The organism is Micromonospora sp. CNZ303 (assembly GCF_004345505.1).
Genome location: NZ_SLVT01000017.1, coordinates 1 through 57,671 on the forward strand (window position 1 = coordinate 1; position 57,671 = coordinate 57,671).

General features: G+C 73.7%; 49 protein-coding genes (1 of these 49 running past the window's edge). 28 read left to right on the forward strand and 21 right to left on the reverse strand.

The annotated features are described in order from the left end of the window. Nucleotides 1-323: 323 nt before the first annotated feature. Nucleotides 324-1,547 (reverse strand): MFS transporter, encoded by a 1,224-nt coding sequence (locus EV374_RS23775; protein ID WP_132238971.1) that lies wholly within the window; start codon nt 1,545-1,547, stop codon nt 324-326. A 272-nt stretch (nt 1,548-1,819) separates the two neighbouring features. On the opposite strand from EV374_RS23775, the gene EV374_RS23780 reads away from it, so the two are divergent. Genes EV374_RS23780 through EV374_RS23790 form a run of 3 tightly spaced genes read left to right on the forward strand, consistent with a single transcriptional unit; the run spans nt 1,820 to nt 4,386 of the window. Then, nucleotides 1,820-2,536, forward strand: coding sequence for a class I SAM-dependent methyltransferase (locus EV374_RS23780; RefSeq protein WP_132238973.1), 717 nt, complete (start codon nt 1,820-1,822; stop codon nt 2,534-2,536). Next, nucleotides 2,533-3,333 carry a Rossmann-like domain-containing protein gene (locus tag EV374_RS23785; protein WP_132238975.1) on the forward strand — a complete coding sequence of 267 codons (801 nt, stop codon included), beginning with the start codon at nt 2,533-2,535 and terminating at the stop codon, nt 3,331-3,333. Before EV374_RS23780 ends, EV374_RS23785 begins: the two co-directional genes overlap by 4 nt. 18 nt (nt 3,334-3,351) lie before the next feature. After that, nucleotides 3,352-4,386, forward strand: coding sequence for a pyridoxal-phosphate dependent enzyme (locus EV374_RS23790; RefSeq protein ID WP_132238977.1), 1,035 nt, complete (start codon nt 3,352-3,354; stop codon nt 4,384-4,386). Nucleotides 4,387-4,738: 352 nt separating this feature from the next. Here EV374_RS23790 and EV374_RS23795 read toward each other — a convergent pair whose 3' ends face one another. The 4 genes from EV374_RS23795 to EV374_RS23810 all read right to left on the reverse strand — a co-directional run bounded on the left by EV374_RS23795 (nt 4,739) and on the right by EV374_RS23810 (nt 9,132). Further along, nucleotides 4,739-5,743: an ABC transporter substrate-binding protein gene (locus EV374_RS23795; protein ID WP_132238979.1), complete on the reverse strand. Its 1,005-nt coding sequence runs from the start codon at nt 5,741-5,743 to the stop codon at nt 4,739-4,741. Continuing rightward, a complete protein-coding gene (locus EV374_RS23800) occupies nt 5,740-6,534 on the reverse strand; it encodes an ABC transporter ATP-binding protein (protein ID WP_132238981.1) in 795 nt (264 codons plus the stop codon). The genes EV374_RS23795 and EV374_RS23800 overlap by 4 nt, the downstream gene beginning before the upstream one ends. Beyond that, a complete protein-coding gene (locus EV374_RS23805; protein WP_486485927.1) occupies nt 6,534-7,634 on the reverse strand; it encodes an iron ABC transporter permease in 1,101 nt (366 codons plus the stop codon). The genes EV374_RS23800 and EV374_RS23805 overlap by 1 nt, the downstream gene beginning before the upstream one ends. Nucleotides 7,635-7,836: 202 nt before the next feature. Beyond that, nucleotides 7,837-9,132, reverse strand: coding sequence for a GTP-binding protein (locus EV374_RS23810; RefSeq protein ID WP_132238983.1), 1,296 nt, complete (start codon nt 9,130-9,132; stop codon nt 7,837-7,839). Nucleotides 9,133-9,363: 231 nt separating this feature from the next. Here EV374_RS23810 and rpmB point away from each other — a divergent pair, with 231 nt between their 5' ends. From rpmB to EV374_RS23850, 9 genes are all read left to right on the forward strand, one after another. Further along, nucleotides 9,364-9,600, forward strand: coding sequence for a 50S ribosomal protein L28 (gene rpmB / locus EV374_RS23815; RefSeq protein ID WP_132238985.1), 237 nt, complete (start codon nt 9,364-9,366; stop codon nt 9,598-9,600). Further along, on the forward strand, nt 9,600-9,767 hold the full coding sequence (gene rpmG / locus EV374_RS23820) for a 50S ribosomal protein L33 (RefSeq protein ID WP_013287204.1): 168 nt from the start codon (nt 9,600-9,602) through the stop codon (nt 9,765-9,767). Before rpmB ends, rpmG begins: the two co-directional genes overlap by 1 nt. Further along, complete coding sequence (gene rpsN / locus EV374_RS23825) at nt 9,767-10,072, forward strand: 30S ribosomal protein S14 (protein ID WP_132238987.1); 306 nt, start codon at nt 9,767-9,769, stop codon at nt 10,070-10,072. Before rpmG ends, rpsN begins: the two co-directional genes overlap by 1 nt. 150 nt (nt 10,073-10,222) lie before the next feature. Then, nucleotides 10,223-12,892, forward strand: a complete 2,670-nt coding sequence (locus EV374_RS23830) for a BTAD domain-containing putative transcriptional regulator (RefSeq protein ID WP_165947889.1) — start codon at nt 10,223-10,225, stop codon at nt 12,890-12,892. A gap of 50 nt (nt 12,893-12,942) precedes the next feature. After that, complete coding sequence (locus EV374_RS32740) at nt 12,943-13,548, forward strand: hypothetical protein (RefSeq protein ID WP_165947890.1); 606 nt, start codon at nt 12,943-12,945, stop codon at nt 13,546-13,548. Nucleotides 13,549-13,579: 31 nt separating this feature from the next. Next, nucleotides 13,580-14,134 (forward strand): DUF3558 family protein, encoded by a 555-nt coding sequence (locus EV374_RS32745; RefSeq protein WP_165947891.1) that lies wholly within the window; start codon nt 13,580-13,582, stop codon nt 14,132-14,134. 310 nt (nt 14,135-14,444) lie between these two features. Then, nucleotides 14,445-15,281, forward strand: a complete 837-nt coding sequence (locus tag EV374_RS23840; RefSeq protein WP_132239205.1) for a CPBP family intramembrane glutamic endopeptidase — start codon at nt 14,445-14,447, stop codon at nt 15,279-15,281. Beyond that, entirely contained in the window at nt 15,278-16,435 is a 1,158-nt protein-coding gene (locus EV374_RS23845) for a histidine kinase (RefSeq protein ID WP_132238993.1), read from the forward strand. Before EV374_RS23840 ends, EV374_RS23845 begins: the two co-directional genes overlap by 4 nt. Then, entirely contained in the window at nt 16,432-17,091 is a 660-nt protein-coding gene (locus tag EV374_RS23850; protein ID WP_132238995.1) for a response regulator transcription factor, read from the forward strand. The genes EV374_RS23845 and EV374_RS23850 overlap by 4 nt, the downstream gene beginning before the upstream one ends. Nucleotides 17,092-17,418: 327 nt before the next feature. Here the strand turns inward: EV374_RS23850 and cydC are convergent, their stop codons facing one another. The 6 genes from cydC to EV374_RS23880 are packed head-to-tail and all read right to left on the reverse strand — an operon-like array spanning nt 17,419 to nt 24,670. Next, on the reverse strand, nt 17,419-19,233 hold the full coding sequence (cydC, locus tag EV374_RS23855) for a thiol reductant ABC exporter subunit CydC (RefSeq protein WP_132238997.1): 1,815 nt from the start codon (nt 19,231-19,233) through the stop codon (nt 17,419-17,421). Beyond that, a complete protein-coding gene (locus tag EV374_RS23860; RefSeq protein ID WP_132238999.1) occupies nt 19,233-20,954 on the reverse strand; it encodes an ATP-binding cassette domain-containing protein in 1,722 nt (573 codons plus the stop codon). The genes cydC and EV374_RS23860 overlap by 1 nt, the downstream gene beginning before the upstream one ends. Then, complete coding sequence (locus EV374_RS23865; RefSeq protein WP_132239001.1) at nt 20,951-21,748, reverse strand: ABC transporter ATP-binding protein; 798 nt, start codon at nt 21,746-21,748, stop codon at nt 20,951-20,953. The genes EV374_RS23860 and EV374_RS23865 overlap by 4 nt, the downstream gene beginning before the upstream one ends. Beyond that, a complete protein-coding gene (locus EV374_RS23870; protein WP_132239003.1) occupies nt 21,745-22,719 on the reverse strand; it encodes an iron chelate uptake ABC transporter family permease subunit in 975 nt (324 codons plus the stop codon). The genes EV374_RS23865 and EV374_RS23870 overlap by 4 nt, the downstream gene beginning before the upstream one ends. Beyond that, nucleotides 22,716-23,690 (reverse strand): iron ABC transporter permease, encoded by a 975-nt coding sequence (locus EV374_RS23875; RefSeq protein ID WP_132239005.1) that lies wholly within the window; start codon nt 23,688-23,690, stop codon nt 22,716-22,718. The genes EV374_RS23870 and EV374_RS23875 overlap by 4 nt, the downstream gene beginning before the upstream one ends. Then, entirely contained in the window at nt 23,687-24,670 is a 984-nt protein-coding gene (locus tag EV374_RS23880; protein ID WP_207914496.1) for an ABC transporter substrate-binding protein, read from the reverse strand. Before EV374_RS23880 ends, EV374_RS23875 begins: the two co-directional genes overlap by 4 nt. Nucleotides 24,671-24,906: 236 nt before the next feature. Here EV374_RS23880 and EV374_RS23885 point away from each other — a divergent pair, with 236 nt between their 5' ends. From EV374_RS23885 to EV374_RS23925, 9 genes are all read left to right on the forward strand, one after another. Beyond that, complete coding sequence (locus tag EV374_RS23885) at nt 24,907-28,053, forward strand: non-ribosomal peptide synthetase (protein WP_132239007.1); 3,147 nt, start codon at nt 24,907-24,909, stop codon at nt 28,051-28,053. Further along, the gene (locus EV374_RS23890) at nt 28,050-29,366 is read left to right on the forward strand and encodes a condensation domain-containing protein (RefSeq protein WP_132239009.1); all 1,317 of its coding nucleotides are present in this window, start codon (nt 28,050-28,052) and stop codon (nt 29,364-29,366) included. Before EV374_RS23885 ends, EV374_RS23890 begins: the two co-directional genes overlap by 4 nt. After that, complete coding sequence (locus tag EV374_RS23895; RefSeq protein WP_132239011.1) at nt 29,363-29,611, forward strand: phosphopantetheine-binding protein; 249 nt, start codon at nt 29,363-29,365, stop codon at nt 29,609-29,611. Before EV374_RS23890 ends, EV374_RS23895 begins: the two co-directional genes overlap by 4 nt. Continuing rightward, nucleotides 29,608-30,780, forward strand: a complete 1,173-nt coding sequence (locus EV374_RS23900) for an acyl-CoA dehydrogenase family protein (RefSeq protein WP_207914497.1) — start codon at nt 29,608-29,610, stop codon at nt 30,778-30,780. The genes EV374_RS23895 and EV374_RS23900 overlap by 4 nt, the downstream gene beginning before the upstream one ends. Before the next feature lie 5 nt (nt 30,781-30,785). Then, nucleotides 30,786-33,128, forward strand: a complete 2,343-nt coding sequence (locus EV374_RS23905) for an amino acid adenylation domain-containing protein (RefSeq protein ID WP_132239013.1) — start codon at nt 30,786-30,788, stop codon at nt 33,126-33,128. Next, entirely contained in the window at nt 33,125-34,372 is a 1,248-nt protein-coding gene (locus EV374_RS23910) for an MFS transporter (RefSeq protein WP_132239015.1), read from the forward strand. Before EV374_RS23905 ends, EV374_RS23910 begins: the two co-directional genes overlap by 4 nt. Before the next feature lie 37 nt (nt 34,373-34,409). Next, on the forward strand, nt 34,410-35,180 hold the full coding sequence (locus EV374_RS23915; protein ID WP_165947892.1) for a thioesterase domain-containing protein: 771 nt from the start codon (nt 34,410-34,412) through the stop codon (nt 35,178-35,180). After that, nucleotides 35,177-38,044, forward strand: a complete 2,868-nt coding sequence (locus EV374_RS23920) for an L-tyrosine/L-tryptophan isonitrile synthase family protein (RefSeq protein WP_132239019.1) — start codon at nt 35,177-35,179, stop codon at nt 38,042-38,044. Before EV374_RS23915 ends, EV374_RS23920 begins: the two co-directional genes overlap by 4 nt. A gap of 106 nt (nt 38,045-38,150) precedes the next feature. Next, nucleotides 38,151-38,588: a hypothetical protein gene (locus tag EV374_RS23925; protein WP_132239021.1), complete on the forward strand. Its 438-nt coding sequence runs from the start codon at nt 38,151-38,153 to the stop codon at nt 38,586-38,588. A 24-nt stretch (nt 38,589-38,612) separates the two neighbouring features. Here EV374_RS23925 and EV374_RS23930 read toward each other — a convergent pair whose 3' ends face one another. Beyond that, nucleotides 38,613-39,404, reverse strand: coding sequence for a TioE family transcriptional regulator (locus EV374_RS23930; protein ID WP_132239023.1), 792 nt, complete (start codon nt 39,402-39,404; stop codon nt 38,613-38,615). 57 nt (nt 39,405-39,461) lie between these two features. Here EV374_RS23930 and EV374_RS23935 point away from each other — a divergent pair, with 57 nt between their 5' ends. Then, nucleotides 39,462-40,691, forward strand: coding sequence for an erythromycin esterase family protein (locus EV374_RS23935; protein ID WP_132239025.1), 1,230 nt, complete (start codon nt 39,462-39,464; stop codon nt 40,689-40,691). Nucleotides 40,692-40,752: 61 nt separating this feature from the next. Here EV374_RS23935 and EV374_RS23940 read toward each other — a convergent pair whose 3' ends face one another. The 9 genes from EV374_RS23940 to EV374_RS23980 all read right to left on the reverse strand — a co-directional run bounded on the left by EV374_RS23940 (nt 40,753) and on the right by EV374_RS23980 (nt 53,666). Further along, complete coding sequence (locus EV374_RS23940; RefSeq protein ID WP_132239027.1) at nt 40,753-42,066, reverse strand: extracellular catalytic domain type 1 short-chain-length polyhydroxyalkanoate depolymerase; 1,314 nt, start codon at nt 42,064-42,066, stop codon at nt 40,753-40,755. A 149-nt stretch (nt 42,067-42,215) separates the two neighbouring features. Further along, entirely contained in the window at nt 42,216-43,112 is an 897-nt protein-coding gene (locus tag EV374_RS23945; RefSeq protein ID WP_132239029.1) for a bifunctional helix-turn-helix transcriptional regulator/GNAT family N-acetyltransferase, read from the reverse strand. Between the two features lie 164 nt (nt 43,113-43,276). After that, nucleotides 43,277-44,641: a glycoside hydrolase family 10 protein gene (locus EV374_RS23950; RefSeq protein WP_132239031.1), complete on the reverse strand. Its 1,365-nt coding sequence runs from the start codon at nt 44,639-44,641 to the stop codon at nt 43,277-43,279. Between the two features lie 333 nt (nt 44,642-44,974). Then, nucleotides 44,975-46,225 carry an MFS transporter gene (locus EV374_RS23955; RefSeq protein WP_132239033.1) on the reverse strand — a complete coding sequence of 417 codons (1,251 nt, stop codon included), beginning with the start codon at nt 46,223-46,225 and terminating at the stop codon, nt 44,975-44,977. Nucleotides 46,226-46,261: 36 nt separating this feature from the next. Continuing rightward, the gene (gene narI, locus EV374_RS23960) at nt 46,262-47,023 is read right to left on the reverse strand and encodes a respiratory nitrate reductase subunit gamma (RefSeq protein WP_132239035.1); all 762 of its coding nucleotides are present in this window, start codon (nt 47,021-47,023) and stop codon (nt 46,262-46,264) included. Beyond that, a complete protein-coding gene (narJ, locus tag EV374_RS23965) occupies nt 47,020-47,646 on the reverse strand; it encodes a nitrate reductase molybdenum cofactor assembly chaperone (protein ID WP_132239037.1) in 627 nt (208 codons plus the stop codon). The genes narI and narJ overlap by 4 nt, the downstream gene beginning before the upstream one ends. Then, entirely contained in the window at nt 47,643-49,337 is a 1,695-nt protein-coding gene (narH, locus tag EV374_RS23970) for a nitrate reductase subunit beta (RefSeq protein WP_132239039.1), read from the reverse strand. Before narH ends, narJ begins: the two co-directional genes overlap by 4 nt. After that, on the reverse strand, nt 49,337-53,002 hold the full coding sequence (locus EV374_RS23975) for a nitrate reductase subunit alpha (RefSeq protein ID WP_132239041.1): 3,666 nt from the start codon (nt 53,000-53,002) through the stop codon (nt 49,337-49,339). The genes narH and EV374_RS23975 overlap by 1 nt, the downstream gene beginning before the upstream one ends. A 223-nt stretch (nt 53,003-53,225) precedes the next feature. Next, complete coding sequence (locus EV374_RS23980) at nt 53,226-53,666, reverse strand: hemerythrin domain-containing protein (protein ID WP_132239209.1); 441 nt, start codon at nt 53,664-53,666, stop codon at nt 53,226-53,228. 217 nt (nt 53,667-53,883) lie between these two features. Here EV374_RS23980 and EV374_RS23985 point away from each other — a divergent pair, with 217 nt between their 5' ends. The 6 genes from EV374_RS23985 to EV374_RS24010 all read left to right on the forward strand — a co-directional run. Continuing rightward, nucleotides 53,884-54,090 (forward strand): hypothetical protein, encoded by a 207-nt coding sequence (locus tag EV374_RS23985; RefSeq protein ID WP_132239043.1) that lies wholly within the window; start codon nt 53,884-53,886, stop codon nt 54,088-54,090. A 155-nt stretch (nt 54,091-54,245) separates the two neighbouring features. Beyond that, on the forward strand, nt 54,246-55,016 hold the full coding sequence (locus EV374_RS23990) for a rod shape-determining protein (protein ID WP_132239045.1): 771 nt from the start codon (nt 54,246-54,248) through the stop codon (nt 55,014-55,016). Nucleotides 55,017-55,119: 103 nt separating this feature from the next. Further along, a complete protein-coding gene (locus EV374_RS23995; RefSeq protein WP_132239047.1) occupies nt 55,120-55,386 on the forward strand; it encodes a cation:proton antiporter regulatory subunit in 267 nt (88 codons plus the stop codon). A 29-nt stretch (nt 55,387-55,415) separates the two neighbouring features. After that, nucleotides 55,416-56,633: a D-arabinono-1,4-lactone oxidase gene (locus EV374_RS24000; RefSeq protein ID WP_132239049.1), complete on the forward strand. Its 1,218-nt coding sequence runs from the start codon at nt 55,416-55,418 to the stop codon at nt 56,631-56,633. Continuing rightward, nucleotides 56,633-57,007 (forward strand): sensory rhodopsin transducer, encoded by a 375-nt coding sequence (locus EV374_RS24005; RefSeq protein WP_486484289.1) that lies wholly within the window; start codon nt 56,633-56,635, stop codon nt 57,005-57,007. Before EV374_RS24000 ends, EV374_RS24005 begins: the two co-directional genes overlap by 1 nt. Nucleotides 57,008-57,041: 34 nt before the next feature. Next, nucleotides 57,042-57,671, forward strand: the 5' portion of a protein-coding gene (locus EV374_RS24010; protein WP_132239051.1) for an FUSC family protein. 498 nt of this gene lie beyond the right edge of the window; 630 of the gene's 1,128 nt are visible here — the first part of the coding sequence; the start codon lies at nt 57,042-57,044; the stop codon falls past the right edge of the window.

Consider the following 57,671-nt stretch of genomic DNA (forward strand, 5'->3'; position numbering starts at 1 on the left):
CAGCACCGACGCCGACTGCACCCACCGGTCCACGTCCGCCTCGGTCAGGTCACCGTCGAGGAACCGGTCCACCCGCACCGGCCACTCCTGCCCCGGCCCGTACGGGGTCCGTTCACCCCACGGGTCGGCGATCCGGTCCACCACGACGCGCTCCCTCCGAATCCCGGTCGTCACACCTGTCCCGCCGTCACCGCGGGTCGTCGCCTCGACCAGGCCCTTCAGTATGCGGCGATACCCCGGACCGCCATGCCGAAGCCGACCGGCAGCCACCGGTTCGGGGTGTCGTGCCGGCCGCCTCGGTCGGTCGACTCCGCAGTCGGTGATCATGGCCGCACGGTGAACCGACGCGAGGAGGGCACCAGCGCCGCGGCGGCGGGCGCGGCGAAGCACACCACGGCACACCCGGCGAGGACGCCGGCGGCGCCGAAACGATCGATCGCGGGAGCGATGAGCGCCAGACCGACAGGCGCGAGTCCGTAGGACAGGAGGAAGTCCAGCGAGGACACCCGGGCGAGCTTCGTCGGCTCGACCTCGCGCTGCGTGGCGGTGAACCAGGGGACGTTGAACAGCTCGATGCCGAGTCCGGCGAGCACGTAGGCGGAGACGACCAGCACAGGGTGCACCGGCAGGAGCAGGCTGAGCGGTACGAGCCCGTACAGGGCGAGCCCGGCCAGGGCGGTCCAGCCCTGTGCCGGCGGGCGCCACCGCCCGATCACCACGGCGCCGGCGAGCGCCCCGACGGTGTACGCGGTCATGGCGGCGGCAAGCACGGCCTCGGTGCCGTAGCGGTCACGGCTGACCAGTGGAAGGACCACCCCGGTGGCCGAGTATCCGGTGGCGATGACCGCGGTCAGCGCGGCCAGGCCCGCGAGGAACCAGGGGTGACGGCGTGCCTCGCGCACGCCGTCGGCGAACTCGGCCAGGATTCCGGGCCTGGCGACGGGCGTGTCGGGTCTGCCGGTCCCGGCGGGTGGGATCAGGGCGGCCGCCAGCCACAGGCCGCCGACGCCGAGCAGGAGCATCGGAACGGAGACGACCAGGGCCAGTAGCGCGGTCAGGCTCGGGGCGACGAGGGTCGTGACCCGCACGGCGAGGGTGATCGCGGCGTTGGCCTGCTGCCGTTGCGGCTCGGGGACCACCTCGGCGGTCAGCGCCTGGAAGGCGGGCCGGCACGCGCCCTGTCCCGCACCCATCACGGTCGCCGCCACGGCCGTCAGGGCGAGCGACCGGCCCATGCCGAACACCATCACCGGGGCGGCGAGGGCGCCCAGCAGGCCCGACCACAGCACCACCCGCCGACGCGAGTGCCGGTCGGCGAGCACGCCGCCGATCGGGACGGCGACGAGGAAACCCACGGTCCGTACGGCCAGCAGCACCCCCAGTTCGATGGCGGTCAGTGATCGGTCGAGCACGCCCAGCCCGAGGATGAACGGGAGGGCCCACGTGGCCATGCCCGAGGCCGTCGTACCCGCCCACAGTCGGACGAAGGAGGTGCTCCGCAGCACCGAGTTCGGCTCCGGGCGGGTCTGCACGGTGTTGTCGAGCATGCGCATCGATTCCTCGGCCTTGACCTGACAATGATTGTCATTATAGTAACGGTCGCGGTTCGTCTCGTCCCGGAGGTGTCCATGTCACGTCCCACCCGGCCCGGTCGGGCGTTCGACGCCGTGGCCCCGGCGACTGCCGGCGCCGCCCCGAGCGGCGGTGCGACACCAGCGGCCCCGGCGCCCGGCGCGGCGGTCGACAGCTGCCACCGACGACCGACGTTCTCCAGCACGCCGCACCGACCGCAGCCCGCCCGCTGACCCGAGGGAGGACCATGAACATCAGCCTGGCCGACCTGCCACCGGTACTGCCCGCCGACCACGTCGTCGCCATCAACCAGCCCGGAGCCGACCTGCACAACCACCGCGACTACGCCTGGAACGGCATGACGTTCGACCTGCCGCCCGGCGTGTTCCGCCCCGGCGGGACCAGCCGAATGCTGCACCAGCGGCTCCTCGACGGCGACATCGAGACCCGTGGCCGCGTCTACGCCGCGATGGGCGTCGGCGTCGGCGTCGAAGCCGTAGCGGCCGGGCTACGGGGCGCGCACACCGCCTACGCGCTCGACGTGCACCCCGCCAGCGTGCGGGCCACCGCACGGCACTACCGCACCCACGTCGGCGAACGACCCGACACCCGCTTCGTCCCGCTGGTGTCCGACCTGTTCGACGCGCTGCCCGACGGCACCCGGCTCGACGTCGTGACCTTCAACCCGCCCGCCGTCAGCCAGCCGGTCAGCGACGACCCCGATGTCGTGCGCAACGTCTGCGTCGGCGCGTCCCTGGTCACCAGATTCCTCGACCAGCTCGTCGACCGCGATCTGCTGGCCGCACACGGCGAGGTGTTCCTGATCCTGTCCAACACCGCCGACCTGCGCACCATCATCGGCCATGCCATCGGGCGCGGCTTCGCCACGACGATCCAGCACCGCCACGACTGGCACGACGGCGTCGTCACGTTCCTGTTCCTACTCACCCGCAACCAGCGATGACGGCCCTGACCGGCCTGGTGACGGCGGTCCTCGACGGCCAGCACGGCCCCGACCCCGCATCCCTCGTGGCCACCAGCGTCTTCTGGGTGCACCACGGCACCCGCCTCGCCGGCGGGAACACCACCTACCGCAACCAGTACGTGCTCGCCCGCGTCGGCACCGCCATCGGCGCGTGCGCCTTCGCCGCCGGCGACGTGGACCCGACCGTGTGCCTGGAGTACTCCGGCGCGCCCGTCGCCCACCTGCTCACCGACGCACCGCCCGAGGTGCGGGTGGCGACCCTCGACGCGTACCTGGCCCACGTCCGTCCGCACCGGGACTCCGACGCCGAGCCCGTCGTGCTGCCCGCCGGCACCCCGGAGACGCGGGCGCGGGCGCGCGACGCCGCGGTCGCCGGACTCCTCGACGTCGCGCCCGGCGCGAAGGTCGCGCTGATCGGCGTGGTCAACCCGCTCGTGGCCGCCATCCGTGAACGCGGCGCCGAGTGCCTGCCCTGCGACCTCACCCTGCGCACCACCCAGTGGGGTGACCCCGTCACCCCCGACATGCGCGATGTCCTCCACGTCGCCGACGCCGTCGTCGCCACCGGTATGACCATCGGCAACGGCACCTTCGACGAGATCCTGCGCACCTGTCACGACCGGGACGTCCCGCTGATCGTCTACGCCCAGACCGCCAGCGCGGTGGCCCGACACTTCCTCGGCGCAGGCGTCACCGCACTGTCGGCGGAGCCGTTCCCGTTCTCACAGTTCAGCGCCGAGCGGACCGTGCTGTACCGGTACCAGGCCCAGTCCTGACCACCCCGAGGGGAAGACGTGGACGAGCACATCAGCGAGACACTCAGCAGGCCGGCCCTGATCCGCCTGGACGACCGCACCACCTGCGTGCGCTTCGAAACCATGAAGATGGCGTCCGCCCTCGCCGCGGTACGCCATCTGCTGCACCGGGGAGTGATCACAGCCGGGGACACCCTCGTGGACAGCTCCAGCGGCATCTACGCCCACGCGCTGGCGCTGGCCTGTCACCGCCACGGCCTGCGCTGCCACATCGTCGCCTCCACCACCGTCGACATCACGCTGCGCACCCAGCTGGAGATCCTCGGCGCCACCGTGGAACCCATGCCACCGACCGCCAACCTGAAGCTGGACCAGGACCGCCGGGTCGCGCGGGTCCAGGAGATCCTGCGCGCGAAGCCGCGCCACCACTGGATGCGGCAGTACCACGACGACATCCACTACCTGGGCTACCGCCCGATCGCCACACTGATCCGACGGGAACTCGACGGGGAGCCCCTGACGATCGTCGGTGGCGTCGGCACCGGGGCCTCGACCGGTGCCCTGGCCACCTACCTACGCGATGCCGCCCTCGACGTGTCCCTCGTCGGCGTCCAGCCGTTCGACAGCGTCACCTTCGGCAGCGACCACGTCCGCGACCCCGAGATCATCATTGCGGGCATCGGCAGTGCCATCCCCTTCGCCAACGTCCGCCACACCCTCTACGACACCCTGCACTGGATCGGCTTCGACGCCGCACTGGCCGGCAGTATCGCCCTGCTACGCGAACACGCCGTCTTCGCCGGCCTGTCGACGGGCGCCGCCTACCTGGCCGCACGCTTCGAGCGACGTGCGGACTCCCGGCGGCACGTCGTACTACTGGCTCCCGACACCGGCCACCGCTACGTCGACGCCGCCTACACCCGACACGCCCAGGCCCTCACCGCACACGACCTGCAACCCCACCAGATCACCGAACTGGCCGAGATGAAGCTGCCGTGGTCGCGCATGAACTGGAACGCCGCCCCGGCCCCCACGGCCGCAGCAACCGACCCGGCCCTGCAATCCGCATCCTGAGGGGCCACGGCACCGGGCGACACCGTGGGGCCGGACGGCCCGTAGGTGCCGGCCCGCCTGGCCAGCGACAAGCTCGATCGGCCGGACGGCCGGGGAACTCACGTGCGGGCCGGCCGGGGTGGGGGAGACAGGTACGGCCTGACACCATCCAGCCAGCGCGCCCGAGCGCGAGAGCCTGGCCTGCTCTCCGCAGGCCAGGCTCTCGCGCGGTCAGCCATCCTGGATTCGGCCGCTCGGCCCGGACGATGGCGGCGACGGAGGGAGGCCCCCGCCGGTCGGCGCGGGCCACCACCGCCTTTAGCCGGACCGCGAGCCGGTCCGCGTCACGTGCGCTGATCTGCGGGATCCACGGTCAGGACCGCAGGTCCCGCAGGTACGCGGCGAACTTCTCCAGCCCGTCCACGTTGCGAGGGCTGCTGATGCCCTCGTTGTAGTCGAGGACGAAGAAGCGGTCGTTGACCACCGCTGGCAGATTCTTCGTCTTGGGCGAGGTCTTGAGGAACCTGATCTTCTGCGCGGCCGGTTGATCCTGGTAGTCGAGAATGATGATCACCTCCGGTCGGGCCTGGACGACCGCCTCCCAACCGACCTGCGTCCAACGGCCGTCGAGGTCGGCGAAGATGTTCCGGCCACCCGCGAAGGAGATGATGTCGTTCGGCGGCACCTGCCGGCCGGCCGTGAACGGTTGGTCGGTGCCCGAGTCGTAGAGGAACACCGGCGTCCGGGTGCTCGGTGCCTGGGCCCTGACCGCCTCGACCCGTCGCTTCATGTCGGCCACCACGGTGGCGGCCCGCTGTTGCACACCGAAAATCTGGCCGAGTCGCTCCAGGTCCGTGTAGAGGCCGTCGAACGGGGCGTGCCGCTCGGGGTGGTTCGGATAGTTGAAACAGGACTCGGCGTGCATGAAGCTCTGGATGCCCAGCCCGTCGAGGATCTCCGGAGAGGTGCCGCGCTTGTCGCTGAGCCCGGAGTTCCAGCCGGCGACGACGAAGTCGGCCTTGGCCTCCACCAGGAGTTCCCGGTTGAGCAGGTCATCGCTGAGAAACTTGACCTTGGCGTACTCGGCGGCCCACGGGGACTCGGTCACCGGCGGATTGGCCGGTGGCATCACGTATCCGTGGACGTGCTCGGTGAGGCCGAGGGCGAACATCTTGTCGGCGCTACCGCCCTCGTAGACCACGGCGCGTCGCGGGGTGGTGTATTCCACCGGTTCGCCGCACCGGTTGACGGTGACCTTCTGCACCCCGCTCCCGCTCGGTTCGACCTCGGCACCACAACCGGCGAGCAGCGCCGTGGCGGTCAACGACGCCAACGCGGTACGGACTGCGGTTCGCCGTCGGGAGACGGTCCCGTTCATCTGCGGATTCCTTTCGAAGATCTTGCTGAGTCCAGGGAATGGAGCAGTTGTGGATCACCGGTCAGCGGGTGCGTCACGACGCTGACCACGACGCCGAACACCTCGCGGACCAGATCGGCGGTCAGGACCTCGGCGGGAGTTCCGGTGGCGACGAGCCGGCCTCCGGACAGCACGCCGAGCCGGTCGCAGGCCGCTGCGGCGAGGTTCAGGTCGTGCAGCACGACGAGGACGGTGAGCCCTGAGCCGCGTAACAGGGACAGCAGCTCGATCTGGTGCCGGACGTCCAAGTGGTTGGTCGGCTCGTCGAGCACCAGGACCTGCGGCTCCTGCACGAGAGCGCGGGCGACGAACACCCGTTGCCGCTCACCGCCCGACAGCGCGAGCATCCCCCGGTCGGCCAGGTGCAGCACGTCGAGCTGTGCCATGGCCCATCGACACAGGCCCCGCTCCCGCTCGCTGAGCGGCTGGTTGCCGCGCAGGTGCGGGGCACGGCCGAGAGCCACCGTCTCGGCAACGGTGAAGTCGAGGTCCGTGCCGCCGTCCTGGGTGAGCGCGGCGACCGACCTGGCGCTGCGGCGCAGCTTCAGGGTGGACAGGTCGTCGGAGCCGAGCCACACCACGCCGCGGCTCGGCCGCAGCGCCCGGTAGACGCAGCGCAACGCAGTCGACTTGCCGGATCCGTTCGGTCCGATCAGGCCGACGATCCGCCCCTCCGGCACGTCGAGCGACAGGTCCCGGACGATGACGTTCCCGTCGATCTCCACCGACACGCCGTCGAGTCGAAGATCCATCACCGGCCGCCGAACAGGTAGCCACGACGGCGCATCAGCGCGAGGAACACCGGTACGCCGATCAGCGCGGTGATCACGCCCAGTGGCAGCTCCCGGGGAGCCACCAGGGTGCGGGAGACCAGGTCGACCCAGACCATGAACACGGCACCGGCCAGTGGCGCGACGACCAGCACCCGGTGGTGCGAGGCGCCGACCACGATCCGGACCAGGTGCGGCAACACCAGGCCGACGAACGCGACCGCTCCGCTGACCGCCACCATCGCACCGGTGACCAGTGAGGTGATGACGAACAGTCGCCGACGTACCCGGGTCGTGTCGACGCCCAGGCTGAGGGACGCCTCGTCGCCGAAGGTCAGCACGTCGAGGGTGCGGCTGTGCCGGTGCAGGACGACCCCTCCGACGAGGACGGTGGCTGCGGCCACCGGCAGGCCGCCCCAGGTCGCGGCGCCGAAGCTGCCCATGGACCAGAACAGCATGGTGGCGGTCGCCTCGCTGTCCGGTGTGAAATAGATGATCACCGCCATCAGTGCCTGGAAGCCGAACGACATGACCACGCCGGTCAGCACGAGGCGCAGAGGCGTGATGCCGGTGCGGCTGTACGCGGCCAGGTAGACCAGCGCCGCGGCAGCCATCGCGCCGAGGAAGGCGCCGGCGGAGACCGCGTAGATGCCGAGCGCGCCGAGTCCGCCGGCGACCGTGACCGAGACGGCGCCGACCGAGGCGCCGGAGGAGACCCCGAGCACGTACGGATCGGCCAGGGCGTTGCGCACCAGGGACTGGATCGCGACACCGACCGCGGACAGGCCCGCCCCGACGATCGCCGCGAGCAACACCCGTGGCGTGCGGATCTGCCAGATGATCTGGTACGTGGTCACCTCGTCGGCGTGGATGCGGCCGCCGGTGAGCGCGGCCCAGAGGTACCGGGCCGTCTCGCCGGGCGGGATGGCGACCGGTCCGAGGCCGATCACCACCACGAGCGAGACGGCCAGCAGGACCATCAGGGCGGCCACCGTGACACCCGTTCGCAGTGACGGACGGGGGGCGCCGGCGGCAGGGGCGTCCGGGTCGACCACGAGGTCGACGGTGGTGGAGGGCGTCACGCCGAATCACTCTCCCGGTAACGAAATCCATTGTCAAATGCGTATCGTGGCACGTGACCTGGGCGTTGAACCCGTACCGCCCGGGCCGTGCCTCGACGGCTCGGCGACCCGACGGGACCGCGTGCCGGCGGCAGTCAGAAGGCGAGGTCGGCGCCCCTGTCGCGGTGGACGACGGGTCGGTGCCGGGGGTGGACTCCGGGCTTCATGCGAGTCGTGCTCCTTCGGTGTCGGTATCGGTCGGCTCCGCCACGCCGAGGGGGAAGCAGCCGGCGAACGGGTCGTGGTAGGTCCGCCAGACCTCCTCGCCGTCGGCGAGTTCGGCGTCGGTCAGCAGGCAGTCGGCGAGGGTGCGGTGCAGCTCGACGGGATCGACGTCGAGGCCGATGAAGACCAGGTGCTGGTGTCGGTCGCCGTAGTAGGGGTCCCACTCCAGGGCGGCGGCGAGCCGGCGCTGATCGCAGACGTGCTCCCAGCCGGGTTCGGGCAGGCTCACCAGCCAGTGCCCGAGGGATCCCATCGCCAGGCCGCCGCCGGCGAACTCCCAGGCCACGACGGTGTCGGGTTGGCTGGCCAGCCAGAGGTGGCCCCGGGAGCGGAGCACGTCGGCGTTGACGTCCTCCAGGACGTCGTGCAGCCGCCGCGGGTGGAACGGGCGGCGGGCGCGGAAGACGGCGGAGACGACCCCGCAGTCGGCCTCCGGCTCGTGCGTGCCCAGCGCGAAGCCCTGGAGGCCCCGGGCGAGGACGCCGGGGGTCTCCGGCCGGTGCCGGTGGGTGTGGCGCAGTCGGCGGGTGAGCGCGTCGGCGTCGACGAGATCGCCGTCGACCCGGAAGTGCGCCGCCCACGGCGCCATCCGCTGGAGCAGGACCGCGATCCTGCCGGTGTCGAACTCTCCCTCCCGGGACCGCCCCCAGAGCACCAGGGTGTCGGCGTACTCGATCTGCCGGGCCACGACGTCGGCGAGACCGCGGTGGTCGTCCTCGGCGGCCTGGATGCCGAGCGTGGCGAGGTCGTCGGTGCTGGCCAGGCCGTCGAGCAGGTGCTCGGCGTCGAGGACGGTGACGTAGGAGTCGACCTGGATGAGGTCGGTGACCGGTGTGCCGTCGACGAGGTGGTGGGCGCAGGCGGCGGCGACCGCCTCGGGTTCCACCACCTCGGGCAGCATCAGCACCAGGTCCTGGCCGGGGTTGTCCCGGGTGAGCCGGACGAGGGTGGGCAGCACGTCCTCCCGCAGCGTGCAGGAGGCACAGCCGTGCGCCAGGGCGATCCGCTCGTCCTCGATGATGCCGGTGCCGGAGCGGACCACCCGGCGGACGACGCCGTCGCGGATGCCGGCGAGGTCGTGTCGCACCAGCAGCAGCGACGGGTCGGCGGCGAGCAGCGTACGGGCGACGGCGAAGGTCGCCGCCGGCCAGAACCCGGACAGCACGGTCAGCGACGGGCGGCTACCGGCGTCGGCTGTCTCGACGCGGATCGGGGCCTGCGGGGACGACGTCATCATGTTCCTCTCGGCTTAATGAAAACGATTGTCATTCTAAGCAGGTAGCGGTTGCCGGCGCGAGTCGCGCCCCCGGTCCGGGCTGATCGCGCGGCTGTCGGGTGTCGGTGGCCCTCGCCGGTGCCGGCCGCCGCGTCGGGCCTCACCCCGGCGCGGATCCGCTCGGACGGATGATGTAGAAATGAAAACCGTTGTCACTATCGTGTACCACCTGAGCAAGGAGCGACCACTGTGTCCAGACGTTGTGACGTCACCGGCGCGCGTCCGAGTTTCGGCAACGCCGTGTCCCACTCCCACCGGCGCACCCGCCGCCGCTGGAACCCGAACCTGCAGAACCACCGCTACTGGCTGCCGTCGGAGCGACGGTGGGTCGGCCTGACCCTGACGGCCAAGGCACTGAGGACCGTCGACCGCAAGGGCATCGAGCGCGTGGTCGCCGAACTGCGCGGCCGGGGAGTGCGGCTCTGATGGCCCGGCAGACCGACGTACGACCGATCGTCCGGCTGCGCAGCACCGCCGGCACCGGCTACACGTACGTGACCCGCAAGAACCGCCGTAACGACCCGGACCGGCTGGTGCTGCGCAAGTACGACCCGGTCGTACGCCGGCACGTCGAGTTCCGCGAGGCGCGCTGATGGCCCGCAGGAGCCTCGGCCGTCGGCAGGCGCGCCGCGAGACCCTCGTCGCCCGGCACGCCGAGGCGCGGGACGAGCTGAAGCGGGCGGTCAGCCACCCGGACACCGACCCGGACGTACGAGCCGACGCGGCACGCCGACTCAGCCGCCTGCCCCGGGACTCCAGCCCCGTACGACTGCGCTCCCGCGACCAGATCGACGGCCGCCCGCGCGGCGTGCTGTCCCGGTTCGGACTGTCCCGGGTGCGGTTCCGCGAGCTGGCCCTGCGCGGTGAGCTGCCCGGGGTGCGCAAGGCGTCGCGGTGACGTCACCGCGCCCCGCCCGCGACGGGGGAGGGGCGGTGGCGCTCGGTCGCACCGGCCTGCGGGCGCAGCGCCGGACTTCACTCCTGGCCGGTCCTGCGGGAAGCTTGACCGGCGCGCCAGGATTGCGCCAGAGACGAGGCGGAGGTGCGCGTGCGGTTCGAGGTACTGGGCCCGGTGCGGGTGTGCACGCCGGACGGCGAGGCGGCCCTGGCGCCGAAACCACGGGCACTGCTCGCCGTGCTGCTCGCCGCGGGCGGCCGGTCGGTCACGAGCGAACGACTGCTGGCCGAGCTGTGGCCGGCGGGCGTCCCGTCGACGGCCATGGCGACGTTGCAGATGCACGCGTCGGCGCTCCGCAAGGTGGTGGGCGACCGGTTGCGCACCACCTCCGGCGGCTATCGGCTCGACCTGACCGACGCCACCCTCGACGCCGCCGAGTTCGAGCAGACGGGGGCGCTCGGGCTGTGGCGTGGCGACGCGTACGACGGGGTGCGGGCCGGACACTCCGTGGCAGCGGCGGCCGCCCGGCTCGCCGAGCTGCGGCTCTCGGCCCGGCTCGACTGGGCGCGACGGGCACTGGCGGAAGGCCGGCACGTCGCGGCGGCCACCGAGCTGGCCGGTTGGGTCGCCGAACAGCCCACCGCCGAGGGGCTCGTCCGGCAGTTGATGCTCGCGCTGTACCGGTCCGGCCGGGCCGGTGACGCGCTGACCGCGTACGACGATGTCACCGCCGCCCTCGGCGAGCTGGGCGCCCGCCCCGGCCCGGAACTCGGCGCGCTGGCCGTCGCCGTACGCCGGCGGGACCCCACCCTCGACCGGCCGGCGCCCGGGCTGCCCGCGCGGCGCAACCGGTTCGTCGGCCGCCGCTTCGAGTTGGACCGGGCGATCGACCTGCTCGGCGCCGCCCGGCTGCTGACCATCGTCGGACCGGGCGGCGCCGGCAAGACCCGGCTCAGCCTGGAGCTGGCTCGCGAGGCGGCCGAGGACCACGACGCGGTGCACGTCGTCGAGCTGGCCGAGCACCGCGACGGCCCGCTCGACGCCCGGCTCGCCGCGGCGACCGGCATCCGCGAGGAGCCCGGCGTGGCGGTGCGCGACACGGTCGTCCGGCAGCTGACCGGCCGGGTCCTGGTGGTGCTGGACAACTGCGAGCACGTCCGGGCGGACGTGGCGGCACTCGCCCACGCGCTGCTCGCCGCCTGCCCCGGCCTGCGACTGGTGGCGACCAGCCGGGAGCAGCTCGGCCTCGGTGGGGAGGTGATCCTCACGCTGGGCGGGCTCGCCACGCCGCCCCCCGGCGCGACCGATCCACGCACGGACGCGATGCGGCTGCTCGCCGACCGGGTGGCCGCGGCGCGCGGTGGCGCCGGACTGGCCCCGGCCGAGCAGCCCGTGGCCGCCGAGCTGTGCCGCCGGCTCGACGGACTGCCGCTCGCCATCGAGCTGGCCGCCGCCCGGCTGCGCGCGGTGCCGCTCTCCGAGATCATGTCGCGCCTCGACCGGCGCCTCGACCTGCTGACCGGCACGTCGCCGGTGCCCCGGCACCGGACCATGCGAGCGGCCATCGACTGGGGCTACGACCTGCTGGACGAGCCACAGCAGAAACTGCTGCGGCAGCTCGGCGTGTTCGCCGGCGGCTTCGACCTGGCGGGCGCGGCCGAGGTGGCCGGCGCGGACCCGCTCGACCCGCTGACCCAGCTGGTCGACCGGTCCATGGTGGAGTTCGGGCAGGGCCGCTACCGCCTGATCGAGACCATCCGCGAGTACGCCCGCGAACGACTCGACCCGGCCGAGCGCGCCGAGGCGTACGGCAGGCTGGTCGCCGGCTGGGAGCGTAGGCTCGCGTCGCCGCCGCCGCTGGACGGCCCGGCGCACACCGAGTGGCTGGCCGGCATCGGCGCCGACCACGACACGATCGTGGCCGCGCTCGACTGGACGCTGCGCGACGGCGACCCCACGAAGGGACTGGGCATCGCCGCGGCGATGTGGTGGTACTGGTGGGTCGCCGGACGGATGGCCGAGGGCCGGGCCTGGCTCGACCGCGCGCTGGCCGCCGCCCCGCCGGCACCGTCCGCCCTGCGCGCCCGGGCGTTGCGGGCCGCCGCGGCGCTGGCCCGCAACTCCGGTGACCTGCCGGCCGCCCGCCGGCTGGGCGAGCAGGGCCTGAACACGTTCCGCGAGCTCGACGACCGGACCGGCATGGTCGCGGCGCTGAACAATCTGCTGATCACCGCTCAGGCGCAGGAGGACTACCCGGCATCGCTCGCGTTCGGCTACGAGGCGCTGCGGATCGCCGAGGACGAGTCCGACGCCCGGATGGTCGCGGCGGCGTCCAACAACACCGCGGGCACGCTGCGCTGCATCGGCCGCCTCGGCGAGGCGGAGGCGCTGTTCCACCGCGCGCTGACGGGATTCCGCGCCCTCAACGACCGGCGTGGGGAGGCGGCCGCGCTGACGAACCTGTCCACCATCGACCGGCGCCGCGGCCGGCCCACCCCCGCGCGGTCGGCGATGCGGGAGGCCCTGGCGATCTACACCGAGCTGGGCATCGCCGAGGGGCAGCTGGACGCTGTGGAGGGGCTGGCGCAGCTCGACGTCCTCGACGGTGACGCGGCGGGCGGGTTGCGGCTGCTCGCGCTCGCCGAGCGGGAACGCTCCGCGCTGGGCGCCCCGAGCTTCACCCCGGACGAGATCGCCGACCGCGACCGGGCGGAGGCCGAGGCCCGGGCCCGGCTCGGGCCGGCGGAGGTGGCGCGCGCCTACCGGGAGGCGGGCGCGACGACGCTGGCGGAGGCGGTGGCGGCGCTGCTCGCCGGCTGAACCGGCACGGCCTTTGGGGTTCCTTTGGCGCCGCCGTCCATCCTTCCGACGTGATCCGACCTACCAGGCCAGCGGCCATCTCCCTGCTCATTGCCGCGACGATGTCGGGCTGCGCGGCGACCGGGCCGACCGCTCGGGACAGCGACGCCGACGCGGTGGCATCCGTTGGCCCCTCCGCCGCGACCGCCACGGCGCATTCGGCACGGCCGACGTCGCCAGCCGGGACGGAACCGGCGCCGACGCGGCCGGCCACCACGAAGCCCGCCGACGGGAGGCCGGCCACGGCGAAGCCGTCGCACCCGGCCACCACGGTGGTCGCCGGCCCGCGAATCGTCCACCTGCGCGTCGCCCGGCAGCCGAAGTGCGCCGAGGGCACCGCCGTCTTCCGCGCCGACCCCGTGCCCCTGGTCATCGAGTGGAAGATCACCGGTGCCACTGGCGGGGCCCTGTCCGTGGACGATCCGACGAACACGCCCGGCACGTACGGCCCGGTGGATCTCGAAGGCTCGCAGGAGTTCCTCTTCTCCTGCACGGGCGACGTCGGCAGCACCGAAACGCACACCTACGCGCTCTACACGGTCGGTGGCGGGCCCGTGCGGTCCGCGACCGTCACCGCCTCGGCCACGGTGCTCGACAAGGGCCTCGGCACCAACTGACCCGCATCCCGTACCTCTGCGAGGAGACCTCGTGAAGCACCGCTCCGTTACCCTGGCCGCCCTCGTCGCCGTCTGCCTCACCGCGGGCTGCGACCTCACCGGATCCACCACCGCCGGCGAACCACCGACCGCGGACGCCACGCTCGCGCCGCCCGCCGGGGCCGCCTCCCCGACGCCGGACGCGACCGCGGCCGGCGACCCGGGTGCGGTGCGGGGAGCCGGCGGCATCCCCGACCCCTGCACCCTGCTCACCGAGTCCGAGGTGGTCGACCTGACCGGCCGCGAGGTCACCCGGAACGACGAGGACGGCGGCGATGCCGGCGACGTCACCCGCTTCTGCCAATGGCAGCAGGACCACGGCCAGCTCACGATCTTCCTGAGCCGCACCACCGCCGCGGACTTCGACGTCACCGTCGCCGCTGCCAGGCCGGTGGACGGGGTCGGCGAGAAGGCGTACTGGCACTCCGGGCACCTCTACGTCCTGCACGGCGCCGTGCAGATCGACGTCTACTCCCGCGGCGGCTCCGACGCGCAGAACCTGGCCGACGCCGAGCAGGTCGCCAAGGTCGTCATCCCGCGCGTCTGACGTCGGATCGCGGCCAGCCCGTCAGCCGTCCGCCAACGCCACCTCAGGCTCCGGCCGACCTGATCGTCGGCCCCGGCGGCACCGGGGGCCGGGCGGGTCCGGCGGAGGCGCGGTGGTCCCACGGCCGGCCGGGGCGCGGCGAGCGGCGGATCTCGCCAGGTCCGACCGGGTGGCCGGACTCCGGAGGAGGTCTTGTCCCCCGTGCGAGCTACCCGCAAGTGTCCACCGCACGGGGACGATTGTGGCGGCGGAACTCCATAGGTTTCTTCGTGTCCGCGGCGCTCCGGTCGCGGTCTGCGAAGGAGTCATCATGCGCTTCGTCAAACAGCTTCTCGCCGTCGCCGCCGTCGCCCTCGTCGGCGGGCGGAGCGTCGCCGCCGTCGAGGGCAGCTTCCTCCTCACCTTGGTGATCGGCGCTGTGACGGCGGTGCTGGGCGTGGTCGTCTACCGGTGGGTAGTGCGGCGCACCGAGCGCCGTGAGCCGACCGAGCTCGGCCAGGACGGTTGGGGCGGGAAGCTGGGCCGCGGGGCGCTCGTCGGCTTCGCCATGTTCGCGGCCGTCATCGCCAACATCGCGTTCCTCGGCGGTTACCACGTCGAGGGCTGGGGTTCGCCGACGGGAGCGCTGGGTCTGCTCGGGCTCATGGCGGCCATCGCGGTCACCGAGGAGCTGCTGTTCCGGGGGGTGCTGTTCCGGATCATCGAGGAGCGTACGGGCACCTGGATCGCTCTCGCCCTGACCGGCGTGGTGTTCGGCGCGATGCATCTGGTGAACCCGGACGCCAGCCTGTGGGGGGCGACCGCCATCGCGATCGAGGCCGGGTTCATGCTGGCCGCCTGTTACGCCGCCACCCGGAACCTGTGGGTCCCGATCGGGCTGCACTTCGGCTGGAATTTCGCCGCCGGCGGCATCTTCAGCGTGGCCGTGTCGGGCAACGGCGAGTCGAAGGGGCTGCTCGAGGCCTCGACGTCGGGGCCGGTCGCGCTCAGCGGCGGCGCTTTCGGGCCGGAGGGCAGCCTGTGCGCGGTGCTGGCCGGCGTGGTGCTGACCGTGGTGTTCCTGTGGCTGGCCAAGCGCCGCGGGCGCATCGTCCCGCGCCGCCACCGCACGGCGCAGGCCCCGGCAACCGCTACAGTCACCCAGTGATCAGGCTCCGGAGGCTCCCGGATCTGTGGCAGCAGTGGCCGGTCACGGTCCGGGACCTCCCGTTCGCCCTGGCCCTCGCCCTCGCGGCGGTGGTCCCGGCCCTGGAGCGGCAGGGTACGCAGCTCGGCGACCTCCCGGCCCGCCCGTACGACGCGCTGACCGTCGGTGTCGTCGCCCTGGAGTGCCTGCCGCTGGCCGTACGCCGTCGGTGGCCGGCCGTCTGCCTCGCGCTGGTGGCGCTCGGCTTCGCGCTCGACCAGCTCCGCGGCTACCACACCGTCGCGGGTACGGGACTGGCCATCGCGCTCATCAGCGCCGGCGCCCACCTGGAACGGCGCCGCTGGGTCGTCGCGGGTCTCGCCTCGGCGGCGTACGTGCCCCTGGCGATCTCCCTCGACCGGCTCGGATCGGATGAGGGCGTCGCGGGGTTCACCACCTTCTACCTGTTGCTGGCGCTCGCGTGGGGCATCGGGGCGTGGCTGCGCCAGAACCGGGCCGCCGAAGCGGAACGCCGCCGCCATGTCGAGGAGGCCACCCGCACCGCGGAGCGCACGCGCATCGCCCGGGAGCTGCACGACGTCGTCACCCACCACGTGACGGCGATGCTCGTGCAGGCCGAGGCGGCGCGCTACCTGACGGGCGCCCCGGACAAGCTGGACCATGCCCTGACCGCGATCACCGGCACCGGCCGCCGGGCCATCGGCGACCTGCGGCAGCTGCTCGACCTGCTCAACCCGGATCACAGCACAGGCGATCCGCGTACGCCGTCCGTCGGCGACCTGGACGCCCTCGTCGACCATTCCCGGCAGGCCGGGCAGCCGGTCGAGCTCGTCCGGGAGGGCACGTCGGCGGCGGCCACCGGCAGCACCGGGGAAACGGCGTACCGGGTGGTGCAGGAGGCGCTGACGAACGCGCTGAAGTACGCGCACGGCAGCCGGACCACGGTTCGCGTTCACCACGGGGAAGGAGAGACGACCGTGGAGATCAGCACCGACGGCTCCGGGTCCGGCAGCGCGTCCCCGGGCGGCAGCGGGCGCGGCCTCACCGGGCTCCGCGAGCGGGTCACCGCCCTCGGTGGCGACTTCAGCGCGGGCGCGCAGGCCGGCGGCGGCTTCCTCGTGCGGGCCCGGATCCCGGCTGGAAACCCGTGGTGACCGCGCCGGTCCGGGTGCTGGTCTGCGACGACCAGGCGCTGATCCGCGCCGGATTCGCCACGATCATCGACGCCCAGCCCGACATGGAGATCGTCGGCGAGTGCGGCGACGGACGCGCGGCGGTCGACCTGGCCGTTCGGCTCCGGCCGGACGTGGTGGTGATGGACGTCCGGATGCCGGTGCTCGACGGCATCGAGGCGACCCGCCTGCTGGCCGGTGCCGGGGTCCCCGAGCCGGTGAAGGTCCTCGTGGTGACGACGTTCAACCTCGACGAGTACGTCTACGAGGCACTGCGTGCGGGCGCCAGCGGCTTCCTGCTCAAGGACGCACCACCGGCGCAGCTGCTCCACGGCATCCGCACGGTGGCGACGGGCGCCGCGCTGCTGGCCCCGGAGGTGACCCGCCAGCTGGTGGGCAGGTACGCGGCCCGCATCCGCCCCGCCGAGGGCGACCCGAACGGCGCCGCGCTGACCCCGCGCGAGCTGGAGGTGCTCCGGCTCATCGCGGAGGGCCTGTCCAACCGCGAGATCGCCGCGGCCCTGGTGATCAGCCAGGAGACGGTCAAGACGTACGTGTCCCGCATCCTCACCAAGCTCGACCTGCGCGACCGGGTGCAGGCCGTGGTGTACGCGTACCGCCAGGGCCTGGTGACCTGAGGCGGCCCGCTGCTCCTCGCGGCCTTCGTGCACACGAGCACCGCGACGCCGGGCGTGGCGGGGCCCGGTTGCCGTCGGCGCTGGCGGTGCCGCTGTCGCGAAGGTTCCACCGCGACGATCTCGCCGCTCAGGAAGATCTCGTCCAGCCCTCGGGTGCCCAGGTAACTCCCGCTGATAGCGGGCGCGGGTCCGGCTGAACGTTGCAGCGGGCGGCGACTCGTAGCTGCGGCGCCTGCGGTCCGGGTGGTCGACTAGGCGGAGGCATTTCCCGCAACTGCGGTAGTCCTGACCGTTCTGCTGCGCTGATCGCTGTCCGTTACCGGGGAGTCAAGGGTGTGGTGCGTGCCGGTCAACCGGAAGTTGATCGGCCAACAGGCGGGCCAGGGGTTGCCGGTCGCGCAGATCTCTGAAGGTGCCATCGGCGACGACCCGGCCGGCGTCGAGCATCACGACGCGGTCGGCGCGCATGATCGTGGACAGACGGTGGGCGATCACCAGGGTCGTCCGTCCGGCGCGGGCGGCGTCGAGGGCCTCAGCCAGGTCACGCTCGGTGCGAGCGTCGAGGTTCGCCACGGCCTCGTCGAGGACGAGGATCGGCGCCTCGGTGAGCAGCGCGCGGGCGACGGCGACCCGGGCCCGCTGGCCACCGGAGAGGGCGCCACCCCGCTCCCCGACAGGGGTCTCCAGCCCGCTCGGCAGTTCGTCGGCGAACGCGCTGACCTGTGCGGTGTCGGCGGCCCGCCGTAGGTCGGTGCCGGTGGCGTCGGGCCGGCCCAGGCGGATGTTGTCGGCGATCGAGCCGGGGAAGAGATGCACGTCCTGGGGCACGACGGTGACCGTGCGCCGAAGATCGGTGTCGGTGAGGTTCCGCAGGTCGACGCCGCCGACGGTGATCCGGCCAGCGGTGGGGTCGGCGTAGCGCAACAGCAGGTGGACGCAGGTGGACTTGCCGACGCCGGAGGCGCCGACCAGGGCGACGGTCTCGCCGGGACGGATCGTGAACGAGACGCCCGACAGCACCGGGCGGCCGGGCAGGTAGCCGAAGTGCACGTCGTCGAAGGCCACCTCACCACCGGCAGGAGCCGGCAGTGGGGCGGTCGGGGCGGTGACCGGTGCCGGGGCGCGCAGCAAGGTGTCGATGCGGTCAGCTGCGGCGCGCAGGACTCCGGCCTGCTTGAACAGCAGCGCGGCCTGGGCCGCCGGGCCGAGTACGGTTCCGGCGAGGACCACCGCGATTGGTGCTAGTGCGGGGTCCAAGCGGCCCGTACCGACACCGTCGGCCACGACCAGCAGCCCGCCGACGCCGGCCACGGCCAGCAGCGCGTCGATGAGCGCCGTCTCCAGGCCCGCCCGGGCGGCGTTGTCCCGCTGCGCCCGGCCGAGCTGCCGGGTCCGCGCGGCCAGGTGGGCGCGCTGCCGGTCCATCGCACCGAAGACGGTCAGCTCCCGCAGGCCCTGCACGGTGTCGACGATGTCGGCCGTCATGCTGGCGGTCGCCGCCCGGACGCGCGTGCCGTGCCGGTCGGCGTAACGACGCAGCAGCCACGGCACCACCGTGATCAGGCTGGCCAGCGGCAGCACCACGGCGGGCAACCACGGGTCGATCGACGCGGCGAGCAGCGTGCCGGCGGTCAGGACGACGGTGGCGGTCAGCAGCTGCGCGATCGTGTGCGCGAAGAGCCATTCCAGGGTCTCCACGTCGGACAGCGCGACGGTGGTGAGGTCACCGGAGCGCCTGCCGGCCAGTCCGCCGGGCGCGATCCGGGTGATCGCGTCGTAGACCCGCAGTCGCAGGTCGGCCAGGACCCGGTAGGCCAGGTCGTGCGAGACGAGCATCTCCCACCAGGTGGTCGCGGCGATGACCGCCACCAGCCCGCCGAGCACCGCGGCGACCATGTCGACCGGTGTGGGCTCCCCGGACACCGCCCGTCCGAGCAGCCACGCGCCGAGGACCGCCGTGCCGGCGATGCCGAGTTGTCCGACGAGGTTCGCCGCCAGGGTCGCCCAGAAAGCCCCGGAGTGCCCCGCGATCGCGGGCAGCAGCCGCCGCAGCGCGCCGGGCTGCCGGTCGTCGGGCCCGGGCTCCGCGGCACGGCCGGTCGACGGGGCGGCCGGGTCGGGTGCGAGGTCCGTCGTGACCATCAGGGCACCTCCTGCGCGGTGATGAGCTCTGCGTAGGCGCGGGTGGTGCGCAGCAGGTCGTCGTGGCTGCCGGTAGCGGTGATCCGGCCGTCGCGCATCAGCGCGATCCGGTCGGCGTGCCGGACGCTGGCGAGCCGATGGGCGATGACCAGGCAGGTGCGCCCGCGCGTGGCGTCGGCCAGCGCCGTCACGATCTCGGCTTCCTGTCGTCTGTCCAGGTGGGAGGTGGCCTCGTCGAGAACGAGCACCGGGGCGTCGGCGAGCAGCGCGCGGGCGATGGCCAGTCGCTGCCGCTGCCCGCCGGAGAAGGTGGTGCCGCGCTCGCCCACGGCTGTCGCGTACCCGTCCGGCAGGGCCGTGATGAAGTCGTGTGCGCCGGCGGCGCGGGCCGCGGCCCGCAGGTCGGCGTCGGTGGCGTCCGGGCGGGCCAGGCGCAGGTTCTCCGCCACCGTGCCATGGAAGAGGTACGTCTCCTGCGCGACCACGGTCACCGTCCGGCGCAGCGCGTCCCGCGTGAGGTCGCGCAGGTCGACGCCGTCCACGGTGATCTGGCCGGTGTCCGGGTCGAGGTGCCGCAGCAGCAGGCTGGCCAGGGTCGACTTGCCCGCGCCGGACCGGCCGACCACCGCGACGGTCTCGCCGGGGGCCAGCCGCAGCGTCACGTCCCGCACCGCCGGCGACTCCCGTTCGGGGTAGCGGTAGCTGACCGCCTCGATGGCGACCGCCGGGCCTTCGGCGAAACGGGGGACGACGCGGCCGGTGTGTGTCACCGGGGCCGGCGCGGTGAGCAGGTCGGTGAGGCCGTCGACGGCGGTGATGCCGAGGTAGCCGGCGTGCCAGTGCGCGCCCAGGTCGCGCACCGGCCGGAAGCACTCCACCGAGACCAGCAGCACCAGGAACGCGGTGGTCGCGTCGGCCCGGCCGTCGCTCGCGGCCACGGCCGCGGCGACGGTCGCCGCCGCGAGCCCGGCCTGGATGAGCAGGGCGCTGATTCCGCTCTCGATCAACGACAGCCGCAGCTGCATCATGGTGGTGGCGTGCAGGTCGTGGTTGCGCGCCTCGATGCGGTCGCGCATGCGGTCGACCGCGCCGAAGGCCCGCAGGGTCGCGGCGCCCTGCAGGGTGTCGAGGAAGTCGGCGGCGAGCGCGGTGAAGGCCGCCCACCGTCCCCGGCCCCGCCGCAGGAGGGTGGCGTCCCACACCCGTGGGACGGTCAGCACCAGCAGCACGGCGGTGCCGAGCAGCGTCGCGGCGACGGGCGCGACGGTGGCCAGCCACCCCACCAGCGCCGTCGGGACGGCCACCGTGACGAGCACCTGCGGGACGTAGCGGCTGTAGTAGGCGTCGAGCCCTTCCACGCCGTCGACCAGCGTGGCCTGGGTGCGCCCGGTGCGCGCCCCGGTCAGCCAGGCCGGGCCCAGCTCGGCCAGCCGCGCCACCAACCGGTCGCGCAGCCGGGCCCGGATCCGGGCGCCCGCCGTGGCGGTGGCGACCTCCCGCCAGTACAGCAGCACGGCCCGGGTCACGATCACGGCGAGCACTCCGGCCAGCAGCGGGGGAATGGCGTCGAGGTCGCGGCGCGACGCCGCCGCCAGCGCCGCGGCGAGCAGCAGGGCCTGACCGACGTACGCGGCCGAGACCGCCACGCCGAGCGCCGCGCACCCGGCCACCGGTCCGGCGACGGCGCCGCCGAGTCGCACCAACTCCCGATGGACGATCACGCCGCCTCCAGCGGGGTGTCCGCCAGCGCCCGGACGGTGCCGGTGTGCGCGTCGGTGACCACCCGGCCGCGTACGCCGAACACGGTGGCGAGCAGCTCCGAGGTGACCACCTCGGTGGGCGGCCCGTCGGCGGCGACCCTGCCCCCGGCCAGCGCCACGACCCGGTCGGTGAACCGGGCGGCGTGGTCCAGTTCGTGCAGCACCGCCACCACGGTCAGGCCCCGCTCGGCATGCAGGCGACGCACCAGCGACAGCACCTCCAACTGGTGCCGTACGTCGAGGAAGGTGGTCGGCTCGTCCAGCAGCAGCACCGGGGTCTGCTGCGCGAGCGCGAGCGCGAGGCGGACCCGCTGGCGTTCCCCGCCGCTGAGTGTGTCCACCTCCCGCGCGGCGAGCCCCGCCACGTCCGCCGCGTCGAGTGCGGCGACCGATTCGGCGTCCTCCGGGCGCCACAGCATCCCCAACGGCCCCCGGTGCGGGTAGCGGCCCTGCGCGACGAGTTGCCGCACGGTCATCCCCGGCATCGGCGGTAGCTGTTGGTGCAACACGGCCACCTGCCGCGCCACGTCCCGCCGGCGCGTCGCGTGTGCCGGACGGCCGCGCAGCAGGACCCGCCCGCTCTCCGGCGAGTCGATGCCGGCGAGCAGCCGCAGCAGGGTCGACTTGCCGCAGCCGTTGCGGCCCACGAGCGCCACGCACTCACCGGGATGGATGACCAGGGACACCCCGTCGAGCACCGGCCGGTCCCGGTACCGGTACCGGACCTCCTCCGCCACGAACACCGGTTGCGTCATGACACCTCCACGTGAGACGACCTGCGCGCCACGACGACCAGGGCCACTGCCCCGAGCAGCGCGGTCACCGCGCCTGCCGGCACGCCCAGCCGCTGCGCGGCCGATCCGGACTGCACCATCACCGTCAACACCTGCGCGAGCGCGTCCGCACCCGCGACCGTGCTCGCTCCGACCAGCGCGCCGGCCGGCAACGCCCGACGCAGGTCCGCCCCGCACATCGCCCGGGCCACGTGGGGCACGACCAGCCCGACGAAGGCCAGCGCGCCGGCCAGCGCGACAGCCCCGGCAGCCAACGCCACCGCCAACGCGAGGCCGACCGCACGGACCGTGCGGGGCGGCACACCGAGCGCGACGGCGTGCCCGTCACCGGCGGCCAGCACGCTCAACGGGGCCGAGCACAGCCAGGCCAGCACCAGCGACGCGACCAGCCACGGCCACGCGGTCTGCACGTGCGCCCAGACCCGGCCGTCGGTCGAGCCGACGAGCCAGCGCATCGCGTTGCCGAACCGACCCGGCTGGTACGCCAGCAACAGCGCGGTGACCCCGGCCAGCGCTGCCGACCCGAGCAACCCGTACGCCGCCACCTCCGTCGTCGGGCCGTGCCGCGCCAGCAGCCACATCAGCGCGCCACCGAGGGCGCCGCCGGCCAGCGCGGCGAACAGCGCGCCGGAGGCCGAGTCCGCGGGCACCAGACCGATCTGGATGCCGGTGAGCACGCCGAGCACCGCGCCCGGACTCACCCCCGTCAGCTCCGGCGCGGCCAGCGGGTTGCGCAGCACGGCCTGCAACAGCAGCCCGGCCGCACCCAGCCCGGCACCGGCGAGCAGCGCGGTGACCAGGCGAGGCAGCCGCAGCTCGACGAGTATCCGCTGCTCCAAGGGATCCAGCTGCGGCCAGTCCACGCCGTTGCCCACAGCCAGTTCCGCAACGGCCGCCGCGAGCAGCGCCCCGACCGCCCACCACCACCTCACGACGTGCTCCGTCGCGTCAGCATGAGCAACCCGGCGACGATGCCGACGGCCGCCGTCCACGCGCCGAGCGGAGTCTCCGCCGGGGCGAAGACGTGTCGAGCGGCGAGGTCGGCGACCGTGGTGAACAGCGCGCCGATCGCCGCCGCCCAGGGCAGCAGGAGGCGCGCGTCGGCGGCCGGCCGCAGCCGGCGGGCAGCGTGGGGCGCGACGAATCCGATCCACGCGATCGGTCCGCACGGTCCCACCACCACGGCGACCAGGACGGCGGCGAGCCCCAGCACGGCGATCCGAGCCCGGCCCACGTGCAGCCCGACGGCCGCCGCCGCCTCGTCACCGAGGCGCAGCACCCCGAGCGCGGGCAGCGCCAGCACGGCCAGCGGCACGCACGCCAGCAACCACGGCAGCGTCAGCCGGGCGTGGTCCCAGGTGATGCCCGTGAGGCTGCCGACCAGGTACCGGAACAGCGTGTCGTACTGCAGCCGGTCGGCAGCCGCCACCACGGCCAGCAGTACCGCCTGCAACGCGGTGGAAACCGCCGCGCCGATCAGCAGCACCGCGCCCGGGCCGCGACCCGTGCCGGCAGCAGCCAGACACACCGCACCCCCACACACCGCCCCGACCAGCGCCACCACCGGCTGTAGCGCCACCGGGACCGGCAACGCCCAGACCACCGTCACCGCCGCTGCCAGCGCTCCGCCGGTGGACACCCCCAACAGTTCCGGCACGGCCAGCGGATTACGCAGGGCCGCCTGCATCAGCAGTCCCGCCGCCCCGACCGCCGCGCCGCCCAGGAGGGCGAGCAGCAGTCGTGGCATCCGCAGCTCCCACAGCACCACCCGCGCGACTTCCGTCTCCGCGGGCAGGCTCACGCCCAGGGTCAACCCGACCGCGACGGCGAGAGCGGCCACCAGCATCAACCCCGCCGACCAGCGCGGCACCTGGCGGGGCACGGCGACGCCGAGCGCCGTCACGCGGTCGCCTTGGCGACCGCCTCGTCGAGAATCAACCCCAACGCGCGGGTGCCCCGGCCCGAGGCCCACAGCTCCGCCGGCACCTCGTGCGCCCGGCCCTCCCGCACTGCCGTGATCCGCTTCCACACCGGGTTGGCGGCGTACTGGGCCGACACCGTCCTGGCGTCCGGGCCGAAGGTGAACGACTGGATGAACACGATGTCCGGGTCGCGCGTGAGGATCTCCTCCACGTTGTACGCCTGCGCGGTGTCGAAGCCGCCGCCCTTGCTCGGCCACGGATAGTCGAACACCTGCGACAGCAGATGGCCCAGCAGGTCGTCGGAGGTGTTGACCCCGATCGACGTGCCGCCGTACATCGCCAGCGCGGTCGTACTGTTCAGCCCGCGCTCGGTCGAGGTGGCCCGGGCGGCGGCGAGCCGGTCGCGGAACGCGCGCTCGGCCAGCACCTGCTGGGCGCCGCGGTCGGTGAGCGTCGCCACGTCGCGTAGGTAGCGCACCGAGTCCTCGTACGTCTTCACCTCAACCAGCCACAGCGGCGCGAACTTCTCGATCGCCGGGCGAAGCTGGTCGTGCGCTCCAGCGAGACCCATGACGAGGTCGGGCTTCGTGGCGGCGATGGCCGCCACGTCCTCGTTGCCGAACATGCCTGGCAGGGTGGGCACGGCCCTGCCGGCCTCCCCGAGGTAGTCGGAACGGGTGACGAGCTTCGGCGTGGTGGTCGCCGCCGGCGTCAAACCCAGTTCCACCAGCGCGTCGTCGCACAGCCCGGTCAGGCAGACGATCCGGTCCGGCTTCGCCTTCAGGCTCACCGTCTGCCCTCGTGCGTCGGTCAGGCTCAACTTGTGGGTCACCGCCTCCACCGGCGGCGCGGCGGGCGCGACGGCGGCAGCGGGCTGTGACGGTGCGGAGGGACCGGCGCAGCCGGTCAGCGTGACACCGGCGGCGAGCAGGGAGGCCAGTGCAAGACGTAGTCGTGTCACAACCAAGAACTTTCGTCGAGGGCAGGGCAATGCGGTAACGATAACGGTTGTCATGAGCGATTGCGTTTCGGGGTCGGGGCGGTCTGCGGGCCGGATGGCGGCGACCACTGACGGCAGCCGGTGGTCGCCGGGGCGGCAGGGCCCTACCGGGGCAGCGGCGTGACAGCGGCGTGACAGCGCGACGTCAGCGCACGCGCCAACACTGGCGGCGACCACCGAGGAGGGATCGCCGCCGCATGACGACCACGTCGAGGACGCTCGCGCTGTCCGCCCAGCAGGAACTTGTCTGGCTGCACCAGCGGCTGTCGCCCGACAGCGCCGCGTACCACTTCACGGCGGTCTTCGACCTCGACGGCGTGCTGGACCGCGACGCGCTGCGCCGCAGCCTCGAACGGGTCGTCGGGGGCCACGACGCGTTCCGGCTGGCCGTCTCGACCGACGAACCCACGCAGCGCATCGCCGACGGCGAGGTCCCCGTCCACCTCGACGAACTGGACCTGCGCGACGCCGCCGACCCCGAGGGTGGCTTCCAGGACGCCCTGCGGCAGCTCGCGGCGAAGCCCTTCCGGCTCGACGCCCCGCCGTTGGGCCGCTGGCTGCTGGTCACGCTGGCCGAGCGCCGGCACCGGCTCGTGCACTGCGAACACCACCTGATCCACGACGGACGCTCGTTCTCGACCTTCGTGGCGGCGCTGTTCACCACGTACCGGGCGATCACCTCCGGGCAGGAGCCGAGCGTGCCGCCCGCACCGGGCTACGCCGACTACGTCCGGCACTGCCGACGGCCGGCGTACCGCGCCGAGGTCGCCGAGGCCCTGTCCTGGTGGCAGGACGAGCTGGCGGGCACCGACTTCGCCGCGACGTTCCACGGGCTGGCCCGCAGCCGGGCGCCCCGCCGGGAGTTCACCGGCGGCCAGCTCCGCCAGTCGCTGCCACCCGCTCTCGTCCGCGCCCTGCACGAGCGCGCCGCACGCGACGGGCACACCCCGTTCGCGGTCCTCTACGGCCTCTTCGCCGAGCTGCTGCGTCGCCACCACGGCCAGGACGACTTCGTGCTCGGCACCGCGGTGGGCAACCGGCCGCCCGCCTTCCGCCACACGATCGGGATGATGGTCAACAGCCTTCCCGTACGGCTGCGCCACCAGCCCGGATGGAGCGGGACGGACCTCGCCGACGCCGCCATGCGGAGCCTGTTCGCCGCCCTCGACCACCAGGCCGCCCCGGTGCACGAGATCGTCCGCCGGCTCGGCGCCAGCACGGGACAGCTGGACAACCCGCTGTTCCGGGTCATGTTCAGCCAGCACGACAGCGCGCTGCCCCGGTGGACCGTTCCCGGCCTGGACGTCGGCGTGACCGAAGGGATCAACCTCCAGTCGGCGCGCTTCGACCTCGACGTCGTCGTCATCCCGGGCCACTGCGCCCTCGGCGACGGGCCCGCCGAGGCGCTGACCACGGTCTGGGACTACTCCACCGAGCGGTTCACCCCGGCGGACGTCACCCTGCTGTCGGCCCGGTACGAGCGGCTGCTGCGCGCCTACCTGGCGGCTCCCGACGCGCCCGTGCGGGAACTGCCGATGGACGAGCCACCCACCCCCGCCGTCGCGGCGAGCGGACGGGGGACCGCCCCGCCGGTGGCCGACCGGCTCCGCGCGGCCTTCGCGCGCTTCGCCGACGCGGTCGCCATCCACCACGGCTCGGACACGCTCAGCTACGCCGACCTCGCCGCGCGGGTCCGGCAGACCCGTGCGGCGCTGCACGACGCGGGTGCCCGCCCGGGGCACGTGGTCGCCGCGCTCCTGCCCCGGGGCGTGGACGCCATCGTCCACCTGCTGGCGTGCCTCGACGCCGGCCTGTCGTTCGCGCCGCTGCCGGTCGACACCCCGGACGTGCGCGTCACGCGGATGGTCGAACGCCTGCGCCCCGTCCTGCTCATCGCCGAACCCGACCGGTGCGCGCGACTCGGCGAGGCCGCGACGAACGTCGTCCCCACCGGTTGGACCAGCTCCGTCGCGCCGCCGCCCACGGCACGCACCGTCGACGCCGCGTACGTCATCCACACCTCCGGCTCCACGGGGGTGCCCAAGGCGGTCGCGGTCTCCCGGCCGTCGCTCGACGCGGCCGTCGACCGGAGCATCGAGGCCTACGCCCTGACCCCCGCCGACCGGACGTTGCAGTTCACCAACCCCGCCTTCGACGTCTTCCTGGAGGAGGTGCTGCCCACCCTCGCGCAGGGCGGCGCGCTGGTCGTCCCACGGGTGGACGTCCCGGACGGGGCGGAACTCGCCGCGCTGCTGCTGCTGCGCCGCGTGAGCGTGCTGAACCTCCCCACGGCCTACCTGGCGTCGGTCGTCGCCGACCTGTCCGCCGGCCTCGCCGGCCGCGACCACGCCCTGCGCCTGGTCGTCGTGGGCGGCGAGCGACTTCCCGCCGAGCTGGCCCGCGAGATCGCCGCGATCGCCCCCGACCTGCGGGTCTGCAACGCCTACGGGGTGACCGAGGCGACGATCACCTCCACCCTGCACGACGTCGCGCCGATGGCGCCGACCGGGGACGAGGTGCCCATCGGGCGCCCGCTGCCCGGGGTCCGGGTGGTCGTGCTCGACGACCGGGACGTGCCGCAGCCGGTTGGCGTACCGGGGGAGATCGCCATCGGCGGCGCGGGCACCGACTGCTGGTACGTCGACGAGCCGGAGCTGACCGCCCGGCGGTTCCGACCGCTCACGGCGGGCGGGGAACCGTACTACCGCTCGGGGGACATCGGCTACTGGCGCCCCGACGGGACGCTGTGCTTCGTCGGGCGACAGGACCGGCAGGTCAAGGTACGCGGCCACCGCATCGAGCCCGAGGAGGTCGAACTCGCCGCCAGGCGGGTCTCGGGCGACCGCGAGTGCGCGGTGCTGCTGTTCGGCGCGGCCGCCGGGGCGCGCCTCGTCGGCTTCGTCGAGGACCCCCCGGCCGGCCTCGTCGACCTCCTGCCCCGACGCCTCGGCGAGACCCTGCCCCGCGTGTCGGTACCGGAGCAGTGGATCGCAGTGCCCGCGTTTCCCCGTCAAGCGGGCAGCGGCAAGGTGGACCGGGCGGCCCTGCGCCGCATCGCGGTCGACCGGCCCGCGCCGCCCGCCCCTGACGTCGCCGATCCGGTCCTGCACCTGGTGCTCGCCGTGTACCGCGACGTGCTGGGGCGCGAGGTCGGCGCGCACGACGACTTCTTCGACATGGGCGGGCACTCCCTGCTGGCCGCCCGGGTCGCCGCCCTGGTCGAGAGCCGGCTCGGCCGGCGCGTGCAGATGCGACTCGTCTTCGAGCGGCCCCGCCCCGCCGACCTGGCCGAGGCGATCCGCGACCAGTACGCCCCCGCACCCGTCGCGGCGGGTACGCAGTGACCGTCTCCGCCCGGCTGCGGGTGCCGTACGCCACCCGCTTCGCGCGGGCCTGGCCCGACGGTCCCCCGCCGGATATCCTGCCGGCCGCCAGCGCGCAGCGCCGGTTCTTCCTGATCCGGGAGGTGACGAGCCGCCGACTGGTCGTCCCGCTGTCGTTGACGCTGCGCCCCGGCACCCTCGACGCCGACACGGTACGCACCGCACTCGGCCGCGTCGTCGAGCGGCACGCCGCGCTGCGGTGCCAGGTCGACGAGCGACACGGCGTGATCGTGCAGGTGGGACGCCCCGAGGCACCGTGCCCCGTCGACGAGGTGGGCGCGGCCGACGAGCACCAGCGGGCGGAGGCGGTACGGACGGCCGTCGCGCGGGCCGAACGCAGCGACTCCGGGCCGGTCGGCGCCCGGCTGATCCGGGGCACCGACGCCGACCGGCTCCTGTTCGTCTTCGATCACGCGGTGGTCGATGAGACCTCACTGCTGATCTTCCTGCCTGAGTTCGCGGCCGCCGTCGACGGGCAGCCCCGCCCCGGTCCGCCACCCGCGCGGTGGGACGAGTACCGCGACGCGGTGTGGCGACACGTCGACGCGGAGCTGGCGGCGGCGACCCCGGACCGGCTCGGGTACTGGGTGGACCGGCTCCGGCCGCTGGCCGCCCGGGACACCGACGGCACCGGGCACCGGCCGCCCGGCACCCCTCACACCGGGTCGAACGTCGTCGCCGTCGACGCGGTCGCGGTCGCCCCGTCCCTGCGGCCGACGCTCTTTCCGCGGCTCCTGGCGGCCCTGCACGGGGCCCTGCGGGACGCCGGACATCCCGGCCCGACGAGCGTCGGTTACGCCTGGGGCGGGCGCGGCGCCGGGGCGGAGCACCTCATGGGCTGCTTCATGAACACGACGATCTCGGTCGACGGGTCCGACCCGGCGGCGGACCCGGCCGCCGCCTGGCCGCCGTTCCTGACCCGGTTCTGGTCGGACGTCGAACACGCGGAGACCCCCTTCGACGAGGTGGTCCTGGCAGTGGGCGCCGCCACCCGCACGGGCTGGTCCGGCAACCCGGACGCCCTGCTCGCCTTCGAGGACGTGGCACACCGCCCCGTCCTGCGCATCCGCGACGCCGTCGCCGCCGAATGGCTCCCGCCCTGGCTCTCGCCGAAGGCGGCACTCGGCGCGACCGCGCAGTTCGACGGCGCCGTCGTCCGCCCCCGCCTGGCCTACGACCCGGGCCGGGTTCCACGTTCGTACGCCATCGAGACGGCCGCCGCCTGGCGTCGCCGGCTCCACCAGGTGCTGCCACCTGAAGGGAAGGGCTCATGACAGTTCAGCACACGCAGATGGACATTCCCGCCGTGGTCCGCCAGGCATGGGAGGACTGTCTGGACATTCGCGACCCCGCGCCCGACGACGACTTCTTCTCCCTCGGCGGCAACTCGCTGCACGCCGCGGCGCTGATGGCGGAACTCAGTGAGCAGTTCGGGCGGCGACTCCGACTGGCGCTGCTCATCCGGCATCCCACCCTGCGCGGGCTGACCGCCGTCGTGCGGGAGGTGATCGAGGCGTGACCAGCGCTTCCCCGGTCGGCCGTTACCTGCGCGAGCACGTACCGATCGTCGACTCCTTCCGCACCTTCGTGGCGCGCGAACTCGTGCCCATGGCCCGGGAGTTGGGGGTCGACGAGCCGACGGCCGTCGCGCCCGACGACCGCCGGCTCGTCCGCCGTCGCTCCGCGGACCTCGGGTTCTACGCCGGCGACTACCCGGAGGCGGTCGGCGGACAGGGCATGCCCTTCACCGCGAAGATCATGCTGCACGAGTACGCCGAGGCGAGCGGCTGCCCGCTCGCCCCCATCGCCCTCTGCAACGCCGAGGGCCCGAGCTGGCTGCTGCTCACCGGCGACCCGCGACGCGACGAGCATCACCTGCGCCCACTCGTCACCGCCCGGGCCACCCGGTGCCTGGCCCTCACCGAACCCGACGGCGGCTCCGACGCGTTCGCCCTGGCCACCACGGCGAGCCGCAAGGGCGACGGCTGGCTCCTGCGGGGGCGCAAGGCGTTCGTCTCCAACGCCGACCAGGCGGACCTGGCGCTGGTGGTGGCCCGCGTCGACACCGACGCGCCCCGCCGCTCGCCGGGGATATTCGCCGTACCGGCCGGGACCGCCGGGCTCGTCGTCGGCCAGCGCTTCGACGGCATGTCGGGGGAGCCGGTCTTCGAACTGCTGCTCGACGACGTGTGGGTCGAGGAGTCGGCTCTGGTTGGGACCGCCGGCGCCGACGGCCCCGACTGGCGCAGCGCCGAGGCGCTGGCCCGGGGCCGACTCCTGGTCGCCGCGCAGTGCAACGGGATGGCTGCCCGGGCGCTGGCCCTCGGCGTCGAGGTCGCGCGCACCCGGTCGTCGTTCGGCCGGCGCATCGGCGAGCACCAGCACATCCAGGAACATGTCGTGGCGAGCCGCCTGGCCCTGGAGTCGGCGCGACTGCTGACCGCCGCCGCCGCCCAGCACTTCGACGAGGGCGACGACGTCGTCGAGTTCGCCGCCCTCGCCAAGCTCGCCGCCAGCGAGGCCGCCTGCGAGGTCGTCAACCGGATGGTGCAGGTCCACGGCGCCGTCGGCTGGCTCCGCGGTCACCCCCTGGAGTACCTGTACCGGCAGGTCCGGGCGATGACCATCATCGAAGGAACCTCGGAGATGCAGAAGGTCATCATCGCGAACTCGATGGGGCTGGGGTGAGCGGCATGCTCGGCCAACCGCCACCGCCCGAGTGGTTCGACACCGCCCGCCCCTTTCCCCGGTACCTCCGGCTGCACGACCTGGTGTCCGCCGCCGCGACCCGGGTGCCGGACCGCCCGGCGCTCGTCACCGACGACGGCGTCGCGTACACGCACCGCGACCTGGACCGGGCCGCCGGCCGGACGGCGGCGCACCTGCGCGACCGGGGCGTCGGCCGTGGTTCCTTCGTCGGGCTGATCTCCGGGCACCACCCGGAGGCCGTCCGTGGCCTGTTGGGCGTGCTCCGCGCCGGCGCGGCCTACGTGCCGGTCGATCCCCGCTGGCCGCTCGACCGGATCGGCCGGGCGCTGCGCCAGGTCGACTGCGCGTGTGTGCTGGTCGACGTGCGGCACCTGCGGACCGCCTTCGAACTCGCCGACCTCGTGCCGACCCTGCGGGACATCGTGGTGCTCGACGGGCCGCCGACCGCCGTCGACGTGACCATCGCGCCCGAGGCGGTGGAGGACCTGTGGGACACCGTGGCCGCCCGCGACGACCCCGGCGCGGCGGCGGGCTTCAACCTGCGGCCCGGGGCGCCCGCGTTCACCGGGCGCGACATCGACGCCTACCGCGATCACGTGGTCGCCCTCGCCGACGGGCTGGTCGACCGGCACAGCCGGGTCCTCGAGATCGGCTGCGGTTCCGGGCTCATCCTGCGCACCCTGGCCGGCAGGGTGGGCGAGTACGTCGGCGTCGACCCGTCGTCCGTCGCGATCGGGCGCAACGAGGAGTGGGCCCGGCGGACCGACGCCCGGGTCACCCTGCGGGTCGGCTTCGCCCACGAGCTCGCCACCCTGGTGACCGGCGCCTTCGACCTGGTCATCCTGGCCAGCACCGCGCAGTTCCTGCCCGGGCCGCGATACCTGGAGCGGGTCCTGCGTGAGTGCGGCCGGATGCTCGCCCCCGGCGGCCGGGTGATCGTCGCCGACGTGATCGACCCGGCCAGCGGCGACGACCCGGGGCTCCTGCGCCTGCCGGTCCGCTTCTTCCACCACCTGCGCGGGCCGGGCATCGGCGCGGCCCGGGTGCTGCGCAGACCGGGCAGCCCGCTGCCCGCGCCCCTCGCCGACCGCTACGACGTGCTGCTCGGCGCCGCCCCGCAGGACAGCGACGGGCACGGCGCGGAACGGCTCGACATCACCACGGTGGACGGCGACGCCGTCGTCCCGGCCGCCGCCATGCACTGCACCGCCGAGGACCCCGCGTACTGCATCTTCACCTCCGGGTCCACGGGCGACCCCAAGGGCGTCGTCGTCGCGCACCGCGCCGTCGTCAACCTGGTCGACTGGGTCAACCGCGACTTCGGCGTCACCCCCGACGACCGCCTCCTCTTCGTCACCTCGTTCGCCTTCGACCTCTCCGTCTACGACATGTTCGGCGTGCTCGCCGCCGGCGCGTCGGTGCGGCTGGTCGGGGACCGGGAACTGGCGGACCCGGACCACCTGGTCGACCTCCTGCTCACGGAGCAGATCACCTTCTGGGACTCGGCGCCCGCCGCCATGGCGTACCTGCTCTCCGCGACCGCGGGGCGGACGCCCGGACGCGAGCCCGCGCTGCGGCGGGTCTTCCTCAGCGGCGACTGGATACCCCTCGGCATGCCCGCCGAGATCCGGCGTCACTTCCCGCGCGCGGAGGTCGTGGCACTGGGCGGGGCCACCGAGGCGACGGTCTGGTCGAACTACTACCGCGTCGGCGCGGTCGACCCCTCGTGGCCGAGCATCCCGTACGGCCGCCCCATGCAGAACGCCCGGTACCACGTGCGCGACGGATCCCTGCGGCCCTGCCCGGTGGGCACCCCCGGCGACCTCTACATCGCGGGGGAGTGCGTCGCCCTCGGCTACGCCGGCGACCCCGACCTGACCGGCCGGCGCTTCATCCGCGACCCGCACGATCCGGACGGCGCGACGATGTACCGGACCGGCGACCGGGCCCGGTGGCTGCCCGACGGCAACCTGCAGTTCCTGGGCCGCGCCGACCATCAGGTGAAGATCCGCGGCTACCGGATCGAGCTGGGCGACGTGGAATCGACGCTGTCGCGCCACCCCGCCGTCACGGAGGCCGTGGCGGTGGCGGCGGGGCAGAAGTCCGGCGCCGACCTGGTCGCGTTCTACACCTGCCGCGCCGATCCGGTCGCGCCCGAGGACCTGCGCCGGCACGCGGCGCGGACGCTGCCGAGCTACATGATCCCCGCCGCGTTCGTCCGGCTCGACGCCCTGCCCGTCACGGACAACGGCAAGGTCGACCGTGCCGCACTGCTCCGGGCGGCGGTCGGCGGGCGGCTGCGCCGGGCGGGCGCGGGCACCCGATGACGGCGGCACCCCGGCTGGGCCGTGACTTCTGGTGGTATCTCACCGGCCACGGCGTGTCGTCGTGGGGATCGGCCTTCACCCTGTTCGCGATTCCCCTGATGGTGTACCGGCTGACCGGCTCCGCCCAGGCGCTCGGCACGGCCGTCGCGGTGTCGTTCGCGCCGTACCTGCTCTTCGGGCTCGTCCTCGGCGCGATCGTCGACCGGGTCGACCGGAAGGCGTTGATGGTGCGGCTGGAGCTGGCCCGCGCCGCACTCCTGCTGACCGTGCCGCTGCTGGACGCCGCCGGCCTGCTGGGCGTCGGCGCGCTCTACACGCTGTCGTTCCTGCTCACCACGATGCGCATCGCGTTCGACGCGGGGCGGTTCGCGGTCGTCGCGAACCTGGTCGGGCCCGACGACCTGGTGGCGGCGAACGGACGGATCGAGGCGGTCTCCGCCGCCGCCCGGGTGCTGGGCCCGGTGCTCGCCGGCGCCGTCGTCGCGGTCGCGCCGATCGTCGTGTGCCTGGTCCTGGACGCGGTCAGCTACCTGGTGTCGGCGGCGTGCCTGCTCGCGATCCGCCGGTCGATGCGGGCGCCGTCGCCGGCCCGACGGTCGCTCGCGGGCATCGGCCCGGAGATCCGGGAGGGGCTGCGGTACGTCGTCCGGCATCCCGTGCTGCGCACCGTCTCGCTGATGATGGTGCTGGCCAACCTCGTCGACGCCGTCACGCTCGCCCTGCTCGTCGTCCTGGTCAAACAGCAGCTCGGGGCGAGCGACACCCAACTGGCGTGGCTGTACGCGGCCGGCGCGGCCGGTGTCCTCGCCCTGGCGGCGCTGGCCTCCCGGCTGCGCGCGACGTTCTCGTTCGCGCAGTTGGCCGTCGGCGCGCAGATCGGCACCGGCCTGCTCACCGTGGCGTTCGGGCTCAACCGCTCGTACGTCGGCGGGCTCGTGCTGTGGGCGCTCATCTGCGGCCTCGGCGCCACGATCAACATCGCCGCGACCAGCCTCCGGCAGCTCATCGTGCCGGACCGGCTGCGCGGCCGCGTGATGACCGTCGCCGCGGTGCTGGCCTGGTCGGCGATCCCGGTCGGGGCGGTGGCCGGCGGCGTGCTCACCGAGCGGTTCGGTCCCGCGGCGGTCTGCGCGGTGGCCGGGCTGATCGCGGTGCTGGTCGGCACCGCCTTCCTCAACAGTCCACTCCGGCGTGCGGACAGCAGCCAACGGGAGAGAATCGATGCAGCGGGATCCTCAGTTTGAAGCGTTGTGGGCCACCGGCACGCCCCGGTCTAGGGGCGTGGACCTGCCCAGCCTGACCATGCTCCGCAAGGGAGTCGGGCGGCCGATCTTCTGGGTGCACTGGGCAAACGGGAACGTCCGCTCCCTCAGCGACCTGCTCGGCGCGGCGGTCGACCGGCCGATCTACGGCTTCGAGTCGCGGGGCCTGCGCCGGCGCGACCTGCCGCTGCTCTCGGTCGGCGACATGGCCGACCGGTACCTCGCCGAGCTGCGCGCCGCGCAACCGGACGGACCCTACGCGCTGGTCGGCGCCTGCTCGGGCGGGCCGACGGCGTACGAGATGGCGCACCGGCTCGCCGCCGACGGCCACGAGATCGAGTCGCTGACCGTCGTCAACAGCTTCCGGCCCGGGAACCGGGAACTCGGCGCCGGGCTGGGCCCGGCCGACCTCTACGACATGCGGCTCGGCTGGCTGCGGCGATGGCTGGGCGTCGAGCGTCTGCGCGGGGCGGAGCGCCGGGCGATGCGTCGGTTGCGCGAGATGCACCAGGTCGACGCCGACGCGGACGACGCCGACTTCTTCTGGTACCAGCTGCTCTGGGCCGCCAACGCCTTCGCGCAGGAGAACTACGACCCGCCGTCCTACGACGGCCCGGTCACCCTCTGCCAGCTCCGGCGGCACGCCGATCGCCCGGAGCTGAGCTGGCGGGACATCGCTCCGGAGTCCGAGACGGTCCTGTTCGAGGCGGACGCCAGCGTCTCCGTGATCGGCGATCCGCGCTTCTGGGCCAGGCTGCGGCCCCAGCCGGTCACCGGGATGCCCGGATGACGCTGACCGGCGGGCACCTGGAGCGGGGCGGACCGGCCGGGCCGGGCGCGAGCGACGACGGCCGCTGGTCGTCGCGGGAGAGCACCGCCGACGGTCGACCGGCGCGGGAGACCGCCGCCGACGCTCGGCCGGCGATGGAGGGCATCATCGCGCAGGACCCCGTCGTGCGGCTGCACGCCGCGCGGTACCGGTCACTGGGGGCCGACGCGGCGCCGCTCGGCCTGTGGCCGGTGCATCCGGCGTACGGGCCGCACACGCTCGCCGTTCATCCACGTGCCCTGCTCACGCCCTCCGGCGCCGGCGGGCGGCCGGCGATCGAGGACGCCGTCAGCGGCCGTGACGACAAGGACCTGGACGATCTCGACTACTTCGTCGAGTTCATGGCCCGCCCGGTGGTCGCCGTCTTCCGGACCCTGCTGGACCGCCACGGCACGCTCATCGGCACCGACGGGGCGGGCGCGTGGCACTACGAGTTCTCCGGTCAGGGGCGACCGACGGGCCGGGTCCTGCTCGCCGCGCCCGGTCCGCGCGGCACGCCGACGGTCGCCGCCGTCACCGCGGCGGTCACCGCGCTGCACGACGTCCTGCGGGCGCTCGCCCACGCGGCGGCGGGCGGCGGCGGGGCCGACGCCCGGCTCGACGCCGTCGTCGCCGAGGAGCTGCGCTTCCTGCGCCCCCGCACCGTCGAGCTGCTGGGCGGCCGGCACCCGTGGCGGCCGTACGCGCACGCCGTCGCCGTCGAACAGGACGCGGTGCTGCGTGACGTGCTCGACCGGGTACGTGCCCGGGTGCGGGCCAGACGGGACCGGCCCGCTCTCCCGCCTCCGGCGGTGGTGCTCGACCTCGACTGCTGCGCCCTGGTGCCGACCGAGCGGGCCGTACGCGCCCTGCGCGAACTGCGCCTGCCGGCGGCGCGGGGGGCCGGCGGACGGCCCATGCCCCTCGATCCCGTTACGTTCGCCGTGCTGCCGTCGGACAGCCGACCCGCCTGGGACCGGTTCGTCCGCCGCAACGGCCTGGATGTGGCCCTGCCCGGGGTGGACTGGGCCGGCGCGTACCCCGAGTTCCTGCGGGGCTTCTACCGGCCCTGGGAGCGGCTCCGGACGGATCGCGTGTCGCCCGGCCTGATCCGGTTCGTCCGGGACGTCGAGCGGATCGGCGGCGTTGTCGTGCTCAACACCGGCCGCCGCGACCGGGTCCGCGCGTACACCCTGGACGTTCTCGACCGGTACGGCATCGGGCACCTCCCGCTGCTCACCCAGCCCGACGACCGGACGGCTCCGGTCGCCGAGCTCAAGGTCGCCAACCTCAGGCGTGGCGGCCCCTGGGATGTCGTGGCGGTGTTCGACGACAGCCTCGACAACCGGCTGGCGACGGCCGCCGCCTACCCGGAGGCGCTCGTGGTGGCGGTGGAACCGCCGAACTTCACCAGCGACCGCCCGGAGGGATCGCCGCCCGCCGACCGGGCACCGCTGATCGCGACGTTCGAGCGGCTACCCGATCCGCTGCCCCCGTCGCGGCAGCCGGCGGGACCCGCGCTGTCGTACGCCCAGTCGATCGCCGGCCTGCACCTTGCAGAACTGCGGCCGCGACTGGCCGCGCGCAGCTACCAGGTCCGGCTCTCCGCCACGCAGTCGAGCCGGCTGGTGGCCCGGCTGCTCGACCAGGCACGCGGCCACGCCCGCGGCACCGCCGAGGGCGCGCGCCGCTGGCTGCGGCAGGCGCCCGGCGCGGCGGAGACCGCGGACGTGGTGATCGCCCGCCTCGTCCACCATGTCCTGACCCGCAAGCAGTTCCACCGCGGTTCGCGGTCGCTCTATCCGCTGTCCGCGGCGATGGCCGACACCCTGCCGTTCATCCGCGACGGGCGGCCGCTGCGCCTCGTGCTGGTCGGCTTCCCGCTCAAGCAGGCCAGCAGCGGCCTGAAGGTCGAGGGCGACCTGCCGGACCTGGCGGAACTCGCCGCCCTGGTCCGGTTGGTCGAGCTGCGACACACCATCGAGCAGGTGTACCCGCCGGGTATCCGGCTGCGGATCCTCACCGACCCCACCCACTACCGGGACCGGCCGCCGGCCGCGTTCGACGCCTACCAGCGCAAGCTCCGGCAGTACCAGCGGCTCGTGGGGGCCGACGACCTCATCTCCTTCACCGACGTGGACGACGCGGCGTACGCCGGGCTGGGGATCGGTGCGGCGACCCGGCGTACGCTCGTCGAGCGGTACCGCCAGGAGTACCGCGCCGCCTTCGCGGGCCTCGACATCACCGACCAGCCGATGCGGACGCTGGCCCGCGCCGGCGCCCTGGATCCCGGGGCGGGCGGGCAGGCGCCGCCGTTCCGCGACATCTTCGCCTCCCTGCTGCACTCGGTGGCGGTCCCCGAACCCGCCGGCTCCCGCATGACGTGGTTCCAGCGTGTCTACGCCGACGTCCACCGGCTCGACGGCGAGGAACCGGCCGAGGTGCGCGCGGCGCGGCGGCAGGTGCTCCGCGTCGTCTGGGGCGACACGATCGACTACCTGGCGGCGGTGCGCGCGGACCACGCGTTGGGCTACGACCGGATGTTCCCGGACCGGATCCGCCTGACGGTCAACCAGCCGAGGCCGGGGCGCTGCGGGTTCGCCCCGCTCGGTGGGTCGGTGCTGCTGCCGTGGCACGGCACGGCCGCGGTCACCCCACGCGGCGAGATCTCGGTCGACTTCGCCATCTCGCTGCGTGACCAGGGTTTCGTCCCGGTGTACTCGCCCGTCCTCGGCGACGAGCAGGCGTGGTTCTTCGTGCCGGTCACCAGCACGATGGCCAGCGGCGACCGGGGCGCGGAGGTCGAGCCCGCCCTCCTCGACGCGATCCGACTGCGTCGCCGGTGACGGGCACACCCCGTCCCGACCACCGCCGACGTTGCCGAAGTCGACCCCCAACCCGGGCAGGACGGCGCGCCCGGGGCCGGGCCCCGAGGGTGACTAGCATCTGTGCATGACGTTCTGGGTGCACTACGTGGTCCCACCCGGGGTGGCCGCCGGGAGCATGCTCGCGCCCCCGGGCGACGACGTCCTCGTCTTCGGGCAGACGGTCGAGGTGGGCGGGTGGGACCGGACCGTCGAGTTCTCCGTTCTCACCGCCGGCGACGGGATCCAGGTCGCCACGGACATCGACTGCACCGCGTTGCTGCGGGGACGGGCCGAGGAGGTGGCCGTCGTCCGCGCCGTGGACGGCCTGGTGCTCGAGCACGCCGCACAGGCTGTCCGGATCCACGAGCTGCTGCTGCACAGGTGGTACGAGGTCAGTTCGGCGTCGCACCGGGCGTCGCTCGAAGCGCTCCGGCGATGGCTCACGGCGCACGACCCGGCGGGCGACTACTGGCAACTGCTCGTACGGCGGCCAGGCCACCGGGCAGCGGGTGGCCCCGCCTGAGTGGACCGGTGAGGCAGGCGACGGTCAGCGGGAGCCGCCTGGCGGCTGGACCGGATCCGTGGCCGGCGAGGCGGTGCCGGGGGCGCTCGGCCCGTCGCCGGGCGGGACCGGTCGGCAGTCGAGGTAGGCGTCCAGGGCGGCGGCGCCGGTCAGCATGGCGCGGCTGCGGGCAGCGAGGCGTGCGCGCCAGTCGCGCAGCATCGACCCGAGGGGCGCGACGCCTCCGGCGGAGCGGACCTGGGCGATCAGCGGGGCGATCTGCGCCAGCAGGTAGCCACCCCGCCTGAGCTGGTGGGCCAGCCGGGCGTCGCGCACGTCGGCGGCGCTGTAGACCCGGTAGCCCGTCTGCGGGTCGCGGCGCGGCTGGAGCACGCCCGCGCGTTCCCACTTGCGCAGGGTGGCCGGGCGGATGCCGAGCCTTCTCGACAGGGGACCGACGAACGTGTTGCTCCGTCCCTGCGGCACCGGATCGAGGTCACCGACAGCGGCTTCGGCGGCCTGGAGGGTGCGGCGGTCGTCGAGGAGCTGCGCGTGACTCTCGTCGACGAGCCGGAGGGCGTCCTCGGTCGCGCCCCGGTTGACCGCCTGCATGATCGACGTGGCCGTCGCATGCCCGTGTCCGGGCACGAGGGCGAGGAACGCGCGCAGTGCCTGGGCGTGCATCGCCGTGTAGGTGCGGTAGCCGTGCGGGGTGCGGTCCGCGGCCGGAAGGATGCCGGCCGCCTCGTAGTTCCTGACCGCCTGCGTCGACAGCCCGTGCGCGCGCGCCAGGTCGACCGGCCTGAGCCTGTCACTACTTTGAGGGTTTGGCGTCATCACTCTGCTGACATCGAGGAGAAGTTTGCACCGTCGGTTCAACGATACCGTTGAGGCATGACTGCTGATGTCGCAGACGCCACCCGTGCCGTCGACCCCGCTGCCGTCATGGCGTTGCTCCCGGGCAGGCCGCGACTGCTCGCCCTGGGCGAGCCCACCCACGGCGAGGACGCCCTGCTCGACCTGCGGAACGAGCTCTTCCGGCAACTCGTCGAGCGGGAGCACTACCGGACGATCGCGATCGAGAGCGACTGCGTGATGGGGCTTGTCGTGGACGACCACGTCACCTCGGGCACCGGCAACCTCGACGACGTCATGGAGCGCGGGTTCAGCCACGGGTGGGGCGCCTTCGCCGCCAACCGCGAGCTGGTGCGCTGGATGCGCGCGTACAACGACGGGCGCCCCCCGGCGGAGCAGGTGCGGTTCGCCGGGTTCGACGGCCCGCTGGAGATCACCGGCGCCGCGAGCCCCCGGCAGGCCCTCACCGCACTCCACGCCTACCTCGCCGCCCGGGTCGACGCCGACCTGCTTCCCTGCGCGGCGGAGACGCTCGACCGCCTGCTCGGCGCTGACGAGCGGTGGACCAGTCCCGCCGCGATGACGGACCCCTCCCGGTCCGTGGGGCGCAGGCCCGACGCCGGCCGGCTGCGGCTGCTCGCCGACGACCTGGTGGCCCTGCTCGACGCGCAGACGCCACAGCTGATCGAGGCGTCCACACCCGAGGAGTGGCACCGGGCACGCCTGTACGGGCGTACCGCCGTCGGCCTGCTGCGCTACCACCACGCGATGGCCGACCCGTCGCCGAGCCGCATGGCGCGGTTGCTCGGCGTGCGGGATTCGATGATGGCCGCCAACCTGCTCGCCATCGCCGCACGAGGGCCGGCACTGGTGACCGCCCACAACGGCCACCTCCAGCGCAACAGGAGCAGCATGCGGATGGGCGGACTGCCGGTGCAGTGGTGGGGCGCCGGCGCGATCGTCGGCGCCCACCTGGGCGAGGAGTACGCCTTCCTCGCCACGGCCGTCGGCACGATCCGCCACCAGGGAGTCGACGCCCCGCCGCCGGACACCGTCGAAGGGCTGCTGTACGCGCTGCCGGCGGAGCGTCACCTCGTCGACGCCCGCCGACTGGCCACCGCCCTCGCCGGGATGACGCCCGCCGCCCGGGTGTCGCCCTGGTTCGGATACGCACCGCTCGACCCGGCCCACGTGGCCGACACCGACGGGATCCTGTTCGTCAGGGACGCCGGGCGGGGCCAGGCTCCGCCAGCGTCCGGCAACGACTGATCGGCACTGGTCCAGGCCTGCCGCCGGGGCGGCGCCGGGGGCCGGCGCCGCCCCGGCCGGTTCAGGCGATCGCGCAGGTGGCGCCGTTGAGGGTGAACGAGGCGGGCCGTCCCGTGTCGCCGGTGTGGGTGGCCTGGAAGCCGACGCTGACCGACGTGCCGGGCGCGATGGTGGCGTTGTAGGCGACGTTGCGGGCGGTGACCGCGCCGCTGGTCGGGGCGTACGTCGCGTTCCAGCCGCTGGTGATGCTCTGGCCGGCGGGCAGCGTGAAGGCCAGCGACCAGCCGTTCACCGTCGTGGAGCCGGTGTTGGTGACGGTGACCGAGGCGGTCAGGCCGGCGTTCCAGGCGTTGACGGTGTAGCCCACCCGGCAGGCGCCCGGCGAGGGCGGCGGAGTGCTGGGCGGCGGGGTGCTGGGCGGCGGGGTGGTGGGCGGCGGGGTGGTGGGGGGCGCGGCGGCGTCGAGGCCGAAGAAGCGGATCGCCTGCGCGGCGTCGACCGGCAGGTTGTGCGACACCCCCTGCATGCTGATCGCCTCGACCGGCGCCCGGTCGCCGCTGTCGCCGTAGCGGGTGCGGGTGTAGCCGGCCTGCGGGCTGTCGGTGTACGTCGGCGTCTGGCTCAGCCCGTGCACGTCGGTCCACTGCTTGATCTGCTCGCCGAAGTTCGGGTAGCGCAGCACCTCGTCGTTCGTCCCGTGCCACGTCTGCATCCGGGGCCGGCGCCCGGTGTAGCCCGGATAGGCGTTGCGGACCAGGTTTCCCCACTCCCGCGCGGTCCTGGTGACCTGGCCGTTGGCGCACTCGCTGTTCCACTCGGAGCCGTTGGTGGTGGCGAAGCAGCCGAAGGGGACCCCGGAGAACGCCGCCCCGGCGCTGAACACGTCGGGGTAGAGCCCGAGCAGGACGTTTGTCATCATCGCGCCCGACGAGATGCCGGTGGCGAAGATCCGGTCGGGGTCGACGGCGTAGCGCTGCCGGACGTGGTCGACCATCGACTTGATGCCCACCGGGTCGCTGCCCCCGTCGCGGCGCAGCGCCTGCGGGGAGGAGACGTCGAAGCACTGGCTGCTGCGGGTCACCGACGGGTAGACGACGATGTAGCCGTACCGGTCGGCGAGCGCCGCGTACTGGGTGTTGGCGTACATGGCGGGGCCGGTGCCGGTGCAGTAGTGCACCGCGACCAGCAGCCCCGGCCGGGGCGCGACGGAGTCCGGCACGTACAGGTACATGCGCAGGTTGCTCGGGTTGGGGCCGAAGCTCGTCACCTCGGTCAGGGTCGCGGCGGACGCCGGCGGGGCGACCGCCACCGCCGCCAGGGCGGTCAGCGCGGCGGCGACCAGGGCGGCGCCCAGCACTCGGAGTCTGGTCCTCATGGATGGTTCCTCTTCCGCAGACGGTGGACAGGGCGGGGTTCCGATCGAGGGCTGCCCGGCTGCCCGATCACGTCCGGCTCAAGAACATCGACAAGTATCTATTAATGCGAAGAGTCCGGCAAGTGCCGGCCGTCCCGCTGCTCGCGCCGTCACCGGGTCAGGCGCTTCTCGAACCAGTGGTGGGCGTACGGCTCGTCGTTGTACGCCTCGATCTCGCGGTAGCCGGCCGCCCGGTACATCGCGATCGCCTCGGTGAGGTTGCGGTTCGTGTCCAGCCGGACGGCGCTCCAGCCCCGCTCGGCGGCGTGGCGTTCCAGCTCGCCCAGCATCCGCCGCCCGAGCCCGAGCCCGCGTACGGAGTCCGCCACCCAGACCCGCTTGATCTCGGCGGGCGCGCCCCGGTGGAGCTTCACCGCGCCGCAGCCGACCGGCTCGGTGTTGAGGGTGGCGAGCAGGAACACGCCGGCCGGTGGGACGAGTTCCTCGTCGTGGACCGGCTTGCTCCGGGCCGGGTCGAACCCGCCGTCGAAGCGCCGCGCGACCTCCCGGGCGTAGGCCCGCACGCAGGCGCGGGCGCGTGGGTCGCCGGGCGGGCAGGGCTCGATCAGCACCATCGACGCGACGAGCAGCCGTTCCACCTCGGCCATCGCCGCGACGAGCCGCTCGCGGCGTCGCCCGGTCAGCGGGGCGAGGATCGACCGGGCGAAGTCGTCGGAGCGCTCGTCGAGCTCGGTCCACTCGGCGCGGCCGGCGGCGGTGAGCGTGGCGACCCGGACCCGCCCGTCCCCGCCCACCTGGTCGGACGGCCCGACGGTGACGAGCCCGTCGCCCTCCAGGGCGCGCAGGAGGCGGCTGAGGTGCCCCGAGTCCAGCCCGAGCCGGGACCGCAGCGCCGCGACCTCGGCGCCGCCGGGGCCGATCTCCCACAGCAGGCGGGCCTGGGCGAGGGGGCGGGCGCGCGCCATGTACTCGTCGTCGAGCGCCCCCACCCGCTGGGTCACCGTCCGGTTGAACCGCCGCACGGCGGCGATGAGCTCGGTCTCCATGAAACCTGACCTTAGTCAGCTATACCCGGTCCGTGCCAGCGCCACCCCGGCGGCGAAGTGCGGTCGCGTCCGCGTACCGCCGGCGACCCGGCCCGGGCCGTCAACGGGCGGCCCCGGGGCGGCGCGGTGGGCGCCGTCCCCGGGGCCGTCCGGTCACCCGACGGTCAGGAGGCGGTGCAGGAGCGCACCAGCGGGCGCGTCCAGTTGCCGTTGGCCATCGTGGTGAACCCGAAGACGTTGCCGCTGCCGTTGGAGCGCATCGTCATGACGTTTCCGCTGCCGTCCCAGCTCGGGGTGCCGTTCCAGGTGGCGGAGACCTTCTGCGGGGGCGTCACCTCGACGACGACGGTCCAGTTGGTGGCGCCGCTGACCGTGACGTCGCTGTTGAACCGGTCGCCCCACCGGGTGCCGTCGCGCAGGGTGGCGGTGCAGCTGCCGCCCGGCGGCGGGGTGGTCGGGCCGGTCGTCGGCGGCGGCGAGGTCGGCGGGGGCGTGCCGTTGTTGAGGGCGGCGAGGACCGCGTCGTACGCGGGCTTACGGTTGCCGCCGTTGTCGAACAGCAGCGGCGTGTCGGAGGCCCGCCAGGAGTCGCTGTCCCGGATGCCCCAGACGGTGATGCCCGTGCACCGGGCCACCGCGAGGCAGTCGTTGACCACGTTGCGGTACGTGGTGGCCGAGGCCCCCGCGATGTCCAGCTCGGTGATCTGCACGTCGACGCCGAGCGCGGCGAAGCTGGACAGGGTCGTGCGGTAGTTGCCCGGGTAGGGGGAGCCGCTGTTGAAGTGCGACTGGAGGCCCACGCAGTCGATCGGCACGCCGCGCTGCTTGAAGTCGCGGACCATCGCGTAGACGGCCTGGGTCTTCGCGTGGCTCCAGTCGTCGGTGTTGTAGTCGTTGTAGCAGAGCTTGGCGCCGGGGTCGGCGGCCCGGGCGGCCCGGAACGCCGCCTCGATCCAGTCGTTGCCGGTGCGCTGGAGGTTCGAGTCACGCCGGGCCCCGCTGCCGCCGTCGGCGAACGCCTCGTTGACCACGTCCCAGGCCACGACCTGGCCACGGAAGTGGGTGGCCACCTGGGTGACGTGGTTGAGCATCGCCTGGCGCAGCGCGCTGCCGCTCATGTTCTGCATCCAGCCGGGCTGCTGCGAGTGCCAGGCCAGGGTGTGGCCCCGCACGCTCATGCCCCGGCTGCGGGCGTGGCTGACGATCCGGTCGGCGTTGCCGAAGGTGAACTGCCCCTGCTGCGGCTCGGTGGCGTCGATCTTCATCTCGTTCTCGGGCGTCACCGAGTTGAACTCGCGGTTCAGGATCGTGACGTAGGTGTTGTCGCTGAGCTTGTTGGCGGCGACGGCGGCGCCGAAGTAGCGACCGCGCTCCGCCGCCGACGCGCCCAGCGTGGTCCCGGCGCTCGCCGCGCCGGGCAGGACCGTGGCGCCGGTCGCCGCGAGCAGTCCCACGGCGGCGACGACGATGGCCGCGCGCGCCCGCGAACGCGATCTCGACCGGGTGTCCCGGGGGTGCCTCTCGGTCATTCCTGCTCCTTCCGGGGCCGGTCCGCACCGTCGGGGGGCGGACCGGAGTGGTGGGGGTGTGCCGGATCAGGGCCGCCCCGGCGGGCTGCGGCGCACGGGCCGCGGACCCGCCGTCATCGACCCTGATGGATGTGGAGTATGGCAGCGCCGCGCGCGGCCGAGCAAGAATTTCCGGAAAAGTTTCGGTAGCCGCCGAGCCTGCCGCATCGGCGGGTTCGTAGTGCTCGCCAGGTCAGCGAAGAGACACAAAGGACGGCGGGCACCCGTGCTGATCTTCGTGCGATCAGGAGGAGTGCCCGCCGGTCGGATTTTCCGGGACGATTCCGTAACGCGTCAGGGGTCGCGCCTGGCCAGGCCGCCCATCTTTACCGCCGTGAACACCGCAGCGGCCAGCGCGACGTCGGAGAGCAGCATCAGACCGATCGCGTACGACCCCTGCACGCCGTACACCCAGCCCATCACCAGCGGCGGAACGAAGCCACCGAGCCCGCCGGCGGCGCCGACCAGTCCGGTGACCGCGCCCACCTGGTCGGCGGGGGCGACCCTGCCGACCAGGGCGAACACAGCCCCGCTGGACGCGCCGAGCAGCACCGCCATCCCGAGCAGCGCGACGGTTGCCACGGGCAGCAGGGCGGGCTCGAAGGCCTGCACCACCGCGAAGGCGGCCACCCCGGCGAAGCACCACACCAGCACCGGCACCGGGTGCAGCCGGTCGGAGAGCCAGCCGCCCAGCGGGCGGGCCAGGACGGCGAGGACCACGAACCCGGCGGTACGCAACGCGCCGTCGGCGGCGTCCAGGCCGTAGGCGGTGCCCAGGTACGCGGGCAGGTACACGCTGAAGGCCACGAACCCGCCGAAGCCGACCGCGTACAGGAAACACAACTGCCACGTCACGGTCAGCCGGCCCACCCTGGCCAGACGCGCCCACGCCGACCCGGTCGGCCGGACGCGCTCCGGTGCGTCACGCAGCAGCAGGAACGCCAGCACCGCGTAGCCGGCGAGGATCGCGGCCACCAGTAGGAAGGGCGCCCGGTCGCCGTAGGCGTCGGCGAGCCGGACGGTGGTGAAGTTGGCGATCGCCGTGCCGCCCATGCCGATGCCGAACACGCCGATGGCGAAGCCGCGCCGCGCGGGCGGGTACCAGCCGGAGACCAGCGGCACGCCGACGGCGAAGGCGGTGCCCCCGATGCCGAGGAAGAAGCCCGTCACGATCAGCGCCGGGTAGGAGGAGACCACGCTCAGGGTCAGCACCGGCCCGATCGTGGCGAGCGTGACCAGCGGGAAGACCACCCGGGCGCCGTAGCGGTCGGTGAGGGCGCCGACCGGGATGCGGCCCAGCGACCCGACCACCACCGGTACGGCCACCAGCAGCGACTGCGCGGCGAAGCTGAGGTCGAGGCGCTCCTTGATGCCCGGGCCGAGCGGTCCCAGCAGCGCCCAGCCCCAGAAGTTCACCAGGAAGCCGAGGGTGGCCAGGACGAGCTGGGTCGTGGCGCCGGACCTGCCCGGCGTCGCCGCCCCCGGGGAGGCCGTGCCCGGGGCCGGGGCGGTGCCGGTCGGCTGTCCGTCACGGGCGGTGCTCATCGCTGCCCTCCTCGAATCGTCCTGCTGTCGGCGCGTTCATCGGCCCGAGCGGTCGCGGCGCCCGCCCGGGGTGGGCAGCTTGGGCGGGCCCTCCCAGCCGGGGCGGGCCGGCCGCAGCCCGGGCCGGTCGTCCCGGCTGCGGTAGACGACGTACGGGCGGGTGGCGTAGCCGACCGGCGCGCTGAACGCGTGCACCAGCCGGGTGAACGGCCAGAACGCGAAGAGGGCGAACGCCGCCAGGATGTGGATCTGGAAGGCCACCGGCACGCCGGCCATGATCTCCGGGTCCGGGCTGAGGTAGAACAGCGACCGGAACCACGGCGAGATCGTCTCGCGGTAGTTGTAGCCGGGCCCGGACACGTTCGCCCGCACGGTGGCCCACAGGCCGAGCACGATCACGCCCGCGAGCACCACGTACATCGCCTTGTCGTTGCGGGTGGTGGCGGCGAAGACCGGGCCGGTGAGCCGCCGGCGGGCGATGAGGATGCCCAGGCCGATCAGGGTGCAGAAGCCGGCCACCGTGCCGATGAACACGGCCGTCAGGTGGTAGCCGTGCTCGGTGATCCCGACCGCCCCGGTCCACGACTCGGGGATCAGCAGGCCGCCCACGTGTCCGATCAGGACCATGAGCACCCCGAAGTGGAACAGCGGGCTGCCCCACCGCAGGATCGTGCTCTCGTAGAGCTGCGAGGAGCGCGTGGTCCAGCCGAACTTGTCGTACCGGTGGCGCCAGATCAGCCCACCGACCAGGACCACCAGGGACAGGTACGGGTACACGACCCACAGCAACGTGTTCATCGGTACGTTCCTCCGACGGTGGTGTCGACTACTCCGAACGGCTCCAGGCCGACCTGCTCCACCGGCGGGCCGCTGCGGGCCAGCCGGGCGGCGGCGGCGAGGTCCGCCGGGCCGGCGGGCGGCAGCATCTCCCGTACGGCCGCGACCGCCTGCCGGTACACGGACGTCTCCCGGCCCAGCGCCGCCACCAGCAGGTCGAGGCCGACCCGGTTGTCGCGCAGCAGCCGCCACCCGCCGTCGTCGGCGGCGGCCAGGTCGAGCACCGCGGGCAGGAAGTCGGGCAGCTCGCCGTCGACAACCTCCAGGCCCGCCCGCTTGTACGCGGCGGTGAAGCCGACGAGGGCCTCGCCGCGCTTACGGGTGTCCCCGCAGGTGTAGTACGTCAGGTGCAGGCAGCAGCGGCGGCGGAAGTCGAACAGCTCCACGTACGTCGACCGGAGCTGGCCGGGATCGGTGCCCTCGCGGTACGCGACCACCTCGCGCAGCGGGTCGGCGACCGCCGCCGGCAGCTCGTCGAGGGCGGCGCGCAACACGGGCAGCGCCGCCATGACCTCGTCGTCGGGGTAGCGCAGCAGCAGCGAGGCGGCCCGCGCCGCGACCGCCCGCCAGGTGGGTGCGCTCATCGTTGCTCCCCCTCCTGCCCGGCGTCGCCGGAGCGGGGCGGGAAGAGCCCTCTCGGGGTGCCCTTGCCGTCCCAGTTGAGCAGGTTCACCCGGCGCGGCTCGTCGCCGGGATCGGTGAACCTGTCGGCGGTCTGCCGGTCGCGCAGCATGTGGAACGTCTCCACCTGCACCGGCACCGGCGTGCCCGACGACTCCCCGAACGGGCCCTGCCCGTACGGGCCACCACCGCCCATGCCCGGGCCGCCCTCGTAGTCGAGGCTGCACTCGGTGGCGATCTTCTCCAGCCGGTGCGCGTCCTCGGCGTGCGCGGCGGGGATGACGTAGCGCTGTTCGTACTTGGCGATGGCCAGCAGCCGGTACATCTCGTCGACCTGCTCGCCGGTCATGCCCACGGCGGCGGCGATCGACTCGTCGGGCTCCTCGCCGAGGTTGATCCGGCGCTGGTACGACCGCATGGCCGCGAGCCGGTTGAGCACCTTGCGCACCGGGGCGGGATCGCCGGCGCTGAAGAGTTCGGCCAGGTACTCCACCGGGATGCGCAGCGCGTCGATCGCGCCGAAGAGGTTGCCCGCGTCCTCCGCGTCGTGGCCGGTCTCGCGCAGCACGTCGGCCACCGGCGACAGCGGCGGGATGTACCAGACCATCGGCATGGTCCGGTACTCCGGGTGCAGCGGCAACGCCACCTCGTACTTCATGATCAGATCCCAGATCGGGGAGCGCCGGGCGGCGTCGATCCAGTCGTCGGGGATGCCCGCCGCCCGGGCGGCCTCGACCACGGCCGGGTCGTGCGGGTCGAGGAAGACCGAGCGCTGGGCGGCGTACAGGTCCTCCTCGTCCTTGACGGCCGCGGCCTCGGCGACCCGGTCGACGTCGTAGAGCATCAGCCCCAGGTAGCGCAGCCGGCCCACGCACGTCTCGGAGCAGATGGTCGGCTGGCCGATCTCGATGCGCGGGAAGCAGAACGTGCACTTCTCGGCCTTGCCGGTGCGGTGGTTGAAGTAGACCTTCTTGTACGGGCAGCCGGTCACGCACATCCGCCAGCCCCGGCAGCGGTCCTGGTCGACCAGCACGATGCCGTCCTCGGCCCGCTTGTAGATCGCCCCCGACGGGCAGGACGCCGCGCAGGACGGGTTGAGGCAGTGCTCGCAGATGCGCGGCAGGAAGAACATGAACGTCTTCTCGAACTCCTGCTTCACCTGGCCGGAGACCTTCGCCAGCACCGGGTCGCCGGCGGCGATCTCGTTGCCGCCGGCGAGCGAGTCGTCCCAGTTGGCACTCCAGGTGATCTTCGTGTCCTGGCCGGTGAGCAGGGACTTCGGCCGGGCCACGGGCGTGTCGTCGCCCGCCGGCGCGGTCAGCAGGTGCTCGTAGTCGTACGTCCACGGCTCGTAGTAGTCCTGCATCGATGGCAGCTTCGGGTTGGCGAAGATGCCGAACAGCTTCTTCACCCGCCCGCCGGAGCGCGGCTTCAGCTTCCCCGAGCGGGTCCGCACCCAGCCGCCCTGCCACCGCTGCTGGTCCTCGTACGTGCGCGGGTAGCCCTGGCCGGGCCGGGTCTCCACGTTGTTGAACCAGACGTACTCCACCCCCGACCGGTTGGTCCACGCCTGCTTGCACGTCACCGAGCAGGTGTGGCAGCCGATGCACTTGTCGAGGTTCATCACCATCGCCATCTGGGCCATCACGCGCATCAGTACTGCACCTCCTGCGAACGGCGGCGGATCACGGTGACCTCGTCGCGCTGGTTGCCGGTGGGCCCGAGATAGTTGAACGCGAACGACAACTGGGCGTACCCGCCGATGAGGTGGGTGGGCTTGACCAGCAGCCGGGTCAGCGAGTTGTGGATGCCGCCGCGCCGGCCGTTGACCTCGGCCTTCGGCACGTCGATCACCCGTTCCTGGGCGTGGTACATGTAGACCGTCCCCTCGGGCATCTTGTGGCTGACCACGGCCCGGCAGACCACGACGCCGTTGCGGTTGACCGCCTCGATCCACTCGTTGTCCCGTACGCCGATCTTCGCGGCGTCGACCTCGCTCATCCACATCGTCGGCCCGCCCCGCGACAGCGTCAGCATCAGCAGGTTGTCCTGGTACTCCGAGTGGATCGACCACTTCGAGTGCGGCGTGAGGTACCGGACGGTGATCTCCAGCTCGCCGTTGCGGCCGAGTCTCGGCTCGCCGAAGAGCCGGTGCATGTCCAGCGGCGGGCGGAAGATCGGCAGCGCCTCGCCCGCCTCGTGCATCCAGTCGTGGTCGAGGAAGAAGTGCTGCCGCCCGGTGAGCGTGTGCCACGGCTTGAGCCGCTCGGTGTTGATGGTGAACGGCGAGTACCGCCGGCCGCCGTGCTCGCTGCCCGACCACTCCGGGCTCGTGATCACCGGCACCGGGCGGGACTGGGTGTCGGCGAAGGTGATCTGCTTGCCCTCGTGCTCGGCGGCCAGGTCCACCAGGCGTACGCCGGTGCGCTTCTCCACGTCCCGGAAGCCGGCGGTGGCGACGCGGCCGTTGGTGGTGCCGGAGAGAGCGAGGATCGCCTCGCAGGCGTGCACGTCCGTCGCCAGCGACGGCCGCCCGTCGGCCGCGCCGCCGCGCACCTCGCCGTTCTTGCGGCGCAGGTACGCCACCTCCGGCCGCACGTCCACCGCCACCCCCTTGCCGGACGTGCCGAGGGTGTCCATCAGCGGGCCGAGCGCGGCCAGCTTGTCGGCGACCGCGCTGTAGTCGCGTTCGACCACCAGCAGCTTCGGCATCGTGCGGCCGGGCACCGGCGTCTCGCCCTCGGCCGCCCAGTCGCGCACCCGCCCGTGCGGGGTCGCCATCGCGTCCGGGGTGTCGTGCAGCAGCGGCGCCGCGACGAGATCCCTGCGTACGCCGAGGTGGGTCGACGCCAGCTTCGAGAACGCACGGGCGATGCCGTGGAAGGCGTCGAAGTCGGTGCGGGTCTGCCACGGCGGGTTGATCGCCGGGGTGAACGCGTGCACGAAGGGGTGCATGTCGGTGCTGCTCAGGTCGTGCTTCTCGTACCAGGTGGCGGCCGGCAGCACGATGTCGGAGAAGAGCGTCGTGGAGGTCATCCGGAAGTCCAGCGACAGCAGCAGGTCGAGCTTGCCCTCCGGCGCGTCCCTGCGCCAGGTCACGTCCGCCGGCCGCAGCTCCGGCGGCGCCTCGTCGGCGCGCAGGTTGGCGTCGGTGCCGAGCAGGTGCCGCAGGAAGTACTCGTTGCCCTTCGCCGACGAGCCGAGCAGGTTGGCCCGCCACACGGTCAGCACCCGCGGCCAGTTCTCCGGCGCGTCCGGGTCGGTGCAGGCGAAGCGCACCCGCCCCTTGCCGAGCTGCTCGGCGACCCAGCCGGCCGGGTCGTCGGGGCGGGCGGCCAGCGCCTCGTCGGCCAGGTCGAGCGGGCTGCGGTCGAACGTCGGCATCGACGGCATCCAGCCCAGGCGCGCCGACTGGGCCAGCAGGTCCATGGTGTGCCTGCCGGCGAAGGCGCCCGTGCCGGTGGGGGAGGAGACCACGTCGGCGGAGTAGGTGTCGTAGCGCCACTGGTCGGTGTGCACGTACCAGAAGGCGGTGCCGATCATCTGCCGTGGCGGGCGGACCCAGTCCAGGCCGAACGCGAGCTGCGCCCAGCCGGTCGCCGGGCGGCACTTCTCCTGCCCGACGTAGTGCGCCCAGCCGCCGCCGTTGACGCCCTGACAGCCGGTGAGGGTGACCAGCGCCAGGATCGCCCGGTAGGTCGCGTCGGAGTGGAACCAGTGGTTCGTGCCCGCGCCGAGCAGGATCATCGACCGGCCGCCGGAGCGTTCCGCGTTGTCGGCGAACTCCCGCGCCACCCGGGCCACCTGCGCCGCCGGCACCCCGGTGATCGGCTCCTGCCACGCCGGCGTGTACGGCGACGCGACGTCGTCGTAGCCCGTCGGCCACTGCCCCGGTAGCCCGTCGCGGGCCACCCCGTACTGGGCCAGCAGCAGGTCGAACACGCTGGTCACGAGCTGGCCGTTCACAGTCCGCGTCGGCACGCCGCGGCGCAGCACCTGCGGGGTGTCGGTGTCGAAGCGGGGCAGCTCCACCTCGACCGCGTCGCCGGCACCGAGGCAGGTCAGGGCCGGTTCGATCTCGCCCAGGTCGAGGTTCCACTGGCCGTCCTGCCCGCCCCAGCGGTGCCCGAGGCTGCCGCGCGGCACGGCGGGGGCGTCGGTGGCCGAGTCCCACAGCACCGTCCTGAAGGCCGCCTCCTTCCCGGCCTCGCCCAGGTCCTCGGCGGTGAGGAACCTGCCCGGCCGGTACGCCCCGTCGGCCCCCGGCTCCAGCGTCACCAGGTACGGCAGGTCGGTGAAGCGGCGCACGTAGTCGACGAAGCGCGGGGTGCGCCGGTCGACGAAGAACTCCTTGAGGATCACGTGTCCCATCGCCATCGCCAGCGCGCCGTCGGTGCCCGGCTGGGCGGGCATCCACTCGTCGGCGAACTTGACGTTGTCGGCGAAGTCGGGGCTGACCACGACGACCTTCTGGCCCCGGTAGCGCGCCTCGGCCATCCAGTGCGCGTCCGGGGTGCGGGTCACCGGGACGTTGGAGCCCCACATGACGAAGTAGGAGGCGTCCCACCAGTCGCCGGACTCGGGCACGTCGGTCTGGTCGCCGAACACCTGCGGGGAGGCCACCGGCAGGTCCGCGTACCAGTCGTAGAAGGAGAGCATCGACCCGCCGAGCAGCGACACGAAGCGGGCCCCGACGGCGTGCGACACCATCGACATCGCCGGGATCGGGGAGAAGCCGGCCACGCGGTCCGGGCCGTACTCGGCGATCGTGTGCACGTGGGCGGCGGCGATCATCTCCTGCGCCTCGTCCCAGCCGATCCGCACCAGGCCGCCCTTGCCGCGCGCCTTCTGGTAGCGGCGGCGGCGCTCCGGGTCGGCCTGGATGTCCGCCCACGCGGCGACCGGGTCGCCGAGGCGGCGCTTGGCCTCGCGGTACATCTCGACCAGCACGCCCCGGGCGTACGGGTAGCGCACCCGGGTGGGGGAGTAGGTGTACCAGGAGAACGCCGCCCCCCGGGGGCAGCCGCGCGGCTCGTACTCCGGCCGGTCGGGGCCGACGCTCGGGTAGTCGGTCTGCTGCTGTTCCCAGGTGATGATGCCGTCCTTGACGTACACCTTCCAGGAGCACGAGCCGGTGCAGTTGACCCCGTGCGTGGAGCGCACCACCTTGTCGTAGGACGAGCGGTCCCGGTAGAAGGCGTCCGCCTCCCGCCCGCCGATCTGGTGCAGCGTCCGGCCGTCGGCGGACACCTCGGCCCGGCGCACCAGACCGCCCACGGCCAGCAGCGCCCGGCCGGCTCCCTCGGTAGCTCGTGACATAAGGCCCATCCCTCCGGTAGATCACCGTAAGCCCCACATTCGCGGCGAATGCGCCGGAGCGCAACCGAAGGCGGGGGCCCAGAGCCATCGTCGCGACCCGCCGCCCCGGGCAACCGGGCCGAAGGTCCCGAGATCATCGGGCCGTCCGGCGGCGGCCGGTCCCGCGCGCCGGACCGGCCGGCGTCACCGCCGCGTGCAGCGGCGGTGATCGCCCCGGTGCGCCCTACCGCGCGGCACCGGCCGCCGGGGTGATCCGGTCCCAGGCCGGGATGGGCAGCGCGATCACCGCGGCCGGAAAGAGGCCGTGCTCCTCGTTGTCGATGTGCCGGTGGAGCCGGTCCAGGGCGGCCAGCGCCGCCGGCCAGTCGGGCGCCGTGCGGTCCACGGCGCCGAGGACGCCGTGGATGTCCTCGTGCTCGGCGCAGAGCTTCGCCACCGCGTCGGCCATGCTGCCCTCCGCCCGCAACTCGACGAAGAGCCCCTCCTCCTCGATGGCGGTGTGCGGGACCAGCAGGGCCAGCAGCGCGTCGAGCGCCGCCAGCGCCTCCGCGCCGCCGGCCCGCACCGCGTCCCGCACCCGGCCCGCCGCGTTGGCGATCGCCTCATGCTCGGCGGAGAGCCGACCGATCAGGGGGAACTCCCGGCAGCCGCAGTAGTTGCACATGCTGATCATCTCCAGGATCCGGTGGCGTCCGGTCCCATCCTCGGCGCGGCGGCGGCACTGACGGCAGGGCCGACCGGCCCGGTCCGCCGGGGCGACGGGCCCGCCCCCGCCGCCGCCCCACCAACGCCCGATGTACGGCCGCTCGCCGTCGCCTGTAGGGCCCGCCCGCCAGGCGACGGCGTGGCTGGGCGGCAGGTCGCCCGGCTATGGTGGGCGCATGCAGGATCGGCACGGCCTCCGCCGCGCCGGCAAGCGGGTCTCGCTGCCGGCGCTGCTGATGCTGACCGTGCTGCTCATGGTGCTCTCCGCGGCCCGGTCCGTCGGGCTGTGCATCGTCTTCCGGAGCACGCGGCGGGCCATTCCCGGCTGCGTGCCCGCCTGGTCGGCCGACCGCGCTCCGCCCGGGCTGACGTTCGCCGTCTGAAGCCCGTCCGCCTCCCCGCGTCCTCGACGCGGGCCCGTGGCTTGGAGCACCATGCCGACCCTGCCGCACCCCCGATCCATCCTGTCCCCGTCCGTCGACGACGGACCCCGACCCGGGGCGTACGCCGTCGTCGCGGCCGTCCCACCCCGGGGGCGGTGACCGTGCTGACCCCCGGCGCGTACGCCCGCCTCGGCCTGCGCCATCCCGTCGCCCTCGACCTGGGCACCTCGACGGTGCGGATGTGGACGCCGACGTCCGGCACGGTCGTCGCCGAGCCCGCCGTCGTCGCGTGGAACTCGGCCGGCGCCCAGGCCGTCGGGCGGGCCGCCATCGCGCTGCGCGACACCGGCGACGTGAAGCTGGCGTGGCCGGTGCGGCACGGCGTGGTGACCGACTTCTTCGCCTGCGTACACCTGCTGCGGGTGGTGGCCGCGGCGAGCGGGCGGCCGGGCGACGACGTCTCCCCGGTCGTGGTCGGCGTGCCGGCCACCGCCACGCTGCGGCAGAAGGACCTCCTTGTCGCGGCGGTCCGCCACGCGTTCGGCGGGCGGGTCGCCACGGTGGAGGAGCCACTGGCCGCCGCCCTGGCCTGCCGGGCCGACCTCGACGGCGACGACGTGGTCGCCGTCGACATCGGACAGGGCCGCACCGAGATCGCCCACATCGCCGACCGCGCGGTCGAGGCGGCCGAGCGTGTCGACGTGCCCAACGCCCTCGACCAGGTGCCGCTGATCGCCGCCGCGGTACGACGCCTGGGCGCGCGGCCCGGGTGGCGGGGACGCCGCCGGCTGCTGATCACCGGCGGCGGGGCGGTGCATCCGGAACTCGGTGCCCGACTGGCCGCGCTGACCGGTCGGGTCGTCACGATGCCCGCCGATCCGCACCTGGCCACGCTCGCCGGCCTGCGCCTGCTGCTCACCGGCTGACCACAGGCGGTGCCGCACGGCGTCGTCACGACGGTGCCGTGCGGCCGTCCGCCGCCACCCACCGGCCGCCCACCGCCCCGGGACCGACACCTTGGAGCCTTCGATGGACGTCGAGCTGACCCCCCTGCCCGGTATCGGGCTGCGCCGTATGTTCACCACCGACGCGGGAGTGCGCGTCGGGGTGGTGACCCACCACGTCGGCGGCCGGCGTGAGCTGGTCTACCCCGACGGGGACGACCCCGACGCCACCCGCAGCATCACCCTCACCCACGACGAGGCCGTCGTGCTCGCCGGACTGCTGGGCCTGCTCGACGTCCTCGACGTCACCGGGCCCGGCGCCCTCACGACTACCTCACCCGGCGGCGGGTAAGCCGCCGGACCGGGCGCGGGGGAGGGGACGTGGGACGGAAGTTCGTGAACTGGTCCGGCAGCCTGTCGTTCACCCCCGCCGAGTACGCCGAGCCCGCCGACGAGGACGAGGTGCGGGCGCTGGTGCGGCGGGCCCGGGAGACCGGCACGACGCTGCGGCCGGTGGGCTCCGGGCACTCGTCCAGCCCGCTGGTGCGCACCGACGGGATCCTCGCCAGCCTCGACCGGCTCGCCGGGGTGATCGCCGACGACGGCGGGCTCGCCACGGTCCGCGCCGGCACCAAACTCAAGGCCCTCGGGGAGGGCCTGTACGACGCGGGGCTGGCGATGGACAACCTCGGGGACGTGGACTACCAGTCGATCGCCGGCGCGACCGCCACCGGCACCCACGGCACCGGCCTCGGCTTCGGCAACCTCTCCACCCAGGTCGCCGGCGTCCGGCTGGTCACCGGGACCGGCGACACGGTGGACGTCAGCGCGGACCACAACCCGGAGCTCCTGCCGGCGGCCCGCCTCTCCCTGGGGGCCCTCGGCGTCCTCACCCGGGTCACGCTGACCGTGCAGCCCCGCTACCAGCTGCACCGCCGATCCTGGTGCGCGCCTGTCGCCTGGACCCTGGAGCACCTCGCCGAGTTGCAGCACACCAACCGCAACATGGACTTCTACTGGTATCCCCGCAACGACCTGACCCAGGTCCGGGTCCTGAACCGGGTCGACCAGACGCCGGACGAGCGGGTGTGGCACGCGCCGCGGGTACCGGGCTCGGCGGCCGTGGACGAGCCCCGCGAGGTCCACGTGGCCCCCACCCACCGGGCCATCCCCCGCCACCGGGAGCTGCGGTTCGAGGAGATCGAGTACATGCTGCCGGTCGAGGCGTTGCCGGCCTGCTTCGCGGAGGTGCGGCGGCGCATCAGGCAGCGGCACCGCCGCGTCGCCGGCTGGCGGGTGCTGGTGCGCAGCATCGCCGCCGACGACATCTGGCTGAGCAACGCCTACGGCCGGCCGACCGCGACCATCGCCTGCCTGCAGAACACCTCCCTGCCGTACGAGGAGTACTTCCGGGACATGGAGGCGGTCTTCCGGCACCACGGCGGCCGGCCGCACTGGGGAAAGAAGCACTGGCTGACCGCCCGCGAGCTGCGTCCGCTCTATCCCCGCTGGGACGACTTCCAGGCGTTGCGTCGCCGACTGGACCCGGACGGGGTGTTCCTCACCCCGGACCTGGCCCGGCTGCTCGAGGAGGCGTGATGGCACAGCTCGGTGCCCGCACGTGGGTCGTCCCCGGCGGGCACGTGCCGTTCCCCGGTCACGGCCCCGAACCGGAGTTCACCAGCTTCGACCAGCTCTGCGTGCTCAACGCCACCGACCAGGAGACCGAGGTCAGCCTGGACGTCTACTACGAGGACGCCGAGCCCGTCGGGCCGTACCGGATCCTGGTCGGGGCGCGACGGATCCGGCACGTGCGGGTCAACGACCTGATCGACCCGGAGGCGGTCCGACTCGACCGTCCCTACGGCTGCCTGCTGCGTTCGCCGGTGCCGGTGGTGGTGCAGTTCCTGCGCCAGGACACCCGGCTGCCCGGGGTCGTCGCGCTGACCGGCGTCATGGCCCATCCCGCCTGACGTTCGGGGCCGGGCGGGCAGGGTAACCCCGGCCATGCGCATCGTGGGGGACGCGGCGGCGGCGGAGTCGGACTCCCGGCTGCGCCGTACCGGCCGGGAGACCTACCGGCGCCTGCAGTCGTACTTTCTCCTCGCGGTGCAGGCCGGTCTGGCCGCGGCCCTGGCCTGGGTGACGGCCCGCGAGGTGCTGGGCAACCAGGACCCGACCTTCGCCCCGGCCGCCGCGGTCGGTGTGATCGCGGCGGCCATCGGCAACCGCACCCGCCGCACCGTCGAGCTGATCGCCGGGGTGGTGCTCGGCATCGCCGTGGGTGACGTGCTGATCGGCCTGCTGGGCACCGGGCCGTGGCAGACCGGCGTCATCGTCTTCCTGGCGATCGCCGTGGCGGTGCTGGTCCGCGGCAGCGGAGCCCTCATGACCCAGGCCGGCGGTACGGGTGTGCTGGTGGCCACCCTCACCCCGAACAACCCCGACCTGGAGCTGCCCCGGACCGTCAACGCGCTGGTCGGGGGGCTGATCGGACTGCTGGTCGTGCTCGTCGTCGTCCCGCTGCATCCGCTGCGGACCGTGCGCCGCGTGGCCGACTCCGCGCTGGACCTCTTCGCCCGCCAGCTGACCGCGTCGGCGGAGGCGCTGGCCCGCGGCGACGCCCGCGCGGCGGAG

Bases quoted from the DNA above. Each gene is read 5' to 3' on its own strand.
- EV374_RS23775 (WP_132238971.1), bottom strand. From the start codon at position 1,547: ATGCTCGACAACACCGTGCAGACCCGCCCGGAGCCGAACTCGGTGCTG.
- EV374_RS23780 (WP_132238973.1), top strand. From the start codon at position 1,820: ATGAACATCAGCCTGGCCGACCTGCCACCGGTACTGCCCGCCGACCAC.
- EV374_RS23785 (WP_132238975.1), top strand. From the start codon at position 2,533: ATGACGGCCCTGACCGGCCTGGTGACGGCGGTCCTCGACGGCCAGCAC.
- EV374_RS23795 (WP_132238979.1), bottom strand. From the start codon at position 5,743: ATGAACGGGACCGTCTCCCGACGGCGAACCGCAGTCCGTACCGCGTTG.
- EV374_RS23800 (WP_132238981.1), bottom strand. From the start codon at position 6,534: ATGGATCTTCGACTCGACGGCGTGTCGGTGGAGATCGACGGGAACGTC.
- EV374_RS23810 (WP_132238983.1), bottom strand. From the start codon at position 9,132: ATGACGTCGTCCCCGCAGGCCCCGATCCGCGTCGAGACAGCCGACGCC.
- rpmG (WP_013287204.1), top strand. From the start codon at position 9,600: ATGGCCCGGCAGACCGACGTACGACCGATCGTCCGGCTGCGCAGCACC.
- rpsN (WP_132238987.1), top strand. From the start codon at position 9,767: ATGGCCCGCAGGAGCCTCGGCCGTCGGCAGGCGCGCCGCGAGACCCTC.
- EV374_RS23840 (WP_132239205.1), top strand. From the start codon at position 14,445: ATGCGCTTCGTCAAACAGCTTCTCGCCGTCGCCGCCGTCGCCCTCGTC.
- cydC (WP_132238997.1), bottom strand. From the start codon at position 19,233: ATGGTCACGACGGACCTCGCACCCGACCCGGCCGCCCCGTCGACCGGC.
- EV374_RS23865 (WP_132239001.1), bottom strand. From the start codon at position 21,748: ATGACGCAACCGGTGTTCGTGGCGGAGGAGGTCCGGTACCGGTACCGG.
- EV374_RS23885 (WP_132239007.1), top strand. From the start codon at position 24,907: ATGACGACCACGTCGAGGACGCTCGCGCTGTCCGCCCAGCAGGAACTT.
- EV374_RS23895 (WP_132239011.1), top strand. From the start codon at position 29,363: ATGACAGTTCAGCACACGCAGATGGACATTCCCGCCGTGGTCCGCCAG.
- EV374_RS23905 (WP_132239013.1), top strand. From the start codon at position 30,786: ATGCTCGGCCAACCGCCACCGCCCGAGTGGTTCGACACCGCCCGCCCC.
- EV374_RS23910 (WP_132239015.1), top strand. From the start codon at position 33,125: ATGACGGCGGCACCCCGGCTGGGCCGTGACTTCTGGTGGTATCTCACC.
- EV374_RS23920 (WP_132239019.1), top strand. From the start codon at position 35,177: ATGACGCTGACCGGCGGGCACCTGGAGCGGGGCGGACCGGCCGGGCCG.
- EV374_RS23925 (WP_132239021.1), top strand. From the start codon at position 38,151: ATGACGTTCTGGGTGCACTACGTGGTCCCACCCGGGGTGGCCGCCGGG.
- EV374_RS23930 (WP_132239023.1), bottom strand. From the start codon at position 39,404: ATGACGCCAAACCCTCAAAGTAGTGACAGGCTCAGGCCGGTCGACCTG.
- EV374_RS23935 (WP_132239025.1), top strand. From the start codon at position 39,462: ATGACTGCTGATGTCGCAGACGCCACCCGTGCCGTCGACCCCGCTGCC.
- EV374_RS23940 (WP_132239027.1), bottom strand. From the start codon at position 42,066: ATGAGGACCAGACTCCGAGTGCTGGGCGCCGCCCTGGTCGCCGCCGCG.
- EV374_RS23945 (WP_132239029.1), bottom strand. From the start codon at position 43,112: ATGGAGACCGAGCTCATCGCCGCCGTGCGGCGGTTCAACCGGACGGTG.
- EV374_RS23950 (WP_132239031.1), bottom strand. From the start codon at position 44,641: ATGACCGAGAGGCACCCCCGGGACACCCGGTCGAGATCGCGTTCGCGG.
- EV374_RS23955 (WP_132239033.1), bottom strand. From the start codon at position 46,225: ATGAGCACCGCCCGTGACGGACAGCCGACCGGCACCGCCCCGGCCCCG.
- narI (WP_132239035.1), bottom strand. From the start codon at position 47,023: ATGAACACGTTGCTGTGGGTCGTGTACCCGTACCTGTCCCTGGTGGTC.
- narJ (WP_132239037.1), bottom strand. From the start codon at position 47,646: ATGAGCGCACCCACCTGGCGGGCGGTCGCGGCGCGGGCCGCCTCGCTG.
- narH (WP_132239039.1), bottom strand. From the start codon at position 49,337: ATGCGCGTGATGGCCCAGATGGCGATGGTGATGAACCTCGACAAGTGC.
- EV374_RS23975 (WP_132239041.1), bottom strand. From the start codon at position 53,002: ATGTCACGAGCTACCGAGGGAGCCGGCCGGGCGCTGCTGGCCGTGGGC.
- EV374_RS23980 (WP_132239209.1), bottom strand. From the start codon at position 53,666: ATGTGCAACTACTGCGGCTGCCGGGAGTTCCCCCTGATCGGTCGGCTC.
- EV374_RS23985 (WP_132239043.1), top strand. From the start codon at position 53,884: ATGCAGGATCGGCACGGCCTCCGCCGCGCCGGCAAGCGGGTCTCGCTG.
- EV374_RS23995 (WP_132239047.1), top strand. From the start codon at position 55,120: ATGGACGTCGAGCTGACCCCCCTGCCCGGTATCGGGCTGCGCCGTATG.
- EV374_RS24005 (WP_486484289.1), top strand. From the start codon at position 56,633: ATGGCACAGCTCGGTGCCCGCACGTGGGTCGTCCCCGGCGGGCACGTG.